The sequence below is a fragment of the Streptomyces longisporus genome (assembly GCF_039532765.1).
Lineage (GTDB): Bacteria > Actinomycetota > Actinomycetes > Streptomycetales > Streptomycetaceae > Streptomyces > Streptomyces longisporus.
The window spans coordinates 1-56,042 of record NZ_BAAASG010000033.1 but is presented as its reverse complement, the minus strand read 5'-3'; the positions used below and the strand labels follow the sequence as shown (position 1 = coordinate 56,042).

The 56,042-nt window shown below is 69.5% G+C and carries 57 protein-coding genes and 1 tRNA gene (1 of these 58 running past the window's edge); 45 read left to right on the top strand and 13 right to left on the bottom strand.

Annotated elements, in window-relative coordinates:
• The 6 genes from ABD355_RS43735 to ABD355_RS43710 all read left to right on the top strand — a co-directional run.
• Positions 1-239 carry the 3' portion of a RapZ C-terminal domain-containing protein gene (locus ABD355_RS43735; RefSeq protein WP_344406964.1) on the top strand. The gene continues 193 nt to the left of window position 1, outside the view, so only the last 239 of its 432 coding nucleotides appear in the window; its start codon lies beyond the left edge, outside the window; its stop codon occupies positions 237-239.
• A complete protein-coding gene (locus tag ABD355_RS43730; RefSeq protein ID WP_344406962.1) occupies positions 236-919 on the top strand; it encodes a hypothetical protein in 684 nt (227 codons plus the stop codon). The genes ABD355_RS43735 and ABD355_RS43730 overlap by 4 nt, the downstream gene beginning before the upstream one ends.
• The gene (locus ABD355_RS43725) at positions 919-1,449 is read left to right on the top strand and encodes a hypothetical protein (protein ID WP_344406961.1); all 531 of its coding nucleotides are present in this window, start codon (positions 919-921) and stop codon (positions 1,447-1,449) included. The genes ABD355_RS43730 and ABD355_RS43725 overlap by 1 nt, the downstream gene beginning before the upstream one ends.
• A gap of 673 nt (positions 1,450-2,122) precedes the next feature.
• Positions 2,123-4,333 (top strand): Mucin-19, encoded by a 2,211-nt coding sequence (locus ABD355_RS43720; RefSeq protein ID WP_344406959.1) that lies wholly within the window; start codon positions 2,123-2,125, stop codon positions 4,331-4,333.
• Positions 4,330-4,596: a hypothetical protein gene (locus ABD355_RS43715; protein WP_344406958.1), complete on the top strand. Its 267-nt coding sequence runs from the start codon at positions 4,330-4,332 to the stop codon at positions 4,594-4,596. The genes ABD355_RS43720 and ABD355_RS43715 overlap by 4 nt, the downstream gene beginning before the upstream one ends.
• Positions 4,593-5,372, top strand: coding sequence for a hypothetical protein (locus ABD355_RS43710; protein WP_344406957.1), 780 nt, complete (start codon positions 4,593-4,595; stop codon positions 5,370-5,372). Before ABD355_RS43715 ends, ABD355_RS43710 begins: the two co-directional genes overlap by 4 nt.
• Positions 5,373-5,430: 58 nt before the next feature.
• On the opposite strand, the gene ABD355_RS43705 is transcribed toward ABD355_RS43710, so the two are convergent.
• Positions 5,431-5,829, bottom strand: a complete 399-nt coding sequence (locus ABD355_RS43705) for a hypothetical protein (protein ID WP_344406956.1) — start codon at positions 5,827-5,829, stop codon at positions 5,431-5,433.
• A 159-nt stretch (positions 5,830-5,988) separates the two neighbouring features.
• Here ABD355_RS43705 and ABD355_RS43700 point away from each other — a divergent pair, with 159 nt between their 5' ends.
• The 6 genes from ABD355_RS43700 (at position 5,989) to ABD355_RS43675 (ending at position 10,368) form a co-directional block, all read left to right on the top strand.
• Positions 5,989-7,422 carry a helix-turn-helix domain-containing protein gene (locus ABD355_RS43700; protein WP_344406955.1) on the top strand — a complete coding sequence of 478 codons (1,434 nt, stop codon included), beginning with the start codon at positions 5,989-5,991 and terminating at the stop codon, positions 7,420-7,422.
• A gap of 53 nt (positions 7,423-7,475) precedes the next feature.
• Positions 7,476-7,700 carry a hypothetical protein gene (locus ABD355_RS43695; RefSeq protein WP_344406954.1) on the top strand — a complete coding sequence of 75 codons (225 nt, stop codon included), beginning with the start codon at positions 7,476-7,478 and terminating at the stop codon, positions 7,698-7,700.
• Entirely contained in the window at positions 7,697-8,434 is a 738-nt protein-coding gene (locus ABD355_RS43690; protein ID WP_344406952.1) for a PP2C family protein-serine/threonine phosphatase, read from the top strand. Before ABD355_RS43695 ends, ABD355_RS43690 begins: the two co-directional genes overlap by 4 nt.
• Positions 8,427-9,224 (top strand): hypothetical protein, encoded by a 798-nt coding sequence (locus ABD355_RS43685; protein WP_344406951.1) that lies wholly within the window; start codon positions 8,427-8,429, stop codon positions 9,222-9,224. The genes ABD355_RS43690 and ABD355_RS43685 overlap by 8 nt, the downstream gene beginning before the upstream one ends.
• Positions 9,224-9,622 (top strand): hypothetical protein, encoded by a 399-nt coding sequence (locus ABD355_RS43680; RefSeq protein WP_344406950.1) that lies wholly within the window; start codon positions 9,224-9,226, stop codon positions 9,620-9,622. Before ABD355_RS43685 ends, ABD355_RS43680 begins: the two co-directional genes overlap by 1 nt.
• Positions 9,623-10,164: 542 nt before the next feature.
• Positions 10,165-10,368, top strand: a complete 204-nt coding sequence (locus ABD355_RS43675) for a hypothetical protein (RefSeq protein WP_344406949.1) — start codon at positions 10,165-10,167, stop codon at positions 10,366-10,368.
• 134 nt (positions 10,369-10,502) lie between these two features.
• Here ABD355_RS43675 and ABD355_RS43670 read toward each other — a convergent pair whose 3' ends face one another.
• Complete coding sequence (locus tag ABD355_RS43670) at positions 10,503-11,066, bottom strand: hypothetical protein (protein ID WP_344406947.1); 564 nt, start codon at positions 11,064-11,066, stop codon at positions 10,503-10,505.
• Between the two features lie 290 nt (positions 11,067-11,356).
• On the opposite strand from ABD355_RS43670, the gene ABD355_RS43665 reads away from it, so the two are divergent.
• Positions 11,357-11,584 carry a hypothetical protein gene (locus ABD355_RS43665; RefSeq protein WP_344406945.1) on the top strand — a complete coding sequence of 76 codons (228 nt, stop codon included), beginning with the start codon at positions 11,357-11,359 and terminating at the stop codon, positions 11,582-11,584.
• A 281-nt stretch (positions 11,585-11,865) separates the two neighbouring features.
• Positions 11,866-12,417, top strand: coding sequence for a hypothetical protein (locus ABD355_RS43660; RefSeq protein WP_344406944.1), 552 nt, complete (start codon positions 11,866-11,868; stop codon positions 12,415-12,417).
• Positions 12,418-12,586: 169 nt separating this feature from the next.
• Here the strand turns inward: ABD355_RS43660 and ABD355_RS43655 are convergent, their stop codons facing one another.
• Positions 12,587-13,228: a hypothetical protein gene (locus tag ABD355_RS43655; protein WP_344406942.1), complete on the bottom strand. Its 642-nt coding sequence runs from the start codon at positions 13,226-13,228 to the stop codon at positions 12,587-12,589.
• A 221-nt stretch (positions 13,229-13,449) separates the two neighbouring features.
• Between ABD355_RS43655 and ABD355_RS43650 the strand changes: the two genes are divergently transcribed.
• From ABD355_RS43650 to ABD355_RS43635, 4 genes are all read left to right on the top strand, one after another.
• The gene (locus ABD355_RS43650; protein ID WP_344406941.1) at positions 13,450-14,064 is read left to right on the top strand and encodes a hypothetical protein; all 615 of its coding nucleotides are present in this window, start codon (positions 13,450-13,452) and stop codon (positions 14,062-14,064) included.
• A gap of 429 nt (positions 14,065-14,493) precedes the next feature.
• Positions 14,494-15,162: a hypothetical protein gene (locus tag ABD355_RS43645; RefSeq protein WP_344406979.1), complete on the top strand. Its 669-nt coding sequence runs from the start codon at positions 14,494-14,496 to the stop codon at positions 15,160-15,162.
• Between the two features lie 537 nt (positions 15,163-15,699).
• A complete protein-coding gene (locus ABD355_RS43640) occupies positions 15,700-16,458 on the top strand; it encodes a pentapeptide repeat-containing protein (RefSeq protein WP_344406940.1) in 759 nt (252 codons plus the stop codon).
• A gap of 485 nt (positions 16,459-16,943) precedes the next feature.
• Entirely contained in the window at positions 16,944-19,433 is a 2,490-nt protein-coding gene (locus tag ABD355_RS43635; RefSeq protein WP_344406939.1) for a DEAD/DEAH box helicase, read from the top strand.
• Positions 19,434-19,542: 109 nt separating this feature from the next.
• Here ABD355_RS43635 and ABD355_RS43630 read toward each other — a convergent pair whose 3' ends face one another.
• Both ABD355_RS43630 and ABD355_RS43625 read right to left on the bottom strand, forming a co-directional pair.
• The gene (locus ABD355_RS43630; RefSeq protein ID WP_344406938.1) at positions 19,543-20,220 is read right to left on the bottom strand and encodes a DUF6083 domain-containing protein; all 678 of its coding nucleotides are present in this window, start codon (positions 20,218-20,220) and stop codon (positions 19,543-19,545) included.
• Positions 20,221-20,307: 87 nt separating this feature from the next.
• A complete protein-coding gene (locus tag ABD355_RS43625) occupies positions 20,308-21,126 on the bottom strand; it encodes an endonuclease domain-containing protein (protein ID WP_344406937.1) in 819 nt (272 codons plus the stop codon).
• Positions 21,127-21,213: 87 nt separating this feature from the next.
• On the opposite strand from ABD355_RS43625, the gene ABD355_RS43620 reads away from it, so the two are divergent.
• Positions 21,214-22,017 (top strand): hypothetical protein, encoded by an 804-nt coding sequence (locus tag ABD355_RS43620; protein ID WP_344406936.1) that lies wholly within the window; start codon positions 21,214-21,216, stop codon positions 22,015-22,017.
• A gap of 61 nt (positions 22,018-22,078) precedes the next feature.
• Here the strand turns inward: ABD355_RS43620 and ABD355_RS43615 are convergent, their stop codons facing one another.
• A complete protein-coding gene (locus ABD355_RS43615) occupies positions 22,079-22,261 on the bottom strand; it encodes a hypothetical protein (RefSeq protein ID WP_344406933.1) in 183 nt (60 codons plus the stop codon).
• A gap of 110 nt (positions 22,262-22,371) precedes the next feature.
• Here ABD355_RS43615 and ABD355_RS43610 point away from each other — a divergent pair, with 110 nt between their 5' ends.
• On the top strand, positions 22,372-22,812 hold the full coding sequence (locus ABD355_RS43610) for a hypothetical protein (RefSeq protein WP_344406932.1): 441 nt from the start codon (positions 22,372-22,374) through the stop codon (positions 22,810-22,812).
• A gap of 47 nt (positions 22,813-22,859) precedes the next feature.
• A complete protein-coding gene (locus ABD355_RS43605; RefSeq protein WP_344406930.1) occupies positions 22,860-23,066 on the top strand; it encodes a hypothetical protein in 207 nt (68 codons plus the stop codon).
• 123 nt (positions 23,067-23,189) lie between these two features.
• Here the strand turns inward: ABD355_RS43605 and ABD355_RS43600 are convergent, their stop codons facing one another.
• On the bottom strand, positions 23,190-23,678 hold the full coding sequence (locus ABD355_RS43600) for a hypothetical protein (protein ID WP_344406928.1): 489 nt from the start codon (positions 23,676-23,678) through the stop codon (positions 23,190-23,192).
• A gap of 436 nt (positions 23,679-24,114) precedes the next feature.
• Here ABD355_RS43600 and ABD355_RS43595 point away from each other — a divergent pair, with 436 nt between their 5' ends.
• The 4 genes from ABD355_RS43595 to ABD355_RS43580 all read left to right on the top strand — a co-directional run bounded on the left by ABD355_RS43595 (position 24,115) and on the right by ABD355_RS43580 (position 27,742).
• Complete coding sequence (locus ABD355_RS43595; protein ID WP_344406927.1) at positions 24,115-25,152, top strand: hypothetical protein; 1,038 nt, start codon at positions 24,115-24,117, stop codon at positions 25,150-25,152.
• Between the two features lie 35 nt (positions 25,153-25,187).
• Positions 25,188-25,448, top strand: coding sequence for a hypothetical protein (locus tag ABD355_RS43590; protein WP_344406926.1), 261 nt, complete (start codon positions 25,188-25,190; stop codon positions 25,446-25,448).
• Positions 25,449-26,012: 564 nt separating this feature from the next.
• Positions 26,013-26,993, top strand: coding sequence for a ParA family protein (locus tag ABD355_RS43585; protein ID WP_344406925.1), 981 nt, complete (start codon positions 26,013-26,015; stop codon positions 26,991-26,993).
• A gap of 335 nt (positions 26,994-27,328) precedes the next feature.
• Positions 27,329-27,742 carry a hypothetical protein gene (locus ABD355_RS43580; RefSeq protein ID WP_344406923.1) on the top strand — a complete coding sequence of 138 codons (414 nt, stop codon included), beginning with the start codon at positions 27,329-27,331 and terminating at the stop codon, positions 27,740-27,742.
• 125 nt (positions 27,743-27,867) lie between these two features.
• Here ABD355_RS43580 and ABD355_RS43575 read toward each other — a convergent pair whose 3' ends face one another.
• Entirely contained in the window at positions 27,868-28,863 is a 996-nt protein-coding gene (locus ABD355_RS43575) for a hypothetical protein (protein WP_344406921.1), read from the bottom strand.
• Entirely contained in the window at positions 28,863-29,792 is a 930-nt protein-coding gene (locus ABD355_RS43570; protein ID WP_344406919.1) for a ParA family protein, read from the bottom strand. Before ABD355_RS43570 ends, ABD355_RS43575 begins: the two co-directional genes overlap by 1 nt.
• A 383-nt stretch (positions 29,793-30,175) precedes the next feature.
• Between ABD355_RS43570 and ABD355_RS43565 the strand changes: the two genes are divergently transcribed.
• From ABD355_RS43565 to ABD355_RS43505, 13 genes are all read left to right on the top strand, one after another.
• Entirely contained in the window at positions 30,176-31,855 is a 1,680-nt protein-coding gene (locus ABD355_RS43565; RefSeq protein WP_344406978.1) for a DUF2637 domain-containing protein, read from the top strand.
• 679 nt (positions 31,856-32,534) lie between these two features.
• Complete coding sequence (locus ABD355_RS43560) at positions 32,535-33,428, top strand: hypothetical protein (RefSeq protein WP_344406918.1); 894 nt, start codon at positions 32,535-32,537, stop codon at positions 33,426-33,428.
• A gap of 38 nt (positions 33,429-33,466) precedes the next feature.
• Positions 33,467-33,733, top strand: coding sequence for a hypothetical protein (locus ABD355_RS43555; protein ID WP_344406917.1), 267 nt, complete (start codon positions 33,467-33,469; stop codon positions 33,731-33,733).
• Complete coding sequence (locus tag ABD355_RS43550) at positions 33,730-34,833, top strand: conjugal transfer protein (RefSeq protein WP_344406916.1); 1,104 nt, start codon at positions 33,730-33,732, stop codon at positions 34,831-34,833. The genes ABD355_RS43555 and ABD355_RS43550 overlap by 4 nt, the downstream gene beginning before the upstream one ends.
• An 18-nt stretch (positions 34,834-34,851) precedes the next feature.
• Complete coding sequence (locus tag ABD355_RS43545; protein ID WP_344406915.1) at positions 34,852-35,139, top strand: hypothetical protein; 288 nt, start codon at positions 34,852-34,854, stop codon at positions 35,137-35,139.
• Positions 35,136-35,732, top strand: coding sequence for a hypothetical protein (locus ABD355_RS43540; protein ID WP_344406913.1), 597 nt, complete (start codon positions 35,136-35,138; stop codon positions 35,730-35,732). The genes ABD355_RS43545 and ABD355_RS43540 overlap by 4 nt, the downstream gene beginning before the upstream one ends.
• Complete coding sequence (locus ABD355_RS43535; RefSeq protein ID WP_344406912.1) at positions 35,733-38,279, top strand: ATP-binding protein; 2,547 nt, start codon at positions 35,733-35,735, stop codon at positions 38,277-38,279.
• Complete coding sequence (locus tag ABD355_RS43530) at positions 38,276-40,546, top strand: hypothetical protein (RefSeq protein ID WP_344406910.1); 2,271 nt, start codon at positions 38,276-38,278, stop codon at positions 40,544-40,546. Before ABD355_RS43535 ends, ABD355_RS43530 begins: the two co-directional genes overlap by 4 nt.
• Positions 40,539-41,693 carry a C40 family peptidase gene (locus ABD355_RS43525; RefSeq protein WP_344406909.1) on the top strand — a complete coding sequence of 385 codons (1,155 nt, stop codon included), beginning with the start codon at positions 40,539-40,541 and terminating at the stop codon, positions 41,691-41,693. Before ABD355_RS43530 ends, ABD355_RS43525 begins: the two co-directional genes overlap by 8 nt.
• Before the next feature lie 752 nt (positions 41,694-42,445).
• Positions 42,446-42,619, top strand: a complete 174-nt coding sequence (locus ABD355_RS43520; RefSeq protein ID WP_344406908.1) for a hypothetical protein — start codon at positions 42,446-42,448, stop codon at positions 42,617-42,619.
• 437 nt (positions 42,620-43,056) lie between these two features.
• A complete protein-coding gene (locus ABD355_RS43515) occupies positions 43,057-45,057 on the top strand; it encodes a hypothetical protein (RefSeq protein ID WP_344406907.1) in 2,001 nt (666 codons plus the stop codon).
• A gap of 62 nt (positions 45,058-45,119) precedes the next feature.
• Complete coding sequence (locus ABD355_RS43510; protein WP_344406906.1) at positions 45,120-45,458, top strand: hypothetical protein; 339 nt, start codon at positions 45,120-45,122, stop codon at positions 45,456-45,458.
• 90 nt (positions 45,459-45,548) lie between these two features.
• On the top strand, positions 45,549-46,829 hold the full coding sequence (locus ABD355_RS43505) for an endonuclease domain-containing protein (RefSeq protein WP_344406904.1): 1,281 nt from the start codon (positions 45,549-45,551) through the stop codon (positions 46,827-46,829).
• A 111-nt stretch (positions 46,830-46,940) separates the two neighbouring features.
• On the opposite strand, the gene ABD355_RS43500 is transcribed toward ABD355_RS43505, so the two are convergent.
• The 3 genes from ABD355_RS43500 to ABD355_RS43490 form a co-directional block, all read right to left on the bottom strand.
• Positions 46,941-47,014: transfer RNA gene (locus ABD355_RS43500), tRNA-Met, on the bottom strand.
• A gap of 55 nt (positions 47,015-47,069) precedes the next feature.
• Positions 47,070-47,276, bottom strand: coding sequence for a cold-shock protein (locus ABD355_RS43495; RefSeq protein ID WP_344406902.1), 207 nt, complete (start codon positions 47,274-47,276; stop codon positions 47,070-47,072).
• Positions 47,277-47,431: 155 nt separating this feature from the next.
• Entirely contained in the window at positions 47,432-47,713 is a 282-nt protein-coding gene (locus tag ABD355_RS43490) for an HU family DNA-binding protein (RefSeq protein WP_344406901.1), read from the bottom strand.
• Positions 47,714-48,176: 463 nt separating this feature from the next.
• Between ABD355_RS43490 and ABD355_RS43485 the strand changes: the two genes are divergently transcribed.
• The 6 genes from ABD355_RS43485 (at position 48,177) to ABD355_RS43460 (ending at position 54,676) form a co-directional block, all read left to right on the top strand.
• On the top strand, positions 48,177-48,653 hold the full coding sequence (locus tag ABD355_RS43485; protein ID WP_344406900.1) for a hypothetical protein: 477 nt from the start codon (positions 48,177-48,179) through the stop codon (positions 48,651-48,653).
• Positions 48,650-50,830 carry a type IV secretory system conjugative DNA transfer family protein gene (locus ABD355_RS43480; protein WP_344406899.1) on the top strand — a complete coding sequence of 727 codons (2,181 nt, stop codon included), beginning with the start codon at positions 48,650-48,652 and terminating at the stop codon, positions 50,828-50,830. Before ABD355_RS43485 ends, ABD355_RS43480 begins: the two co-directional genes overlap by 4 nt.
• 14 nt (positions 50,831-50,844) lie before the next feature.
• A complete protein-coding gene (locus ABD355_RS43475) occupies positions 50,845-51,801 on the top strand; it encodes a replication-relaxation family protein (protein ID WP_344406898.1) in 957 nt (318 codons plus the stop codon).
• A complete protein-coding gene (locus tag ABD355_RS43470) occupies positions 51,798-52,100 on the top strand; it encodes a hypothetical protein (RefSeq protein ID WP_344406896.1) in 303 nt (100 codons plus the stop codon). Before ABD355_RS43475 ends, ABD355_RS43470 begins: the two co-directional genes overlap by 4 nt.
• Before the next feature lie 26 nt (positions 52,101-52,126).
• Entirely contained in the window at positions 52,127-52,504 is a 378-nt protein-coding gene (locus ABD355_RS43465; RefSeq protein ID WP_344406894.1) for a hypothetical protein, read from the top strand.
• 951 nt (positions 52,505-53,455) lie between these two features.
• Positions 53,456-54,676: a helix-turn-helix domain-containing protein gene (locus ABD355_RS43460; RefSeq protein ID WP_344406893.1), complete on the top strand. Its 1,221-nt coding sequence runs from the start codon at positions 53,456-53,458 to the stop codon at positions 54,674-54,676.
• A gap of 187 nt (positions 54,677-54,863) precedes the next feature.
• Here the strand turns inward: ABD355_RS43460 and ABD355_RS43455 are convergent, their stop codons facing one another.
• Positions 54,864-55,154 (bottom strand): hypothetical protein, encoded by a 291-nt coding sequence (locus tag ABD355_RS43455; protein WP_344406892.1) that lies wholly within the window; start codon positions 55,152-55,154, stop codon positions 54,864-54,866.
• 241 nt (positions 55,155-55,395) lie between these two features.
• Here ABD355_RS43455 and ABD355_RS43450 point away from each other — a divergent pair, with 241 nt between their 5' ends.
• Positions 55,396-55,644: a phosphopantetheine-binding protein gene (locus tag ABD355_RS43450; RefSeq protein WP_344406891.1), complete on the top strand. Its 249-nt coding sequence runs from the start codon at positions 55,396-55,398 to the stop codon at positions 55,642-55,644.
• The last annotated feature ends 398 nt before the right edge of the window (positions 55,645-56,042 follow it).

Here is a 56,042-nt window from a genome sequence, read left to right as displayed (position 1 = left end):
CCCCCGGCGCCCCCGAGCTGCTCGACAACCTCACCGCCTACGCCCTGCTCCCCGCCGGCCCCCACCGCATCGCGATCGGATGCGCCGGCGGCAAGCACCGAGCATGCGCACTTGTCGAGCTGCTCGCTCCGCGCATCCTGGGGCACGGCGTCCCGGTCACCATCCGGCACCTTCACGCCCACCTGCCGCGCGTGCTGGAAACACCCGCCACCAATCCCGAACAGGAGCCCACACGATGAAGCGTCTCTTCCGCCGCTGCGGCCACGCGCCGGGCGCCCTCACCCCCGAGGACCGGGCCGCCGTCGACCAGTTCCGCGCGACGCTCGCCGCCCTACGCGACATGGAGACCTGGACGCCCGGCCTCTACAAGGACATCGCCGTACGCGTCGGCCCGTTCGTCGAACGAGCCCACCCCCGCCTGGGCGACGACCACGGTCCCAACCTGATCGCCGTCTCCCTGGTCCACCCCGACACCCCGCACGCCGCGGCCTACCTCCACGGCCACCAACTCGGCTACACCGGCAGGGGCTGGCTGCGCTGCGAGACGGACAAGATCCTCGGAGTGTGGAACCCGGCCCTCACACCTCTCACCCACGCCGCGGCGGACCTGGAACTTCCCGACGACGTCGGCATGGAACCCGCGCACTACGCCGTCCACGTCGAAGCCCGCCGGAAGGACAACTCCGGCCGCATCCTGCTCCGCATGGGCCCGTACACCCAGACCTGGCTCGCCTCCCGCGACGCGGACCGCCTCAACACCTTGCTGGAGGGCAAGGCGGCCACCGTCATGCCCGGCTACACGGTCACCGCGAAGGGCACGCCGTTCCACGTCAGCGACCACGCCTCCTACAGCGACCCGCACGAGGCCGACGCCTGCGAACTCCTGGCGGCCCTCCTCGAGGACGTGAAAGCCCCATAGTGACCGCGGCCCTGTACGAGATCGAGACCAGCGAAGCCGACGACGGCACCCACCAGCCCGCCGAAGCCCTTTGGACGCCGGCCGGTGAGGATGCCGTCGACCACGGGTTCGTCGTCCACAGCGGGGTGTACGTCGCCGGCATCAGCTCCCCGGCCGACGACAGCCTCTACCCCCAGGCATTCATCGCGCTCGGACATCACAAGTGGAGTGAACTCATCGAGGCCGCTGCCGCGTACATGGACCGCATCCACGGCTGGCGAACCCTGCATATCTACCCCGGCGACGACCCGACGGAGGGCATCCCCCGCATCCCGCGCGCAGTGCTCACGTACGGCGTGTTCTTACGGCACTCGCACCCGGATGACCCCTGTGGCTGCGAGTGGGAAGGCAGCTGGCGCATGGTCTGGGCACCCAGCACTGAGCCCGGCGCCGTCCCGATCACCGCCATGCGGCACCTTGCGGCCTCACCGGCCGCGACCGGCGTCCCCGACCCTGACCACGACGCGGCATCCGCGACCTGGGCGGCCTGACGCCCAGCACCAAGCACGGCAAAGGCCCGTACGCCCCGCGAACACGGCGGGCGTACGGGCCTTTTCGCGTTACAGGGCACCGTCTGTAGGTCGCTACATCAGGACATGCGGGCGAGCTACCTATGCGCTGCATCCCGTACGTTGCTCTTGATTCCCTTGAGGATCGCGTCACGTGTGAGACCGAGGACATCTGCCATGTCGGTCTGCGCCCCCCGATACGCATTCTTGAGCTCGGCCATCCGGCTCCAGAACTTCTCCTGAGCGGCGGTGATTTCCTGGTCACGCTCCTTCTCGGCCTCTCGTACGGCCGCTGCCAAGCGTTCGACTGCGCCTTCTGGGCGGCTGTGTCGCGGGCTCACTGATGAACTCCGTTCGAGTGATGGTCAGATCCGCTTCGCCCGAGTGGTCAAGGTCTTGCCGAGGCCACCCGTCGGGCGGGGAGAACCCGTGTGGCCACGCAGCACAATAATGCAGAGTCCCCGTATGCATTACAAGGCTATGCGCTTGCAGGTCGAGGCCAACGCCCACATCCGGCCGCCGCGGCGTCCGCGCGTCACGTCGAGTCAAGGGATAGAGATGCGAGAATAGCTTGACTATGCATAGTTAAATTATGCAATATAGAGTCCACGATCTCGCCCCGTACCGGCGATCCCATGAAGGAAGCCACTGACTGATGGACGCCAAGACCTACAACGACGGCCTCGCTGATCTGCGTGAACTGCGCGACCAGATGCGGCCGTTGGAGCGTGAGCTGAAGAAGCTGCAGGCCGCTCGGGACAAGAAGATCGCCGCGTTGGCTGCCTACGAGAAGGCGAAGGCCGATCGGCTGGCGACGTCGGCCGGTCTATCGGTGATCGACGTCGTCGCCCTGGCGCCCCGCCTGGCCCCCCAGGCGCCCGCGGGCGGGCCCGCGACCGCTGCGTCGACCGCGGGACCGGTCGATGATCGTAACGGGGCTGAGACAGCCGCACAGGAGATCAAGGAACCCGCCGATTCCGCCGTTCCCGACCTGAAGACGGCGCCCGCCGCGGCCGAGGCACAGCAGGTCGGGAGCCAGGACGAGGAGCCCGTGTCCGACACCGCCGCGGCCGCGGCGGTCGAGCAGGCCCCTCCCGTCTCCGCCACCCAGCCGGCCGAGGAAGCGCCCGCGCGGGAGCTGCCGTCGATTCCGGCCGGGGCTGAGGGGGACCGCTGGTTTCGGCAGGAGTCCAACTTGGTGTCGAAGCCGCCGAACTTCCGGCAGGCCGTGCGGCAGATGGCCTTCCTCGACACCGCGACCGGTGTCCTGGTGTGGAGTGGCGGGAGCACCCGGCTGGAGCTGGGGCGTGCGGGTGTGGCGGAGGTCCTGACCGCGGTGTACGCGACGGTCCCTGCCACGATCGAGCGGATCTACGTCACCGGCGGCGACCCCTGGCACCGGGACGCGGGCCGGTATGAGTTCCTTCGGGACGCGGTCGCGGCGTGGTTGAACGGTCCGCTGCCGGAGGGCTGGCAGGTGGAGTCCTCGCGCGGCAAGGATCATCAGGCCGGGCACCTGGTCCACCCGCGCAATCCGGTGGGCCGGTGGCAGCGCGGCAAAGACCAGCACACCGAAATCCGGTCCGTGGGCGAGTGGTTCGACCCCGAGGGAGCGTCGCCGGAGATCGTGCGGCAGGCCTTCGTGGAGCTGTGGAAGGCCCTGCACGAGAAGTGGAAGGACGTCGTGCTGATGGGCTCGCCGTCGCAGACCGGCCGTGACCTGTGGACCCGGACCATTCCGGAGCGTGGCCGGTGGGCGGAGGGGTATCCGGTGCTGTCGCAGGAGATCCGCGGTCTGCTGCATGCGACGGCCGGGCAGGGCCGTACCGAGCTGATCACTCCGCCGCGGGTGCCTCAGCGGGTGCCGGCCTGGTACGAGCTGGACCGTACGTTCGCCTACGCCAAGCACTGCTCAACCTCGCCGACGGGTGTGCCGCGCCGGATGACGAGGGCGGCGATCGCCTCCTTGAGCGACAAGGAGAAGAACGACCTGCTGTATTCGCCCGCGCACTGGCAGGTGAAGGTCACCATCCCGGAGGGGTGGGAGCACGTCGGGCTGCTGCCCGCTCCTGCGCCCGGTGAGAGGTCCTGGCACTACCCGTACGAGGCCGGTCGGACCTTCACGACGTGGACGGGGGGCGCTGAGCTCAACGTGGCGCTGCGCAACCCGATCATGCCGTGGAAGGTGGAGATCCTCGACGGCCTGGTGTGGGAGAAGGAACAGCGGCCGCTGCAGGAGTGGGCGACGAAGCTGCGGAGCGTCTGGAACCACCTGCTGCGCTGGTCCACCGCGCACGGGGATGAGTCGATGCGGTGGGCGTTCCGGTTGGCGGCGCGGGCGGTGCGGTCGATCCTGCTGTACGGGATCGGGACGTTCGCGCAACGTCCGAAGATCACCACCGGGTCCGTGGAACTCAACACGGACGGGTCCACGCCAGAGATCCCCGACGGTGCGCAGCTGACCGGGATCACGGACACGCACGTCACCTGGCAGCGCTACGGCGGGTTCGCCCGGGATCCGTACGCGCACCCGGAGTGGGCGGCCGCGGTGTGGTCGTCCGCGCGTGCGGCGCTGCTGTCGACGCACCAGAGCGAGATCATCGGACAGGACGAGAAGACCGGCGACGTCAAGGTCCGCAAGGGTGTGCCAGCCGGTGCCCTCCACTTGCCGGCCGGATCGATCCTCGCGTTCCGCACGGACGCCATCTACACCACCGTGCGGCCGGACTGGCCCTACAGCGGGCAGCCGGGCGACTACCGCCTCAAGGGCGCGATGCCCTGGGAGCAGCCCACCCCCACGAACGATGAGGAGTTCTTCTACCTGCAGGGTCTGGGCCGTCAGGCGCTGGAGGCGGAGGGGCTGTGACCGCGGATGTGACGTGGGAGGCCCGCTGGGAGCACTCCGAATGCGGAGCGTCCGGCGAGGCCTTGTTCCCCGACGAGCACGCTCCCGACTCCGGCCATGACGACTGCCCTGAGCCGGGCGAGATCGGCTGGTACGGGCAGTGGGCGTGCATCTGCGGCGCCGAGGGTGACGGCGACTGGGAGGACGGCGACACCGCCGACTCCAGCCACGAGTGCGACACCGAGGACGAGTTCGACGACGAGGATGAGGAGGCGGCCGCATGACACCCCGACAGCGTCGCGGCGGCGGCCGCCGCGAGCAGCGCAACGAGGCCGCCCGCCTCACCGACGAGCTGATCGGCGAAGGCTTCAACAAGAAGCAGGTCGCCGAGATCCTCGGCCGCAACGCCTCCCTGGTTTCGCAGTTCTTCACGAAGAACAAGGGCGCCTCCATGGTCGAAGCGCTGCGGGCAGTCGTCCAGGAGGTGCAGGCCGGCGGGCCGCGCGACATCGACAGCCTTAAGCGGCTGGCCCGCGGACACGTCCGGCCCCGCCTGACCAAGGGCGGCGAGGTCGCGCGGGTACGCCGCCGCAACGCGGTGCGCTCCACCCGCACCGTCACCGACGATCAGGGCCGGCGCCGCAAGGAGTGGACATCGTCGCTGGCCCGGGCCGGCAAGCAGCACATCGCCTCCGGTGCCTCCCGCCTGTACCCGATCATCGCGGAGGCCGCCGAGAACGACGGAAGGATCGGCTTCACGGTGCGGGCGCTGCGCAGCATGTTCACCCACGACTCCGGCCGCCTCGCCGACTCCCCCGGGGTGCGCCGCAACGTCGTCCAGCGCAGGGACGGGACCGAGGAGCGGGCCTACGGCGCGAACGTCGGCGGGCCCGGATCGGGTGAACAGGGCTTCGACGCGGTCGAGTTCAAGGCGATGGTGGACGCGGCCGGCGGCGACGTCACCGCCGCGGTGAAGGGCTGGCTGGTCGAGACGGGCCGCATGCATCCCGAGGCTGAGATCGTCTACCTGGAGATCCGTGCGTGGAGGGAGAACCGGTGAGCATCGTCCACGGGCGTCCCGACCCCGCGGGCGGGCGGGGACCGGTGTTCGGGAGGCGTCACTTCAGGAAGGGAAGGATCAGCGCGAGGACGGCGAACGCGCTGCTGAAGCAGGCGGCCGCAGCGGCCAGGCGCTTCGGCCGGCTCAGGCCTGGGCTGGCGACTCCACCCGCGGGCGCGACGGTCGGCCCGGTGACGTCGTATCCGACGTACGCGAGGGCGACGCCTATGGCACCGGTGAGGACACTGAGGATGACGCGGCTTCCGCTGGGGCCGAATTCCAGGGTTGCGCCCACAATGCAGGGGTCTGCGATGGCGGCAAGTGCTGCGGTGCCGGCGGCGGCCCAGGCGCGTGCCCGGGTGGTGCCGTCGGAGAGGGCGAGCCGGAAAGCGACGCGGGCGATGACGGCTGCGCCCAGGGCAGTGATTCCCAGGAACACGGCATTGGCGTTGGACATTTTGTCCCCCGAGGACGGAGTCCGAAGTGGGCATGGCGAAGGGGCTGGAATGGGTGTAACACCCTCCACGCATAATGTCCCATACTCGCGGCATGAACGGGTAGAACGACTGATGGGAGGAGGTGGGAGGCTGTGAGCGCGTCCCGGACCGGTCGGCGGATGAGTGCGCTGCCGCCGGAACTGCCCCCTGCCCGGCGGCGGTTCGTCGAAGAACTGCGACGGCCGCTGGAGGCCCAATCCAGGCCTCTCGCCGAGCTCGCGGAGGCCGTCGGCATCAGCCCCTCCAGCATGTCCCGCTTCTTCAGCGGAGCTCGTCTGCCCTCCCGCGAGCAGCTCACCAGCCTCTCCGACGCCCTGAACCTGCGAAGGGGACCCAGGCGGGATCTCGAGTTCCACTACCTTCAGGCCCTGGCCGAGGCCGAACGGGAGGGGACGGAGCCCTCGGCAGTGAAACTGTTCGCCTCCACCCTGACGAGCCACGTCCAGGCAGCCGGTTTCACGGCGAAAGACGTCGCTGCAGCCCTGCACTTCACCGAGCGGGTGGTCTACCAGATGCTGTCCGGGCAGCACCTTCCCTCCGAAGGAGGCCTCGACAGACTGCGTAACTTCCTGGGCGTGTACGGCGAGGACCGCGAACAGCTGATGTCGCTGTACCAGCAGGCACGTGCTGAGGAAGAGAGCAGGCACGAGCCGCCACGCCGGCCTGCGGCCGCTCACCTCGCGGAGAGGCTCAAACGACTCAACGAGTCCACAGGGGCAACGTCTCTCGACCTTGCCCAACGGGCCGGCGTCCCGCAGGGCACCGTGTACGAGTACCTCCAAGGGCACCGCATCCCTTCCTGGGAGGCGCTGCAGCTCATCCTGGAAGCGCTGGACGTCGACCGCGACACCGGGCAGGAGCTGCGTCGGCTCCGCGAGCTGGCCACGGAGGAGGAACACGCGCGGGAGCGCCGCTTGAGCCTTCAACGTGCGATGGCGGCCGGCGAGGTCCTCGACAAACTGCTGCGCGGTCTCAAGACGGAGTCCGGTCTCAGCCTGCGCGAGATCACCGAGCGCGTCGAAGAATCGGGTATTGCCGTCAGCAAGTCCACCGTGGACCGCATCCTGCAAGACCCGGCACACTCCCCGCAGATGAGCCTTCAGGTAGCCGAGGTCCTGATCGAAGAGCTGCCCCGACGACGCCGTGGTCCTGTCCGTGCTGCGCTCTTTCGCGCCCTGACGGTGCTCGAGGACACACCGCCAGAAGACGCTGTCGACTCACTCGTGCAGGAAGATCCCGCCGACCCCCTCGTGCGGCGCGCGTTGTCTCTCGACGTCCTCGACAGCGCTCAGCCCAGCACCGAGGTTGACCTCCTCGACCTCGTGACGCGAGGAATGTACGACGATGCACGGCTCCAGGAAGTGCTGGCCGGTCTCACCGAGGTCGAGCGTAAAGTCGTGGAAGCGTATGCCGCGAACGAGGGCGCGACCTGGCGTGAGGCTGCCGAGTCCATCGGCGTTCCCAACTCAGCGTCCTTCGCCGAACGCGTGCGCCGCAAGCTCAAGCGACTCGCCGTCGAGTACCAGCGCCGGAATGAGGGGGCAGCGCCTTGAATGGCAAGTTAGCTGTCAGCGTCGAGCGGCCGCCTTGCCCGGAGTGCCGCACCGTGAAGTTGGCGATGGAGTTGGACGGCTTCGACTTCTTCAACTGCCCGGCCTGCGGGCGCCGTTCCTTCTGCTCGGACGACTACGACGACTCCGAGCTCCCCTGCTACAGCCAGGAGGAGGACGGCCTGGTGGTCATCTACCACGGGCACGGTGAAATCGACGTCGAGGCGACGGCCGAGCTCGCCGCGCAGGCCCCCGACGACACCGAAGGCGAGCAGTGGTGAGCGCGGCCGCCGTTCTGCCGTACGCCACCGCGCAGCGCATCGGAAGTCGCTCCCACCAGTGCGATGCCACCGCCGTCGCCGAGTTCGAGGGCACCATCGCGCACGTGCTGCTGGACGGCATGGGCTGCAGCGCGGAGATCGCCCAGTGGACGCGGGCCACCGCCCGGCAGCTGGCCGCCACCGCCGCGCGCCTCGGTGACGCGGACGCCGCGCTGCGCCAGGTCCATGCCGCCGCGGCCGCGGAGCCCGGCCGCGACAAGCACTGGCAGACGATGCCGCGCGCCGTCGCGGTCGTCGCCGTCTTCCGGCCCGGCACCCTCGTGCAGATCGCCTGGTGCGGTGATGCGCGAGCGTACCGGCGAGGCCTGGACGGCGTCGTGCGCCGCATCACCGACGATCACAACGCCCGGCAGGACGCGCTTGAGCGAGGTCGGCCAGGCGGGGACCGCAGCAAGGTGTTGTCCTTCCTTGGCGACCCCCGGCCCTCCCCCAGGTTCGGCGCCCGGACCGAGCCGGCCGAGGGACTGTTCCTACTCATCTCCGACGGCGGGTACGAGCCGCTCGAGGCGCTGGGCTGCGATCTCTGGGTCCATCTACTTGGCCCGCTGGACGAAGTGGCCGACGACATGGCCGCGTTCGCCGCCGTCGGCCCGGACGCGGACAACGCCACCGTCGTCGTCATCGATCTCTCCCCCGACCACCAGCCCCCGCATCCCGGAGCCCACCGTGCCTGAACCCACCCCCCGGCGCATGCCGGCGATCACCGTGTACGGCGGCCGCGCCGTCACCGCACTTCAGCAGGTGACGTCTTTCCTCGACAGCGCCGGCGTCGGTCCCGAAGAAACCCAGGAGTTACTTGCCCTCATCCAGGCCGGCGCTGTCGAGGGCGCGCAGGGCGACGTCCTCGAGCTCGCCGAGCGTCCTCCCCGAGACGCCACCGCGCAGGCCGCACAGGGCTGGGTCGCGGCGGTTGAGGCCGCGGCCGCCGAGCTCGCGCACATCGCCGACCGCACCATGACTCTCGCCCAGCCGGCTGCCCGGCCCGCGGCGCCGGCGGCACCTCCCGCCCCGAGCTTGCCCACCTCGATCGACGAGGCTCCGCAGGAGCAGGTGGAGCAGGTCCTGGCCACGGCCGAGCGGCTCTTCACCGAGCTGACGGGCCGCACCGACTACAGCCGCGACGCGTCGCTGGAGACCCTGGCCGTCGTGCTCACCGCCGTCGCCGCCGAGGACCAGGCCGGCTACGTCGCGCAGCTCGAGGCCTTCGCGGCCCGCAACCGTGACCGGCTGACCGAGCTGTACCGCAAGTATGGGCCGGGCGGCGAACTCGCCAGGCTGGAGCGCAGCGGCCTGGTCGAACAGCCGGAAAGCATCGTGATCGCCGAGCGCCTCGACGCCGCCCCGATGTGGCTTCAGGGCGTGTGGGACGGAGAGATTGAGGAACTGACCCTCGAACGCTTCGCACAGCTATGGAAGTTCGGGTGCGATGCCCCGCGAGGCGCGCGACCGTCGAGGGCACGCTGATGGCCCAGGTGATGATCGCGGACCTGCTGCGGGTGATCGCCGCGGTGCCGGGATGGCGCGAGCGTGGATCCAACGGAGTACGCCTCGCCTACGACGGGAGCTGCCTCGTGATGTCCACGGTCGACCGGCCCGAGGAGGTGCTCGCGCGGGCGGACTCGCGCGGACACGCCACGGCGGCATGGGAGTTGACCATGTACGCCACCAGCTTGCCGGGCGTGCGGGTCTGGCTTTCCTCGCTCGACGGGGAGCAGCTGGTCGATGTGTCCCCGTTCTGGGCCGGCACCCCAGTCCTGGTGGTGTTCACCGCAACGGGCGGCCACATGGCGTTCCCCGTCATCGACTGCCCGTCCGCGGAGGTCCGGCCCGCACCAGGAGCGGCCACTGGGCTGCCGACGTAAGACGGTATGCTGCGGTCGGCGGCGCATCCGTGCGCGCCGGCTCGGCCCGTTGGGGGCCAACAAAAAAAAGTCTCTGAATGAATCTTGATACTCGTTGAGAGGCTTTGTCCCCCCAAATCGGACGGGCCCGGCGGACCGCGTTTTCGCACAGGGCCCTCGGAGGCAAAGGGCCCTCAGTGATCCGCCTGGAGATTCCCGCCGCGAACGGCCTGATCGTCGTCGTGAGTTGTGTTGTCGGACTCCTCATCTACCGTCGAAGCGTCACTGCCCACCAGGCATCGACCGGGCGAGGCGACCTCGTGGCGGCCCTCGGCGCTACGGCAACCTGCATCGTCGTGCTGGCCTTCCTGTTCGGACTGGGGGCGGAGCCCCCAGCCCTTCGCCGCAGCCGTCGCCCGCCGCCACCCCCACAGACCGCAGCTCCCCCGCTCCGTGATCCCGCGGCGGCCGCCTGGCGGTGGCGTGGCGCATGAGGCCGTCTTGCGGCCTCGGACCTCTGGTTGGAACCCTGATCATCCCGATGACCAGGGAGGGGCAACGCGGTGGAAGAGACAGAGCGGTTGAAGTCGCTGATCATCCATACGGCACAGGAGCTGTGGGAGGACAAGGACGCACTGGCGAAGTTCCTCGGGGTCGTACGGCGTAGTGACGCATTCGTCCCACTGGCCGATGCGTTGGAGACGTCCGCCGTCAGGCCCGCGAACGCGACCTTCCACGGCGTGAAGAGTACGGAGTTCCAGGGCTGAAGGAAGGAGGGCGGAGCCGACGTGAGGAAGGCCGGCGTCGCCGTGAGCGACTACGGCTCGTCAGCTCAACTCCGGGGCGGCGGGCCGCCATTGCGCCCTTGAGGACTGCGCAGCCGTGTCCCGCCTGCGGCCCCTCACCTGCTTGGGGCCGGTGCGGAGCCCAAAAGGCTTCCAAAGGGGCCGAAGACCCAGGCATCGATCATCTTCGGATAGGTGTCGATCAGGTCCTGCGGTGCGGGTTCGCGGGGCTCTTCAATGCCGTGGCACCAGGTCGACACGATGTTGTCCCCGTGCGCGAGGTCAGCGACCGCGGTCCGCAGGCGGGAAGCGTGCGTGAGGATGCGGTCGCGGCTCAGGTCGGACACATATCCCGCTGCCGCGCCCTCATGGGCGATGAAGTTGCGAGCCTCCTTGGCCGCGGTGAGCAGGCCGGCGGTCTCCGCCGTGGATGACATGCGGCCGTTGAGGTCATGCAGGGTCGGGCCGAGCAGCTTATCCGTGGGCAGGGTGGCGATCGCCTGCGCGAGGTCGGCGACGGGGTCAGCCTGCGCCGCCGCGACCAGATTGATGATCCGCAGAACGTAGCGGCACTTCGTCTCGAAGGCGTTGGCGACATAGAGCGAGCGCCCCAGCGAGAGGTGCAGTGCGTCCAGAAGCTCCGGCTCGCGCGGAGGTAGATAGCCCAGCGACCACGTCATGTCCTCCACGGTATTGCCCCTGTCCACCGGATTTTCGCGTTGTTCCTCACGGCGGACGACTCGCTTCGAACGAGATCGAGAGTGTTCCCGGAGCGGGCTGGCTGTCCCAGGCGGGCTAGCGTCAGCTCCATGGCACGCGCCGCCAACCCCGACCGCGACGTCGTCCGGCTGACGAACGAGATCCGTAACACCGCCGATCTGATGCGGCATTCGGGCTGCAGGAGGGCTATCTGCCCTACAGGCACCTCAGTTCCTAATCCCACACCACCCGGGAGACGGCGCAGCTGTATTTGCACCCCACGGGGACGGGCGGCTGGGAGCTGCGCAACAAGCCCAGGGTGAGCGGCCTGAACGACGTCATCTGGACGGCCGTCTGCCTGATCCAGGCCGGCCGGATCCTCGACTCCATCCTCGCCGAGCAGCCGCTGGCCGCCGAGCTCGACCAGGTCACTGCGCACTTCGGTGTCCCGGAAGACATCGTCCCCCGGCGTCGCCGCCGCCCGGGTGCCGGCAAGTAACCCCGACGACGCCCCGCGCGCACGGTCTCCTCCGGCAGAGGTGAGTCGATGATGTGCGAATGACATACATAGCTCCCCCAGAGTGGCCGCCGCCGGCTGGATGGCCACCGCCGTCCGACGACTGGACACCGCCGCGGGGTTGGACGCCGGATGCGCGCCGCCCGGTCCGCATTCCACCGGATGGACGTGGCGTTCTGCTGCCGGGGCTGCCCGGTGGCGCTGAGGAACCCTCCGCGCCCGAACCACCGGCCTCTTCCGCCGATGCACGCCCTGGAGTCGTGGTGCGGATGCTGGCACTGTGGGCGCGGACCGTCCAGCGCGACGCCCACAGCTACTACCAGGCCGCGAGCAAGGCCGCCTGGACGGACCGGGCACTCGACTACGGGGAGGAGTGGTCGCCCACCGAGGACGATCTCGCACGGGCCCTCGAGGACGTCTGGGTTCGTGGCTACCGACTCGTCATGTCGGCCTACCAGATGGAGCGCTGGTCGCGGGCTCACCAGCAGATCACCGGCGGTGCCGTGGAGTCGGACGAGCGCCTGGAGAAACTGCGCAACACCATCGAGCACCTCGACGAGGCATCCTTCACCGATCTCGTCGCGCAGAAGGGCCCGACCGATCCGAAACGCAAGAGGAAGAAATGGTCCATCGAGGAGCTGCCCGGCAAGGAGCTCTTCCTGGGATTCGACGCCGGCTATACCGAGGCTGCGTTCGGCCTGGTCAACCTGCGGGATGTGACAGAGCGGGCACGCCCGTACGCCCAGCTTGATGCACCCGACAAGCCGTCGTTCGACGACTACGAACCCGATTCGTACGACCCTGAGAGCGACTGAACCGCGCCTGCACAGCGGCGTGTTGTGCGGGACCGGATCCCGCCTGCCGAGCTATCACCGTGGTGTCTCAGATGCCGTGGAACCAACGTCATGAGACACCACACCTCGGCAGTTCATTGGTTCCTGACGCGAGGCGCCAGGACCGAGCCGGCGGAGGGTCCTTTCCCGTTCAGCACACGACAGATACCCCGCAGAGGCCTCGGCCCTGTACGGCGGCGTGCCGCCACATCCGGAGTGGCCCATCCAGCACGCTCTCCTCGTCCTCGGTGTAGTCCAGCCAGTCCTGCGTCTCAGCTGCGAGGCGCTCCTGTGGGGTGAGGTCCAGTGCTCGCTCGATGGCAGGCAGTGTCGCGCGTACTTCGGCAGAGGTGAGCAGGAAGTTGCCGCACCAGCCCGGCAGGACGGCGGCCCGGTCTGGGCCCACGGCATGGAAGAAGGACCGCAGCGCGAACTCCTTGCTCTGCACCGAGATGAAGAAGTCCTCGTCCTCGGCCAGCGTGTCCCATACGCCCGTGAGCATGGAGAAGTCGTCCTCGTGCGACAGGCCGTCGTATAGCTTCTGCACGTGCTCCCCTCCAGCAGTCAGCTCGTGGAAAGAATGCAGCGCGTCCGCCTCCCGGCCGCTTGACTTACCGAAAGGGTTCCACCAGGTCCTGAAGTCCGGCAGAGGCTCGCGCCGCCAGCGGTCCCAGCGCTCTCGCGCCGACGGCTCATTCCGTTCCGCGGCGATCAGCGGGAGCAGCCGCGGAGCCAGAGTCCCGATGAAGGCGTCGTCGTGGGCACTGATGGACCAGGCCGAGGTGAAACCCATGTGAGGACCGTACGGTGCACTACTTCTCGGAGGCCGGCGGTATGGCCGGGCGGTTAGGGCTCGCCTGGTCGTGATCGCGGGTGGCTGCGAGGCGAACTACGGTGGTGCCATTGGGTGACAACACTGGCCGGGAGGGCTGTGATGACAAAGCCCCTGAACCGCCCGGCCGGAGCGCGGCAAACACATTGAAGTAGCGACCGGCCGTCCGTAAGGCTGCCGACATGGGTTCCCCGAACTTCACCGCGCCGCCGTCCGATCCGGAGTCTCCCGCCGTCGACGCCTTCCTCTCTGCCGTCGACCACGCGATGAACAGCAACACCTTGCTGCTCACAGCGGATTGTGACGTATCCGTCGTAGCCGGGAACCGCCAGGATGTCCTGCACGCTTTCCTGCGCACTGCCCTCTTCGAGCGGCTGATGCGTGCTGCCGACGTGCGCCGCAACTGGTACAACCTGACGGACGAGTACGACAGCGAGCCGTTCGCGCAGCCGCTCCTTCGGGAGGACTTCCACGCCACGGTCACCCCCCTCGACCATGCAGGCTTCCTGGCACGGCTGCGCTGGATGCTCTGCGAGGCGTTCAGCCCCTACGGCCACCACTACCCCGCAGCGGACGCCGAGCGTCTGGTCCGCGGCTTCGCCCGTGAACTGCTCGGCGCAGAGAGCCCTTCATGGTCCTTCGCCACTGTCAGCCCCGATTTCCTGCGCTCCACCGGCTACTACAGCGGCGAGGAGCCGCAGCCGCCGGCGTACTTCGATGGCGGCGGCTCCGACACAGCAACGTTCATCTACCACGGAAGCACCGTCCACCTGCTGCTGACGAACGGCTCGCCCTGAGAAGCTCTGCCTGACGCAACGCCGGCAGTGGTCCAGGGAGCAGCGGCGTGCGGCCGACTCGCCGGTGCGGGCGGGATACCGTCGACCAGGCGCCGAACTCCTGCGGATCTCTCACCACTGCGCGCCGGTCTTGAACCGCCAGATCACGCCCTCGAACCGCTGGCGCAAGTGCTCGGGGTACAGGCCATACTTGCCGATCGGTAGGTACGCCGCCCGCTGAACTCCCGCTCGGCGTTGGTCAGTTGGAGTCGCGTCACGCAGAACGATCTACCGGGGCGGCCTCCACTGCGAGGGCTAATCCCGCAGGTCGATCACGACTCGATACTCGCCCTAAGGGCGTAGCGCTCCTGTGCGCCGGGCCCCTGGTGTGGTTCGGCGGCTTCGGTGGGGCAGTATCTGCTCGGTCTGTTCCGGTCGTTGGGGGTTGTCATGCGTTCGTTGCGTCGCGCGGTGCCGCTGGTGGTGCTGTCCTGTCTGGTGCTGGCAGGGTGTTCGTCCTCCGGGTCCCATTCCGGTGGGGGCGCCGGGAAGAACGGCGCCTCGGGTGCGGCGGGTTCGGCGGTACCTGCGGGTTCAGTGGGGATTCCGGTGGGTGCTGGTCCGCAGGCGACGTACAAGGTGGAGCAGCAGCCCCGGGCGGGCAGCTGCCACTACCGCTACACCAAGGATGGGGAGCCGCTGCCGGATCCGAGGTGCACGCCAGGTGCGATCTCGCCGGCGGTGACGCAGGCGAACCTGGCGCAGACGATCTGCCGGAAGGGCGGCTACACCAAAGGGATCCGCCCGCCGGTTTCGATCACGGGCCAGGAGAAGAAGCTGAATGCGGCGGCCTACGGCTACAAAGGCAGCCTCAGTGAAGCCGAATACGATCATAAACTTTCGCTTCAGCTGGGCGGCGACCCGAACGACGCCCGCAACCTCTGGGTGCAGCCGCCGGACCCGGGCCACAAGCCGGGCGGCGGGATCAACAACAAGAAGGACCCGGTGGAGACGAAGCTGCACACCGCAGTCTGCTCCGGCAAGGTCACGCTGGCCGCAGCACAGAATGCGATCGCTACGGACTGGACAACGGCGTTGCAGTCGCTGGGTCTTGGGTGACGGCTATCCGCGCCCGGACAGGCCTGAACCCGTCGTCGGTGGTAGAGGCCGGGTTCAGGATGTCGGCCTGAACAGGGCCATCCTCGATGTGGCGCCCGCCGGCTCGGGATCCGTCGCCACTGCCCTGTCCGCGGCGCGAAGGCCGGTCAGGACTGCACCGACCCCGGTGGGACGTGCTGCGCGGCGATCCAGCGGGAGGTTCCGCAGGCGCAGGTGGAGCAGGTCCTGGCCGCACTTTGGGCACGCACTGCTACAGCTTCGCAACAGCGGGTGCACCGGGTGCCAGCCACCCGTATCAACGTCTTCATGGCCGCCATACCGCCCCGCCGCTCCGGCCGCGCTGCCCGTCTGCAGCGCGTCGCCCGCCGCCGCACCCGTGCCGCGTCCCGCCGCGTTACCGCTCCGATCGGCTCCCGCCCTCCAGGCCGAAACCGTCGCACCCTCGCCCCCATAGCTCCCGCTGCCCGGCAGCCGGCCGTCATCACACGAGCGGACTGGTGGAAGCGCATCCAGGAGGCCGCAAGCACTCTGGCCGCCTTGGGCACCCTCGGCGTCCTCATCTTCGCCTGGCTGTCGATCCAGCAGGTTGACGACGAACACGCTCTCACCCGGGAGAAACAGGTCACGGACCGCTACAACGCCGCCGTCAACAACATCGGTGGGGACTCCTTGGAGGTGCGACTAGGCGGCATCTACGCTCTGCAGCGCATCATGGAGGACTCCCATCGCGACCAGCCCTCGATCGTCAACGTCCTGTCCACCTACATCCGGGATCACGCCAAGAAGCCGAAGCAAGTCACAGACCTCCCTGATAGGAAGCAGGTCGTTGATGTCCAGGCCGCCCTCACCGCACTCGGCTACAGGGACCCGGCCTACGACGGCACCGCTCGCGTGGACCTGTCCGGCTCGTATCTGTCCCGCGCATACCTGCGCGGCGCGAACCTGACCGGCGCGAACCTGACCGGCGCGGACTTGTCGGGCGCGACCCTACTCGAAGCGCATCTGCGCGGCGCGTATCTGTCCAGCGCGGACCTGCAAGAGGCGGACCTGAAAGGGGCGGACCTGCGCAGCGCGGACCTGCGCGTCGCGGACCTGCGCGACGGATTCCTGGACGGGGCGGACCTGTCCGGCGCGACTCTGCGCGGCGCGGACCTGTCCAGCCAGGTCCTGAGCGGCGTTGATCTGTCCGGCACGATCCTGTCCGGCGCGAACCTGTCTGGCGTGGACCTGCACGGCGCGAACCTGTCCGGCGCAGACCTGCGCGGCGCGGACCTGCGCGGCACCACGGGGCCGTGATTCGCGCCGGACAAGGCTTGGTTGGTGGGGAATCCGGCGAACGAACGAGCCGGGAAGCATTTCGACCGGCTTCCTGGCTCCTGCCTAACATGCCTAACAGGCGAACCACTGCTCTGACCTGTGCGATTCGTTCGTGCCCCTAGTGGTCATCAAATTCACCACCTGGCCGGCAGCCGCCAGCGATGTCAGCCTCCTGCGCTGGACGAGCACCATCACATCGCCGCGCCAAGTCCCATTCATGAGTGCTCCGTTGTGACCCCAACCCTTGCAACGCATACTTACACTCTGCATAATCTAGCTATGCCTTAAAGGGGTAGGCGGAAAGGAGGCCACTGATTCCCACCTCTTCTGCGGCGGCCACCGACTCAGTCGGCACCAGCGCGGCCGCCCCTACACCTTCGGGCCCCTCCCTCGTGGAGCGCCGGACACCGGTCCGCTCCGGATGGGACCATCGCATGCGACCTTCTGAGAAAGGCACGTTGGACATGCAGACACAGCCGCTCGTGGCTCTGCGCGAACACCAGACAGAGGCCGTCACGGCTGCGGTGCTGGCACTTGAAGTCGCCTCGGGTTCCGTCCTCCCGCCGGGCGGCCAGTGCACCCAGGTCATCCAGGCGACCGGCAGCGGCAAGACCTACGTCGCCGTGCACGTCGCCCACGAACTGCGGGCCGCTCGAGTCCTGGTCCTGATGCCGTCGCGGCCACTGCTGACCCAGACGGCAGCCGCCTGGCGCCTGGCCGGCCGCTCTGGCCCCGCTGTCGGTGTGTCCTCTCTACGGCAGAGCGACGTGGGCTTCCCCAACACCACCAACCCGGCCACCCTCATCCAGCTGCTCAAGGACGCCGGCGACGGGCCGGTCACCGTCTACGGCACCTACGCCTCGCTCGGAACCATTGAGGCCGCGCACCAGATGGGCCTGGCGCCCTGGGACCTGATCGTCGTCGACGAAGCGCACCGCACCAGCGGCCGGATGGGCAAGCCCTGGGCCCTTGTCCACGACAACACCCGCATCCCCGCCACCGCCCGCCTGTACATGACCGCCACCCCGCGCCTGTGGGCGTCCGGCGACGACAACGGCGAGACGGACACCGGCGAGAACGGCGCGGCCGGCGAGCTCGTTGCCTCCATGGACGACGACCCGAACGGCACGTTCGGCGCCGTCTCCTACAAGCTCACCCTCTCCGACGCGATCGACCGCGGCATCGTCGCCCCCTACCAGGTGCTGTGCATCGAGATCCAGGACCCGCACCTACAGACCCTGCAGCTCGCCGCCGACGGCGACGCCACCGAGGCCGTCCGCGCCGCTCGTCTGGCCGCCCTGCAGACCGCGGCGCTGAAGGCCGCGGCCGAGCACGGCTTCAAGCGCGTGCTGCCCTTCCACTCGCGGCTCGAGGAGGCCCAGGCGTTCTCCGAGGGCATGCACCGGATGGCCACGGCCCTGTACAAGGAGGACCCCGACCACTACCCGCACCCCGACACCATCTGGACCAGCTGGCTGTCCGGCGACCACAAGGCCGACCACCGCGCGCGCACCCTGCACGAGTTCGCCGCGGACCGGGAAGGGCCGGCCTTCCTGTCCTCCGTCAAGGTCCTCGGCGAAGGCGTCGACACCCGCGAGTGCGACGCCGTGTTCTTCGCCGACGTCCGCGGCTCCATGCCCGACCTCGTCCAAGCCGTCGGCCGGGCCCTGCGCATGCACCCCGGCGAGGGCAAGCTCGCCACCATCGCCGTGCCTATCCTCCTCGGCGCCGGCGAGACCCCCGACGAGCTGCTCACCTCCCCTGCCTACGCGCCGCTCGCCAAGCTGCTGACCGCGCTGCGGGCCCACGACTCCCGCATCGTCGAGGCCCTCGCCTCGCCCAGCGCCCCGTCCCGCCCCTCCCCCGCCGACGAGCCGGTCGCCGAGGACACCGAATCGTCCGACGGCGCCCAGGACGATGTTGAGGAGGCAGGCGACGCTGACGAGGAGACCAGCCGGGGGCTGCTCTCCTTCTCTACCGCCCACGATCCCCGCCAGATCGCCGCTTTCATCGGCATGCGCGTCCTCAACCCGGAGAAGGTGCACTGGCGTCGTGGCATCCAGGCCGCCACCCGCTACCTCGCCGAGCACGACGACCTGCGTGTCCCGTACGGCTACCGCACCCCCGCCGACTGGTCCCCCGCCGACTTCCCCCTCGGTGTGTGGATCGCCGATCTGCGCCGTTACTACCACGAGGGCACCCTCGACCCCGAGCGCATCGAGCAGGCCGAGAAGCTCGGCATGATCTGGTCCGAGTTCGACGCCGCCTTCGAAGAGGGACTCGCCGCGGCCGCCGCCTGGGCCGCCGACCACCACATCGGCCTGGCCGCACCCACCGACGCGATGCACGGCGACTATCCAGTGGGGAAGTTCCTGAGCAACCAGCGCGCCGCCGCCCGGCGCGCTGAAGTCCTCGCCCGCCACCAGGCGGAGGGCACCACCGCACCGGACAGCAGCACCACTCCTCTCACCGATCCGCGGCGCCAGGCCCTCGACGCCATCGACCCGGGCTGGTGCCCGCCCTGGCCCATCGACTGGCAGCGGCACTTCCGCCTCGCCTGGCACCACCGCCAGAGCGGCGGCGCCCTCCCCGTGGAGGCCGGCGAACTCGTCGTCGACGGCGCGGACATCGGCAAGTGGCTGGCCGCTCAGTCCCGCGCCTTCAGCAAGCTGACCGTCACCCAGCAGTGGATGCTCACCGGCATGCTCGGCTTCACGCCCGCCCCAGCCCCGCGCAAGCTCAGCCGCGCGGAGCAGCGCGAGCTGAACCTCGCGGCCGCCCGCCAGTTCCACGCCAGGGAAGGACACCTCGACGTCCCGCGCAACCACCGCGAGCCCGTCAACGGAACCGATGTCGGACTCGGCGCCTGGATCAACAACACGCGGGTTCGCCAGGCCAGCCAGCCCGCCGACCTGAAGGACACCCTCACCGCCCTCGGGATGCGTTGGGCGTGACGCCAGTAGCGTGCCGCGGGTAGAAGCCCTCGGGCCCATGAAATCGGGCCCGTACGCTCGACTCCCCAATTGGGGAGTCGAGCTCAAAGAGGTTCACGCGATGGCGCGGTCAGCATGAAGCGGTGAAGGCTGCGACGCGTTCGAAGTGGTGGGAGGTGCGTTCCTTGCCCCTGGCTCCGTTACAGGGAGCATTCGCGGGGGCGGAGCAGCGGGGGCAGGCCACGGTGCGGACCTGTTCGCGCGGCGGCTGCAGCCGCCGCTGCCCGCCGACCTGGGGACCAGGGATGCTCCGATAGCGGTCGGCGTGGAAGGCGGTGACACGCTGCTGGTGATTGACGTACCGGGCGGCACCGTTCGGGGCGCCGCACGGTTGTCCTGCTACGGCACCGCACTGGGGGCAGGCGACGGTGCGCACCTCTCGCCGGCTGGGGGTGCGGCGCAGGTCGGAGACGTCAGGCTGGAGCGCCTCCAGGGCGGCCTGAGTGGCCGCACGGGCTGCGCCCCTGCGCCAGTAGGCCAAGAGCTCGGCCACATCGGGCTGCGGCCTGGCGGTGCAGACATCTTCGTGCGCGACGCGCACGGTGTCCGTGGGGTCGGCCCAGCCGAGGTTGATGGCAGTGCCGTTTCCGGTGACACGCCAGCGCAGGCCTTCTGGCGCCAGGCGGGTGGGAGCGTCGCGGATGTCGAGGTCGATCTGGACACCGTCCGGGTCGGTGTGGCGTCGTACGGTGTCGCCGCAGCGCGGGCAGGTGGTCGGGGTCCCGAGGTCGGCGTACTTGGATGGCACGCGTTCAACGTAGCGGCGGTGTCACAGCGGTGGGGGCGACGCGCCGCGGGCCGGTTGAGATGCCGAAGGCGTGCTCGCGTCCTCGCCTTACCTCAGGTGGGCATAGGGATCCAGGCCTACAAACTCGATCTTTGCTCGCTCGGTGGCCCACACCTTGCGATAGCCGGGGTACGTCAATTCCAGGCGGGCTGCTGGAGGCGTCGCCAAGTAGGAGGCGTATGGGCACCCGTCGGGGTGGGGGCAACTGTCGACGCGCGTGTTGCAGTCGGCACACAGCAGGCCGCGGACCTGGCCCGTGACGTGGTCGTGGTCGACGTGAACGCCGGGCAGTGATCCGCAGGCATGACAGGCCTCACCCAGCTGCTCGACGAGCCGAGCCCGGACCCGGGCAACCGCAGATGTTCCCAATGGGGCTGGCCACTCACGCAGATACCCCGGACACCTCTCGGCCCGCTGCGTCAAAGACGGAGCACGAACGACGTCTGTGAGGATCACCTGCCACGTGACCTCGGCGCTCTCGAACCAGATCTCGCCGCGTTCGTGCTGCTGCCGACCCAGGGTCGTGCCCGCCCACAGTGGCGTCCCATCGGACACCCAGGTCACGCTCGCCTTGTGACGAACGCGAGTACCGCAGACCTCGCCGCCCGCAAGCGGCGTGGGCCGCTTGAAGACGCCGCCACCACACAGCACGCCCGCGGAGCCGACCAAGTGGAAGCGGCGGTCGTCACCGAGGACCGCGCGAACGGCCTGCGCGTCCCAGGTGTCTAACTTCCGGCGCAGGCACGGGTGAGGGGCGCGTTCGCGTACCCATTCCTCAACGTCCTCGTACGTCATCCACCAGGCGCGCTTCCAGAGCAGCGTCTCCCTGCGGGATTCAGGCAGGTCGTCCAGTGTCACCACATCCATGCCGGGACCGTAGAGGCTGGCACTGACAGTCGGCGGATTCCGCGATTCACAGAATGTGAATCGCTCCCAGCGGGCAGACTCGTCGTCATGGCACGCCCCACCCGGAAGTCGGCTGCTCCGACGAAACCTCTGCTCAGGAAGCCCGTCCGGATCGGCGCTCTCGATGCCGCAGCTGTCATTGGTGAGTTGCGCCAGCTGCACGAGGATGCCGAAGACAAGGAAGTCGGCCGGATGCCCGCCGACGAGGAGTTGTTCGGGGCCCTTCTGCACCTCGAAGCCAACGCGGGCGCGCTGAAGAGCGACAAGGCGCGGCGCCAGGCCGCGATCGCACGGGTGAGGCTCTGGGAGTACATCCGCGAACAGGCCGACCTGCACCAGGCGAAAGCAGTCGAGCACGCCCGGGCTGCGGGCGTGGAATGGGCGGACCTGGTGCCGGCGCTTGCCGTGAACACCGCCAGCGCGGCCTACAACAAGGCCAAACGCCTTCAGGCCGCCATCCTCAACGCCGCTTCCCATGGCGACCGGCCCGTGCGGCGGACACCTGAAGCAGTCGTCACGGCCGAGCGGCAGGCAGCTGCCCAGGCCGCGGCCCGGCGGCGTGCGGAGGAAGCGGCTGCTCGGCGTCACGCGCTACTCGTGCCCGTGGCGCAGAGCCTGCTCGAGCACCGGACCGGCCTGGACGACAACGGGAACGTCCCATTCTGGCTGGACCAGATCGCCGCTGTGCTGACCAGCTGCACGACTCCCACGCAGATGGTCAGCCTCGGGACCTATGTGGAGGCTGTGGTCCGTGAACTGCGGAAGATCGAGCGCACGACGGCACGGCCTGCGGCGACTACCGACGGCGCCCGGCTCGCCTACGCGGCCGCAGCAGAGGTCGTCACCGGATGACGGCCCCCACGCCCACAGCGGTCCCGTACCGGTCATACGAGCCAGCGGCCGTCCACAGCCTCTAGCCAAGCTGCTGTGCTACCGGCTGCAACTGCGGGCCAGCAAGGCCGAGCACGCCGATAGAGCGGAAGTCATCACCGCCCTCACGACCGAGCTGCGCAGCCAAAGCGTCCTCACCGCGCGCCGGATACCTGCAGGCCGGATCTGCGAACGCGGATTGCCACCAACTCATGTAGTAGATCATGGAGTTGGAGCCTGGCGCCGGAACCGCGGTCTCGTACCACTGTCCGCCGCCTCCCCAACGGCAGGCCTAGACCGGCCGATGAGCACTCAACTCCCGCGAAGGGAACCTGCATGCCCGACGACGAGCAGAAGCGCCCCGCCCCCTGGATGTACTCCGGTGGTAGCTGGACCCGCCTCAACCATGACCCCATCCCCGAGAACCACGGCAGCTACGAGGACAGCCGGAAGGCGGCCGGATACGAACTCTGGTTCGGCTCCGGCAAGGTCTACCACACTCCCCTTGCCTTCGAGGTGTACGCACGCTTCCACCCTCACCCCGAACCACGCTTCGTTTTCGACCTCGACGGCCCCATGTACGGACAGACCTTCTATGCCGCAGATCTTCCCGACGCCCTCGCCCTGACGCAGCAACTCGCTCCCGTCCTCCAGGCCCTCACGGTCACCGACCAGATCGCCAACGCCGACCCCGAATCCCTGTCCGTTCTTGGTGACCTCCTCGACAAGATGCACGGCCGCAGTCGGGGCAACAACGGCAAGACCGTCCCCCGATGACCAACACGGTGGTCACACCCCACTCCATCTAGGAAGGAAGGACACCTATGTCCCTCGAACCCGACGACTTCGCAACCGACCAGGACGCGATGCAACACGTCCTCGGCGAACTCGCCCGCGGAATGCTCGGCATCATCACCTATCTCGAAGGCCAGGCCGCGAAGAACGGCACCGACGCCCCCGGCGACTGGATCCGCGAGCACATCACGGAAGCGGAGCGCATCATCCACGGTCGCCGCTGGTGGCTGCCCTGAGCAAGCGGCCTGTACCGGCGCCGGCGGCCCCCATCCCCACGCGAGGGTGCGGGCCGCCGTTGTCCCGACCTGCCCGACTCGGCACCCGCAATGACCGAGAGGAAGCTGTTGCGACGCGAGGTGTCAACGCCGTGACGTGAGGGCGCGCATCAGGTCGAGCCCGTCGACAACCCGGCCGTCCATGTTGGTCAGGGGGGCTGTCTGGGGGCCGCTCTCCCACTCCGCCCGGATTTCCTCGAGTTGCTGAGCGGAGATCGCCGCACCGGCCGTCGGGGTGGTGACGACCTTGTACGGGATGCGGGTGCGGCGCCCGGGGGCGGCCTGCACCACGACCACGGCGATCTTCTGGTTCGGGGCGAGGGGCTCGGAGCCGAACGCGCGGTGGTCGTGCTCGCCGGGCAGAGCTTCACGTACGCGGAACGAAGCACCGGCGTTCCGCTCGAACCACCGCCGATCGGCTTCGGCTGCCTGATGTCCCGCTGCTGCATTGGTGCGTGACGGCCCTCCAGCGGCAGCGGCTTCCTTGCCCAGGCCGTAGACGGTGTGGCCCTCCCATACCGGGGTGGTCCGGTTCTGGTTCTTCTTCTTTTTCCGCGTACGGCTGACCGCCACGTCACCACTCCCTGTCCCAGGCCCGCGCCGGGCCCGTCGGGCTGCTCAACGAGACAGCCGGGACGTGCGCGGTGGGCCAAGCGGGGGAAAGCCGCGGTGTCCGTGCGCGTGTCGGGCCTGTTGAACGCGGTATGCCGTGCTCACCGGGCAGCTGACTGAACGCGTGCTCCTGCTCGCCTCTCCCCTCCGGGCTTGACCAACGGGACCCGTCCGAGTGAACCGGTGACGGTGTCGGCCGTCCCTGGCCGTGGTTGTGCTGGATGCTGGTCGGAACTGGCCCGAGGCAGGCCACGTTCCGACGCCGCCCGATCCGGCGTACCGGGACGCAAGGAGCGTGGCATTGCACCGGCCTGCACCACCGTGATCACCCCCAGCAGCTCGTCAGTGTTCGCCGACGTGCCGGGATCGGGCCGAGGCGCGTCAGGAAGGCACTGTCGTGAGCGACCGCTCCTCGTGGGAGTCCCGCAAGCTGCGCTACTGGGCCGAGTGCAGTGGGCAGTCCCGACGCACCGGCCTTCGAACCAGCCACCCGGCGCCCGCGGCCTCGCCGGCGCAGGCGCGGCTGGAGAGCCGCGTCCTTGAGCAGCTGGGCACCTCCCCGAGTCTGTGCGCGCACCCCTTCGGTATCGCCTCCCTGACCAGCGCCACCACGTCCCTCACCCTGGACCTCGACCCCTACATGGGGCAGGAGCGGTACTCGTTCCCTGAGCACTGTCTGGGTCGTCTGCTGCCTGCGGCTCCTTCACCGGGCAGCGGGGATGATGTGCCCGGGATCCCTGGCCTGCGGGTGAGCGGCATCGAGGCCGGCGGCCGGCAGCTGCACCTGCACATGGCGAAAGACCCGGGGCAAGCGGCAGCGCTCGTGCTCGTTCTGCCTCGTGGGCTGGCGGAGGGCTGGGCCGACATCGAACGCCAGCACCGGCACTGGTGCGAGGACAACGGGATGCGACCGCTGTGGACGACGCCGCACCTCGATCCCGTGGAATCCGGTTACCTCAATGCCTATCCCAGTCTCGAACGCTCGCGAGCCAGGCGGGCCGCGGTGGGCAGCGCTCTGCTCCGACGTATCGCGCTCTTCCACACAGTCACCGCGTTCTACCGTGTCCAGTGCTGGGACGACGGCGACAGCTGGAAGATCGACGCCCGCACCGCCCACCCTCGGGCTCCGTGGCACGACCAGCTCCTGCAGCGGCTGTGCCACCCGCGATGGGGCCTGCCCGTGCACGTGGCCCACCGGTTCTGCCATTGCGCCGAGCCGGACGCCCCCTACCAGTGGGGCCACACCTGCGCCTTCTACTTCGACAGCCACGATGAAAACGACCGCATCTATCTCCGCGTCCACGCCAGCCCCGAAGGACGCGACTACGACCGGCAGATCGAGACGCTGCGCCAGGTGGGAGCATCGCAGCGCTGGACGGCCCGAGCTTTTCCACCGGGCGCTGTCCAGCACCATCAAGCGGAAAAGCTGCGATAGCGGCACGTTCGCTCACCGACCGGGGAAGAAGGCTCATGCCTGGACCGGACCTGCCGCCGGCGGCGGCTCCCATGACCGCACAAGCGTTGCTCAGCCGGTGGCCCACCGCCGCGCAGAAGGTGGAACTCCTTCACGGCGTGCTCGTCTTCGTCGGCGACTTCGACGAGCGTGACCTCGAGACGGCGCGGCGTACCTATCCGGGCCGTCGTCCGGTGCTGAATGCCGACGGCGGCCTGGAGGTGCATCCGGCCGGAGCGGGTGATCCGACGCCCCTGCTCACGCAGGAAGGCGGGTGACCCATCAATCCTCTTGTGCTGCCGCCCGGGAGCGGAACGCTGGTCAGGGCCGTTGTTCAGTGGCCCCCCGTAGCCTCGCCTTGGGGCTATGACGGTTCTGAGCCGGAGGCATGAGACGGCCGCTCCCCTTGTGCCACAAGGCCTGGCGGGTCGACTCCCCAATTGGGGAGTCCATGGCGCAACTGCCCCCGCCCCGGCTGCACGTCCCTAGGCCGAAGATCGTTGAACGCGATGTCCCTTGAAAACACTGGGCTGTGGGCGCGACTCCCCAATTGGGGAGTCGCATGGCGCGCCCCGGCTCTGGGGTCAGCTCCACGCCGAGGGTGCTGCGTGTTATGCGATGGGCACGCAGCGGTCTCCGCAGTGCCGCTATGAGCCGTCCTATATGGCGCGCTAGACGGGTTGCCCGCGGTCCCGAGACGCATCGCGGCTGTCGCCGAGCCCGATTGGGGGAACGTGCTCGCGGAGTTCGAGACCAGCGTGCGTGTCGTGCCGGACAGGCGAGTGCCTCTCCATAACGTCGATCATCACATTTCAGCCGTTATGTGATGAGAGGTGAATGATGTGAGCCTGCCCTTCAATCCGCTCGGCCTCGTCGATCTCCGCAGAGTCAAAGCCGCTCTGCAGCGCAGAATGCAGCTGATGGCGGAGGACCTCCTCGCGTCGAAGATCTTCGTCATCATCAACGGCAAGGGCGGCGTGGGAAAGTCGAGCCTGGCCGCTGCCCTGGCCGTCGCCCTGGCCAAACTCGGGCTCCGCGTCCTGCTCATGGAGATGGACGAGCAGGGCAACAACGGCGAGGACACCGGCTACAACGGCACGGACCTCGACGACGGAGGACAGGCCCAAGCGGCAGCCATCCTCGACGGCAAACCCCTCACCCCGACCGGCGAAGCACGCCCCGGCCTCTTCGTGGTCCCAGGCGGCCCCGCCCTCGAAGACATCATCGAGGAGCTGTACTGCCAGCGCCGCGCCGCGCGGCATGCCGACAACCCTGAAGATCAAGTCGCTTGGATGGGGATGTATGCGGCCGCCCTCGATGCCGTACGCGATCTCTACGACGTGATCATCCTGGACGTTGCGCCCGGGAGTGAACCGCTGCAGCTCCAGGCACTCGTCGCGGGGGACATGACCATCATCCCGTCCCGCAGTGATCCCTCGTCGCGGAAGGGGCTCCGGACGGTGGGCCGCCGCTTCGCCCAGGCGCTCTCCCTCAACCCCATGCTGCGGCTCCTCGGCGTCGTCGTCTTCGGGACCAACTCCAGCGCCACCAGGGTGCAGTCCAACATCCGCAACCAGCTGACCGCCGACCTCAAGGGCAACGCGCCGGTATTCGAGCAGACCATCAGGTGCGTCGAGTCCGCCGCCGTCACCTGCAGATCCCGCGGCAAGGTGCCGCAAGAGCTCGTCAGCGCCCAGGACCTGGAGCCTGCCGTCCTCCGCTCCATCAAGGCCTTGGCGGGTGACTACAAGTCGCTCGCGATGGAGGTCCTGCAGGCCAAAGCAGATCTCGACACCAGACGGCGCGAAGGGAATGCGGCATGAGTGAGACAGCGAGCGACACCATCAGGAGCGGTGGCCTGCCTGAAGACGATGGCAGTCTCGACGGCTTCGCGCTTCCGCCGACCGCAGCGGCAGCCTTCGCCCCGACTGCCCGAACCCGCCGTCCCGCGCCGGCGACCGAGCCGCACGCGCCGAGCGGAGGCAGGGCAGCCGACCCCGTGGCAACCCCGACCACTGTGAACAGCTCAGCTGGTCCCTCGTCTGTGCCGCACGCAGCACCCCACGCCTACGCCACCCTGCCGGCTCCTGCGCAGGCCCACTTCGCACCCACGGCGCCTTCCAGAGCTGACTCCCAGGACCCGCTCCCATGCCTGATCATGGTCGACCTGGAGGTCCGCCGACGGTTCGAGCACTACCAGACCGCCCAGAGGCTGGCGACCGGCCACGAGCCCACCAACGCCATCGTGGTGCGCAGGGCCTTTCTGCACGCCAAGCGTCACAGCCTCTTTCACCAACTCCGGGAAACCGTCCGGCACCAGCAGCACACCCTCACCGAGGAGGACGACGACCCAGACGGCCTGTTCGGGGATGTCCCCACCCGCCGGGTCGAGCGCGGTCGCACCAAGAGCCGCACCCAGCAGTCGTTCCGGCCCTCGGGCCGCGAACTCGCCGTGTACGACGCCTACAGCAGCCACCACGGCTTCCCCAACCGCAGCGACTTCCTCAACGAGCTCCTCGACGCCTTCCTGCCTCCGTTGCCCTCCGCCCCCAAACGCACGGCCGGCCGGTAGAGCGAGGAAGCGGATCCGGGCCGCCGCGGGAAGGAGTTGCTGCCGGCGCGCCTCTTCGTGCCCGGAAGAGATCGCGAAGAGGGCGGGGTCAGCGCGTGACCCCGCCCTCTTCGTACGTTCGGCATCTAGTCCGGCCGGCGCACCGCGACTGCCCGCCCGATCTTGTTGAGGAGGTTCTCTATCTCGGACAGTGCTGTGGCTGCGGCCGCTGGGCTCTCTTCGAGGGCTCGCCGCACGGCCGGCTTGCTGATGCCCCGCTCTGCCTCACGCAGAAGTGCCAGCGTCTCGTTCAGCCGGTCCAGATCAGCCGAGTTCCCGGCAGACCCCTTGGGATTACTGGCCTGTGGGCCGGACTCCCCAATTGGGGAGTCCGGCTGGCCGCCGATCGTCGTGATGTTGTGGACGGATCCCTCGGAGCCGTTCACGCCTTCGCCGGCCGCCTTCGCCTCGCCAGCGTCCTCGGACTCCGCGGCGCCTGCCAGGGGCTCCGGCGCGGGCGGGGGTGCCAGGACACCGCGCACCATCTGCCCGATCTCACCCGGGGTCGCCTCACTGGTGAGGGGAGGCAGCCGACGGGTGACCTCGGCCAGCAGATTCGCCGTCACGCGCTTGCCCGTGCGGGCCACGGCGTCATACACCGCGACGGCCGCCCTGTCGCCGGCGGCGTTCTTGATGTCCACCAGCTGCCGGACCTGGGACTCGCGCGGGTGCCAGCCCATCTGCGACAGCGCCTCGCCGATACGCCACTCGTCCATCAGGCGGTACACCTGGGACTCGGAGATCTCCCAGCTCACCCAGACGAAGTCGGCAAAGTTCGGATGACCGGAGTTGCGGTGCAGATTGCCGGTCGCCATGGTCTCGAGGCTCTTGCCCGCGATCCAGAACGCCTTGTGGAGGTTGTCCATGCCGGCGCGGCAGGCCTGGAACGTCTTCTCCTCGTCGGGCGTGAGCTCGCCCTCGCTGGCGGGCGGTCGCGGCGCCGGGATGGATTCGAGGGTCGTGCCGACGGGGGCCTTCACCACGACATTGGCTTCCTGCAGCACGCCGGGCAGCCCACTGCCCAGCAGGCCCTTCGGCCGTACAGCGGTGTCGGTGGGATCGTCGTCGAACGCGCCGGACATCAAGCAGCCTTCCTGCAGTGTGCGTCGATTTCCTGGTTGAGCCGATCCATCTCCTCCGCGAGGGGCTTGATGGATTCAGGCACGACGTCCGCGCGCTGGGCGCGGCCCGCCGCTACGTCGTAGCTCTTGGCACTTGAGGGAAGCAGGGCCGCGTACTCGGCGAACGTCAGGCCCTTCTTCCGTGCATTGACGGCCGGCATCTCTCGGTATCCGACAACGGTCGACAGCATCGGGGTGTTCGCGCCGAGGATCTTCATCACGTCCTGACGCACTTCCTCATGCAGCTGCGTGGCGCTTGGGTTCGACCCGTACAGGCAGGCCCCGGCGACCTGGAGCTGCGGGTTCACCTGGCTGCGTACCAGCTTGTAGTTGCGGGCGATGCGCCGCATCCCGCGTATCGACGTGTCGTCGGATCGGGTGGGCACGAACAGCCACCGGGCGGCGGCGAGGGCAAGCTGTTCCAGGGCGTCTTGCTCGGGCGCGCTGTCCAGGATGATCCGGTCGTACCACGGTGCGATCGGAGCGAGTGCGCGAGCCAAGGAGGCAACGACAAAGACGCCTTCCATCGGCATCCGCGCGGTCAGCAGGGTCAGCAGTTCACCGACGGCTTCGCCGCCCGGCACCACGTCGAGGTTGGGGCGCACCTCGCGGACCGGGAGCAGGGCCGTGCGGTCCTGGATCGCCCGCAACAGACCCTCGCCGTTGAGTACCGACGGGCCGTCGGGACGCAGTCCCCTGTCGAACCGCTCGATGCCCAGGTCGTCGTCGTCCTGACTGGTGACGCAGATGAGGAGGGTGCGCTCGCCCTGGGCCGCGTGCCAGGCGGCTTTTTGAGCAGCGATGGTGCTCTTGCCGACACCGCCTTTGCCCGTGCCGATCATGACGGCGTTCTCGTGCGGTTCGATGATGTCTACCGCATCACTTAGCACCGGAAGCGGCCTCCTCGTACGTACCTGCCGCGCGCTCGGCTGAGCTCCGGCAATCGGCATCCTGGCACACCGCACCCCTTGGAATCTCTGGGCCATCGGCTCGACTCCCCAATTGGGGAGTCCACTCGGTCGCGGCGCCGGTCAACGACGCGCCTGCTTTCAGAGGTTGACGCCCCCAACCCCGAGCAAGATCAATCCCGTGAAGTGGGCCACAGCTACCGGACACGAATCGGTCAGATGATCACTATTCGTTGACGATCGGACTCCGTGCTCCGCCGAACTGCTGCTTCGTCATGCAACGCGTGAGAGTGTGAAGCCCGTTCGGACGGGATGTTCTTGAGGGAGGGCAGCACGACGTGGCCGCGCCACTGCAGCTGACTCGGATGCACCGGGTTCTCATCGGCGTGGTCGTGACCGGCGCGGTCGTCATCGCCGGGATCGGCTTCGCAGGCTCGTACGCAGCCGTCCGCGAGTTGGCCATCAAAAAGGGCTTCGGGAACTTCGCCTATGTCTTCCCGATCGGCATCGACGCGGGCATCTGCGTCTTGCTCGCCCTGGACCTTCTCCTCACCTGGATCAGGATCCCCTTCCCGCTGCTGCGGCAGACGGCCTGGCTACTCACCGCGGCGACGATCGCCTTCAACGGCGCGGCGGCCTGGCCGGACCCGCTGGGCGTGGGCATGCACGCGGTGATCCCGGTCCTCTTCGTCGTCGCGGTCGAGGCGGCCCGGCACGCGATCGGCCGGATCGCCGACATCACGGCCGACAAACACATGGAAGGCGTCCGCCTCACCCGCTGGCTGCTCTCCCCGATCCCGACCTTCCTGCTGTGGCGCCGGATGAAGCTGTGGGAGCTGCGTTCCTACGAGCAGGTCATCAAGCTCGAGCAGGAGCGCCTGGTCTATCAGGCGCGGCTGCGCTCGCGGTTCGGGCGTGCGTGGCGCCGGAAGGCTCCGGTGGAGTCGCTGATGCCGCTGCGGCTTGCCCGCTACGGAGTGCCGCTTGCCCAGACCGCACCTGCCGGGCTGGCGGCCGCCGGCATCGATGAGCCCATGCCCCTCATCTCCGGCCCGTCGCCTGTCGCCGGCCCGGCGCCACTGGCTCCCGCCAGTGCCGAGCATCAGCGGGCCCTGGAGGTCGGTGAGTTCGCCGAGACGGTCTCAGGCCACCGGCACGAGAGCCAGGCCGCGGTGGCAACGCCGACCGCAGGGGAGGCCGCTTTGGCACCGGAGACGGTCGCCGAAGTGCCGGCCGAGGAGGCACCCGCGGGGCTGACCGCAGACTCGCACTCCAGCTTCCCCACGGCGTACGCGGAGTTCCTCAACCGCTACGGCGACTTCCCCAACGCCCACCAGTTCGCGCTCTTCCTCGCCGACAGCTACGGCATCACCGACTACGGACAGCCGATCCCCGAGAAGGATCTGGTGCCGGTGGTGAAGGAGCTGCGGCGCCGAGCCGAGAACCCGGGGGAGTGGGTTGCCGATCCGGCGGTGACCGAATTCCCGAGGGACGAGATGACCGATCCATCGGTCACGGATCCCGCACAGGCGCGCGTGACCGATCAGATCGGTCACGCCGTATCGGTCACCGGCGGCGCTTCCCTGGTCGGCTCACCGGTCGGGCCGGCCGCCCCGCGGGCTACCCAGCCTGAGCCGGTGCCCACGGCATCGGCTGCCGACGGCCTTGCTGTCGGCGGCCGGCTTCCGCGGCAGACCGCCCTCGATTTCACGACCGGTTCGGTCACGGGCCGGACGGACGGGGATGCGACCACGTGGGAGGCGACGGTGACGGACACCGGCGAGGCCACCGCGCGGGTTCCCGAACAGCAGGTGGACGAGACGCCAGTGGGGGAGCTGACCGAGGACCAGCGGATCGACCGCGTCGTCCAATGGCTGCTCGAGGCGGAGGCCGCGGGCAAGAGGTTCTCCGGGGCCGAAGCGGCCCGCCGCAACGAGGTGTCTCCCAAGACGGGGCAGCGCGACGTCCTCAAGGCCAAGCAGCGACTGGAGGAGCAGCAGCGCGAGCGAGGCCGCGCGCACCTGCGGTCCGTGCGCAACAGCTGACCCGCTCGACGGGGCAGCAGGAGCGCCCACAACGCACTCAGGCTTCGGGCCCGGCCAGGTTGTCCGGGCCCGAGACGTGTGCCCACCCGCTCGGCCAAGGCACGGCGCGACCCCGCTTCCTGTGGCCGTTCCGGTGTCCCGGCCGTGACCGATTCACTGGCCGCCAAGGCGTGACCGATGGGCGCTGAGGCGGATCGGTCATGACCGATCCGCCTGTCGTGACCGATGACCGATAGCGCGTCGACCGGTCATCGGTCATGACCGATCGGCGTGGATCGGTCATGCGCCGCCGTGACCGATCCTGCGGTCACCGGCACCTCTTTCCGACTCGGCCAGAGTGGCTTGTCCACCCGGATCGGTCACGGCCCACCCACCCGCGGATCGGTCACCGTCGTCCCCCTCGATGGCGCTCGACCGCGCCCAACCACCGTGAGTTCGACCGGCCCCAGGCGGCGCCGATCGCGCGGCTTGCCCGGGTTCGGGAGCGGCTTGCCCCGGGTTGCTCCGCCCGGTCACCCGGGCTTGCCCTCCCCGCAGGGCGGCTTGCCCATCCCGGGCATGCCCGGCAGTTGTGGAAATGGGCAAGCCTGTCACCTGCTCTTTCAAGGGTTTGGGCAAGCCTTTGGGCACGCCCGGCTGAGGAGAGTTCACGGCACGAGATCCGAGAGGAGCCAGTGCCGTGCTCGACCTGCCAACCCCCATCCCGACCGCCCGCGGGATCTTCGCCCGCCTGGACGCGGAGTGGGCGGAGCTGTGCGAGGACGCATCCGTTCGGGCCGCGGTGACCGACTGGCTGATGACCGATCGCCTCGCCGACGACGTCGCCGCCGTGACCGATTCCTGGGTGCGCACCCTGGGCCCCGAGCAACTCCTGGCCGCCCTGCGCCCCGGCCGCGGGGTGCTGTCCGACGCCCTGACCGATGCGGTGCTGCGCAGCCTCCTGGTCCGTGCAACCGGTCATGACCGATCGGCCACGCTCGCCGCGCGGATCATCGTCCAGGCCATGCTCCCGGCCGCGGTGCGTATGACGCGGGGACAGGTGCGAGGGACCGGCGGACGCACCTGGGACGACGTCGGTCACATCGTGATCGCCGCCCTGTTTGAGGTCGCATGCTCCGGCCGCATCCACATCCGGCCCGGCCGGCCCGCCGCGAACCTCGCCCTGGACACGCTCAGCCGGGTCTGCCGCGAACTCGCCGCCGACCGCGAGCCCGACCGCGAGGACCTCGCCGCCGCCGAACACCTCGCCGACCTCACCCCGGGACCGGACGCACGCGCCCACGCCGCCGCCGTCCATCAGGCCGCGCACGCGGCCGGCCTCACCACCGACGCGAGCGTCGGCGAGGCGGAGGCCAGCAGCGCCCGCCTGGAACTCCTCGAACTCGTGCTGGAGGCGATGGAGCACGGCTCGATCAGCCCCGCCGACGGACAGGCCATCGCCTGGCACTACACCACCAGCCCGATCCCCGACGCGCAGGCCGCGCACCACGCCGGCACCACCGCCGCCGCCTGGAGGCGCCGACGCAGCCGCGCCGTCGAGCGGCTCAAGTCCTGCCTGCGCCCCGCCGCCTGAAGACCGCCCACCTGATTCCGACTGAGACGGAGACCCGCATGCCCACCCGTACGAGGACCCGGCTGGACGAGGACGAAGAGCGCGTCACCCGCGCCCAGCGGCTGCTGATCGGCCTGGGCGCCGCCCTGGTCCACCGCCCGTTCGACACCGCCACCCACGACCAACTCCTCAGCTTCCTGACCGACGACGCCGAGAAGGTCCTCGCCTCGCTGGAGGTGCTGCGCCGGCGCCCCGAAGCCGAACTGCGCGCCCGGGTCGCCGAACTGGCCGGCCACAGCCTGCTGCCGACGGGAGGCGCAGCATGAAGCGCGCACTGACCCGCCGTCCCGCCAAAGGCGCGCCGTCCGAGCCTCCCGTCGTGGAAGAGGAGTGGGATGTCGACGAGCCGGCCACCGACGACGCTGGCAGCACCGACATCGGCGGCTGGTCGACCGGCGCCCGCGCCAACACCAGCGCCCTGCTGCGCTGGGCGGCCTGGGGCCTGCTCGTCATCGGCCCGGTCCTCGGTGCCGCCGCCTTCGCGCGGGCCTCGACGACGCCCGCTGCGCAGCCGACGGTGACGGCAACCGCCCCCACAGGCACCGGCTCCCAGGGCGCGGCCGGCTTCGCCAGCCTGTTCGTCGCGCAGTACCTGCGCGCAGGGGAGGGCGACCAGGACAAGCTGGCCGCGTACTACCCGCCCGCAGGCGACCTCCAGCTCGAGGGCGATCCCGGCCGGCGTCACGGCGAAGACCTCACCGTCGTCCGCCTGCGGCAGACCGACCCCGATGTGTGGTCGGTGACCATCGCGGCCCACATCGTGTCCGACACGAAGCCAGCCGCCACGGCGACGTCGTCCACCGACGACGCACAGCCGTCCGCCGCCCAAGCGGCTGCGGACAACCTCCACTACTTCCAGGTGCCCGTCGCCGTCGGCCCGGCCGGGGGAGGTGCCACCGGCTACACCGCCTTGTCGATGCCAGCCGAAGTCGCTGCGCCCGCCCGCATCAAGAGCCCGGATCTGATCTACGGACCGGCACAGCCGGCCTCGAGCTCCGACCCGCGCACCCAGGCGGTGACCCAGTTCCTCGGCGCCTACCTGACGGGCTCCGGAGCGCTGGACCGCTACCTCGCCCCCGGCACCAAGCTCACCGCGATCACGCCCGCCCCGTACACCGCCGTCGCCGTCGACCAGCTGCAGATCGAAGGCGACCAGGGCGCCGAGCCGGTCACCACCGTCCCTGCGGACGGCACCCGTACCCGACTGGTCGTCACGGTCCGCGCGACCGGCCACGACAAGGTCCGTGTCCCGCTCTCCTACGCCCTCACCCTCAAGGCCCGCGCCGGCCGCTGGGAGATCGCCGCACTCGACGGCGCCCCCTCGCCCGCGCAGGCGGCCGAATCCGCCCCCGCTTCGACCCCCTGACCGAAGGAGCACCTCACCATGCAGACCGTCACACTCGCCGCGGACTGGATCACCATCGGGACCGGTCTCGGCACCGACATCAAGACCTTGATCTTCAAGGTGTTCATTCCCGTGCTGTGCGGGATCTTCATCCTCGTCGTCGGCTTGAAGACAAGGGCCCCCGGCCCGACCCTGATGGCGGTGATCTTCGCCGGGGTGGTGCTGGGGCTGTCCCTGAGCATCAACACCATCGGCAAGTCCACCAGCGACACCATCAACGAGTACAACAACGGCGGGGGCGGCAAGGTCGTCCAGGGCGACCAGTGAGCGCGCCGGACGACCTCGACGAGGACTTCGTCGGCCGCTGCTACACCAAAGCCCGCCGCGCCCCGCTCGTGCACGGCGTGGTCCGCAGCGTCAACGGCGGCCCCAACTTCCGCCTGCCGTTCGGCCCGTACACCCTCACCCAGCTCGCCGCGATCGTTCTCTCGGTCGCCCTGCTGGTCCTGTCCCGCCCCCTGTGGGGCGGGCACGGGCTGGGGGACCTCCTCGTCCTGGTCCTCGTCCCGGCTGGCGCCGCCCTCGCGATGCGGCACCTGCACATCGACGGCCGCAACCCGGCCGCGGCCGCCGCGAGCGTCGCGGTGATGCTCGCCAGCCCGCGCTGGGGCCGCGTCCACGGCCGTCCCCTCCGCCCCGCCCGCACTGAGCGGGATGCGCCCCGCGTCACCCTCGCCGCTCCCGCTGCCGGCGACCCCCTGTCGCCGGCGCGGCCGCCGGCCCCGGTGCCCCAGCGCACCCGCCCGGCGGCCCCCGCCGCGTCGGCGTTGCGACCGGCTGCGCCCGCGCCGATGGCGTCGGGGGTGCAGGCACTGCTCGCCCGCCGCACCCCGCCGGCCCCCACCGACTTGGAGAAGTAAATGCGTCTGCCCATCCGTCACATCGCCCGCAACCTGATCTTCACCGCGTCCGGCACCGTCTGGGCGGTGTGGCGGGTGGCGGCCGCCAACTACTCCCACGCCCCGCAGGCCGCGAAGAAGCGCCGGCTGAAGGCGCTTGAGTCGCTGTTCAAGTCGTTGACCGGCGAGCCGATGTTGCTGAGCCTGTGCCCGCAGGTCGACCCGATCGCCGTGGTGCGGGCCATGGTCGCCGATGTCGACCTCGCGCGCAGCCCGCGCTACGAGCAGCTCGGTCACGCCGTCCTCGACCAGCTCGAGGCGATGGAACTGACCGGGCGTACCGACTGGCTGGCCGTGCCGCTGCCGGCCCTCTCCCAAAGGGACATGCTCGCCTCGGCGTTCCGTGCCGCGAGGGCCGAAGTGTCCACCTCCCTCGGGCTGATGCCCGCCCCGGTCAGCGCCGGCGAAATCACCGAGCGGGCCGCGCAGGCCGAGCGGATGCAGGCCCGCTGGCCCGCCGGGGTCGCGATGCGGCCCGCGACCGAGGCGGAAATCCTGTGGATCTACGGGCACAGTGCCCGTCGGGGGCTGTCCGAGCCGTTCCTCCCGGACGGCACCGAGCCGGCCGTACGGGGGCGCGGCCGCACGGTCGCCGCCCTGGGGGAGATGCTCCTGGCCGAGGGCGGCACCGACTTCGACACCCGCCGCCCCGTGCCCGGCAACCCCTTCCAGCGCCGGTATCTGCAGGTGTCCAGCGAATGGGGCGACTCGTACCAGGCGCTGCTCGCCCTCTCCGAGATGCCGGAGGCCTTCGCGCTGCCGGGCGCCGCCTATCTGCAGCAGCTCGACGACCTGGCCTATCCCGTGGACTGGACGGCCCGCCTGGTCATTACCCCCGGCCGCAAGGCCGAGGCCAAGAGCCGAAAGCGCGCCCGGCATCTGCGCACCCAGGCTGCCGAGTACGAGGGCGACCCGGCCGGCCCGCCGGCGTCGATCGCCAAGAACCAGGCCGACAACGACGAGTTCCGTGAACGGGTCTCCTCCTCCGAACGGGAGGTGGAGATCCAGGCCATGGTCACGCTCGCCGTGTGGGGAGCGAGTCCCGACGAGGTGCAGGACCGGGCGGCCGCACTCGCCCATGACTTCGGCGCCACCGACTACACCTTCGCCCGGCCGGTGGGGGAGCAGGCCAACCTGTGGCGGGCCATGCTGCCCGGCTGCCGCACCCCCCGCGTGCTGACCGGCTACGCCCAGACCCTCCTCAGCCGCGACTTCGCGCTGTCGATGCCGTGGTGCGGCAGCGCGCTCGGTGACGACCGCGGCGGTCTGTTCGGGCTGCAGCTCGCCTCCGGCGGCGCCCGCCCGGTGCTCATCGACCCGGCCCGCGGCCCCCGCGAGAACGCCTCCGCGTCCATGGCCTTCATCGGCGAGCTCGGCGCCGGCAAGTCCGTCGGGCTGAAGACGGCCGTCTATAACGTCCTCGCCCGCGGCCACCAGCCGGGCAAGCCCAACTCCCGCGGCCGCGCGGTCATCGTGGACCGCACCAAGGAAGAGGAGTGGGTGCGGTTCGCGAAGGCCTGCCCCGGCACCACCCAGGTCATCCGCATCGACCAGCACGCCGAAGTCAGCCTGGACCCGCTGCGGCTGTTCACCGGCGACAGCCCGAAGATCGCCGCCCGGTTCTGCGAGAGCTTCTTGACCCTGCTGCTCGGCGTCAAGCCGATGGAACTGGAGGGCGTCGCCCTGTCCGAGGCGGTCGAGGCGGTGCTCGCCCAGCCCCGCCCGTCCATGCGCGCTCTGGTCGACGAACTCGCCGAACGCGGTCGGACCGACGACGCCGCGGCCCGCACCCTGGCCCGCAAGCTCAAAGCGGTGGCCCGCAAGGACCTGGCGGCCGTGGTCTTCGACGACGCCCTGCCCGTCGTCGACACCCGCCGGGCCGACTGCGTTGTCTTCGCCGTCAACTCCCTCCAGCTGCCCAAGAAGGCCGAGCTCGCCAGCGAGCACCGCATCGAACGCCTCGAGTTCGAAAAGGTCCTGGGCCGCGCCGTCATGTATCTGATCGCCGCCGTGGCCCGCGAGACCGCCATGGCCTCCAAGGAGGAGTTCGCGGTCGCCGTCTTCGACGAGTGCTGGTACCTCACCTCGAGCGACGAGGGCCTGGAGCTGCTGCTGGAGCTGATGCGGGACGGCCGCAAGCACAACGCCGCCGCCTACGTCGGCTCCCACGACCCCGACGACATCGGCCCGTCCGCTTCCGAAAAGGGCGCGATCATCCGCGGCCTGATCCCGCACCGGTTGATGTTTAGGCAGACCACCCGCGCCCTGGCCGTCCGCGGCCTCGATTTCCTCGGGGTCGACTCCGCCGACCCCGACCTGCTCGACCTGGTCACCTCCGGGTTGTCCCCGATCGACCTGCCCGAGGAGGAGCGCATCGCCCGCGCCGGCGAATGCCTCTACCGCGATCTCGCCGGCCGCATCGGCCTGATGAAGGTCCTCATCCCCTTCGACACCGTGGTGGCCCGCGCCATCCACACCACGCCCAGCGACTACCGGACCGCAGCATGAGGGCAATCAGACTTCTCCGGATCCGGCTGCGCACCCTGGGCGGCGCCCGCCTGCGCATAGCGGTGCTGTTCGCCGCCATCGCCGCGACCACCCTGACCCTGCTCACCTCCCTGCCCGCGCACGCCGCTCCCTCTCCGACGCCGTCCCCGAGCGCTACCTCCAGCACGCCGGCCACCGGCAATGCGCCGAGTGCGCAGGAGATCGAGGACGCACAGAAGTTCATGGAGCAGGCCCAGGAGCAGCTGTCGAAGTCCGCTCAGGCCGCGATGCTCGACGCCCAGGCGGACGATCTGCGCAAGCAGCTCCCCAACGAGGGCGGCATCCTCGGCGTCTTCTCCGTCACCGACGCCAACAATCTGCCGATCAGTGTCTACACGGTGGAGTCGGACACGGGCTCGTTCGCGCGCTGGGACCTCGGCTTGATGAACCTGCTCACTGGGGGCTGCTACATGCTCACCAAGTGGGTGATCGCGTTCTGCTGCTGGCTGATCGCCTGGTCGCTGTCCTTCGGGCTGGCCAAGCTGCTGCTGTCGCCGGCGCTGGCCATCGCCAACTCCCTGCACAGCCGCGTGGTCATGGAGATGGGTCTGCCGAGCGTGTTCCTCGCGTTGTGCGCCCTGATCTGCACCGCACGGATCTTCTTCGGTGACCGGGCCAAGGGGTGGGGCGATGCCGCCCTGTCCATCGTCCTGGCGGCCCTGACCACCACGCTGCTGTCCTCCCCACCGCAGACCCTGCTGGGCGACAACCACGGAGCGATCGCGGTCACCCGGGGCTTCGCCCTCGACGTCGCCGACGTCGTCCTCGACGCCGACCCCACCAACTCCTGGGCCCACAACGACGTCACCACCCCGGCCACCTCGTTCACCCTGTCGCGCCCCCTCACCGACGCCCTGACCGACGCGTTCATCGTGCAGCCGGCGATGCTGCTGCAGTACGGCCAGACCTTCGACGGCGCCTGCGCCCGCGACTACGCCCAGACTCGCATCAAGCAGCTCGCCTACCAACGGCAGACGGACAAGGTCATCGACCAGGCCGTCAAGATCGGCAAGCTGACGGCCGTCCTCCGCGGCGACTTCTGGGACACCCAGTTCGGCTGGGAGGAGCGGCTCGGCGCCACCTGGGCCATGAACCACTTCGGCAGTCCCCCCATGGACGCCTTCGAGAAGAAGTGCGTCAAGGGCGACATCAACACGGCGAAGAAGGCCAGCCTCGACAAACTCGGCGGATCCCTCTTCCTGCTCATCGCCGCCCTCATCGTCGGCGTCCTCATCACCGGCCTGGCCGGCAGCTTCCTCACCGCCCAGTGCCGCATCGCCTGGGACGCCATCCGCGGCGAACCCGCCCTGCTCGCCGGCACCATCCCCGGCCTGGGGCGCGCCTTCCTGTGGGACTGGTGCGCTTCCGTATGGCGCTCCCTGGCGCAGATGCTCGTCGCCGTCACCTCCCTGGCCGTGTTCATCATCGTCATCAAAGCCGTCCTCGACCCCGTCCAGACGGACTGGGGACGCGAGTTGAGCCTGCGATTCCTTGCCGTGGACGTCGTGTGCATCGCCGCGGTCAAAAAGCGCAAGGCACTCCAGGCCCGCACCCAGCAGATCGCGAACAACCTCAAGTCCAAAATGTCCGGCGGCCGCGTCGGCGGCACCCACGGCTCGATCTTCACCCCCGCCGCCACGCCGATCTCCAAGTCTCCGCAGCTGGGCCGGAAAACAGCCCGCGTGCTGGTGCGCGGCGCCCTGGCCACCACCGCGCTGGCCACCGGCAACCCGCTGGCCGCAATCGGCTACGCGATGCCGCAGTCCGTCGGAGCGACCGCACTGATGTCCCGTCTCAGCCGCGGCCACCGCGGACCAACCCGCCCGCGGCCCGCAGGACGCTCTCGACGCCCCATGCCCCCGACCCCGGCGTCCGGCGCCCCCGCGACCCCGCCGCGGCCGACCACCGCGCCGCCCCGGCCGGCGTCCCCGCCCAGGCCCATGCGGCCGCCGAACCCCGGACCGCCGGCGCGTCCCACCGGTACGCGTCCTGGAGCCGGCCCGAACCGGCAGCGGCCGCGCCACCAGCCGCCGCTGCAGCCGGCCAACTCGCCTCGCCAGCAGCAGCTGCGGCGCCGCCTGGACCGCGGGGTCCGCCGCACGCCGCCCACCCCGCGGCGCAGCCTGCAGCCCAACCGGGCCTCCCAGGACGACTACGAGAGCTACCTGAGCGAGCTGGAAGAAGCGGAGCTGCGGCGCCGCGCGGCGGGTGATCCCAGCAATGAGTAGTCGTACGAAGAAGGTGCTGGGTGGCACCATCGCGCTCGTCCTGCTGGTCGTGATCCTCATGGGCGCCGTCGCCGGCCACGTCATCGGCCTGGGCGAAGCCCAGGCACAGGACGCCGCGGCCCAACTGCAGTGCCAAGGGACGGGCGGTGCCGGCCTGGACGCCGACACCGCCCAACTCGCCCAGCAGGTCAGCTCCCTGGTCTCCGGCAGCAGCGACGTGACGGTGTCCGGGCTGCCCGACCCGAAGGAGCAGCTCCCCAACGCGAAGACCATCGTGGCGACCGGGATCCAGCTGAAGATCCCGGCCCGCGGCCAGATCATCGCGCTCGCCACCGCCCTGCAGGAGTCCGCCCTGCGCAACCTCGACCACGGGGACCGGGACTCCCTGGGCCTGTTCCAGCAGCGGCCCTCCCAGGGCTGGGGCACCCGAGAGCAGATACTCGACCCCGTCTACGCGAGCAAGAAGTTCTACACCGCCCTGAAGTCGGTGAAGGGCTGGGAGTCGATGCCCGTCACGGTCGCCGCGCAGAAGGTACAGAAAAGCGGCTTCCCCGACGCGTACGCGAAGCACGAGCCGCTGGCGACCGCGCTGCAACAGGCCATCGCCCCCACGCTCGGCGCGTCCGTGGGCAGCCCCACCGGCGCGGTCGCCAACCCGTACGCCCTGAGCTGCGGCCCCCAGACGGACGGTTCGCAGTACGGGACGATCCAGGCCGGCACGCTGCCCGACGGCTACCAGATCCCCGCCACCGCCAAGCCCGCCGCCCGGGCCGCGATCCAGTGGGCCCTGCAGCAACTCGGCACCCCGTACCAGTGGGGCGGCAACTGCAGCAACCCGCACGGCAGCGCCCCCGCCGGCCACTGCGACTGCTCCTCGCTGATGCAGCGCGCGTACGGCGTCGCCGGCATCCAGATCAGCCGCACCACCTACACCCAGATCCACGACGGGCGGGCCGTACCCGCGAACGCCAGCGCCCTGCAGCCCGGCGACCTCGTCTTCACCGAGGGCTCCGCCTCCCGCCCGGAACATGTGGCGATGGCGATTGGGGACGGTCTTCTCGTGCACGCTCCGCGCCCGGGCCGGGTGGTCGAGGTGGCGAGGGTCGCCACGCACGGCACGATCCTCGTCGTACGGAGGATCGTCTAGCCGTACGGGACGGCGCCGCCGTCATTGAGGGCTGTTTCTAGAAGCGGTGCAGGTCAAAGGTGCATGGCAGCATAGGGGGTTGGTGATCGGCGTCGGGGGCTGGGATGGGAAAACGCAAGGGCAAGCGCCGGTGGCGGCCGTTGAGCGCGCATGAACAAGAGATGCTGATGCGTCGCGAGCAGCAAGGGGCGGAGTGGCATCGTCGCTACCTGGACCGGGCGCGGCGTCTGCGGCGGCAGCAGGCGAAGCGGTTTTTCATGTGGAAGCTCGTGGGGGGCGCCGTAGGGGGCGTGCTTGCTGGCGTCATGCACGCTCTCGGACGCATATGAGGCCCACTGCGGCTCCAGGTGCGGGCGTTCGACGAGCTGGAGGCGTACGACGGCGACGTAACCGAGCCGGTTATCGACGGGTTCTTCTCGGCGGGCCCGCCCCTGTCGTCCGAGTTCGATCACGCACGCGCTGACGGGTGCGGTTAACACCGTCCGAGGTGGTGTGGGCGCCAGCAGCTCACCCCCTGAACCCCGCGAAATGCGGGCGAGAGCCGCGCGGAGCCATCTGTGGAGCCGTTGTTCAAGACTGTAACCGCGGGCCAGGACAGTTGAGATAGCCGGATCCGGCGCCTGTCCGAGGGGACTTGCGCCCCTAACTCTGCACGAACGCATGCTGCTGCCCGTTCGTCAGCCCGTCGTGCCAAGGGCGACACCATCCGCATGTGAGTCACGCATGCCTGAACCCAAGGGGATAACTCCGCCGTGTCCACGATCACCCTGCTCGTCCTGCTGCTGCTCGTCATGGTCGGCTTCCTTGCTGTCGGCGCACTCGTCTACCTAGCGCACCGTCACCCGGCAGCGCGGGAGCCGCTGCTCGTGGGCCTGGCCGGTGTGGCCGCGATGGCCGCGGTCGTCACACCGATCGTGACGCGCTGAGCCGTCGAACAGGCGCCGCCGTGCAGCTCGACGGCGGCTTCTCGATGGGCCTGTCGTGCAACCGTGTACGGCGGCCCATCGCAAGAACGACGCTCGAAGACAACGACGATCACCGCGCACCGTTTCCCGACCCACTTCGTACGGCGCTTCGTGTAAGGAGCGGAGTACCCTGGCTAGTTGACGCCGTTGATGCAGCGGCTGGAGGCCTGCGCATAGGACTGCGGTCCGCGTGCGCACGACCCGTGTCTCCCCACCCGCAATTCCCGGGATGGGCAACCGGATTGCCGACGGCTTACACACCGACGCCGAGTACGTCCCGGACGGACCGAGGTCCCCCGAGGCGACGAGGGTGCGTAGCGCTCCGATGGTGCTGCCTCGCGTAATACCGCAGGCCGCGCCATTTCTTGTGCGCGGCCGTACCCAGAGGAGCGGTCGCGATGAGCGACACCTACCTGCCGGAACCCGAGCCGATCCATGAGATCTCGGTCATCCCGGTCACCGACTTCCGGAACAGCAACGACGACTTCGAGCACCGGCTCCCGCCGCTGAGCGCGACGGAGAAGGCCGAGGCCTACCTCTCGCAGCACGCCGACGTCCACCTCCCCGCCGCGAGCATCCGGCGCCTCGTCCAGGGCGCAGTCGAGCCGCAGGCACTCGTCGGCATCCGCGTCGAGCAGCATCGCGTGGAGACCGGCTGGCTGATGGTCCTCACCTACCGTGCCTACTCGCCCATGATCTCGCTCGCGATCGAAAACGACCGGTTGCTGGCTGAGGCCTCCTACGCGGCCGACCCCCGCGCTGTCGGCGGACGCAAGGCCCTGGCCATGCCCCAGCCTCACAACGAGTACGCCGCCCTGGTACACCCCGACGAGTACCAGGACATCCTGGAGTCCGTCGACCGGTCCGCCGAGCGCGTCCGGACCGACAACCCTCAGGAAGTGGGAGAGCGGCTGGTCGAGCGTCCTCTGATGCTCGTTCCGGCGCTCTTCGCCTCTGAGGACGGCGAGCCCGACGACGACGTCACCGCCGTGGACGGCAACTGTCGCCTCTCCTTCTGCTACCACCGCATGACAATCCCTCGCGGATGGGTGGACGACTCCCTGATCGGGCAGGCGAGCGAGAAGAAGGTGAAGCTCCGTCCCTCGCACCTGATGCAGATGTCCCTCCCCGCGCGCCGCGAGCTCGTACGCAAGGTGATCAAGCAGGAGCACAAGCGGCTCAAGCAGTCGCCCACCGGATCCGCGGCCGACATCAAGAGCCGCAACGAGGCGGCGATGGCCCTGAACGCCATGACTGTCCCGGTCCAGGTCATCGTGGGCTACCACGACGACGACCCCGGCAAGGGGATGCAGCGCTTCCCTGCCGCGGTGCGCGCCCTGCTGATGCGCATGAACGTCGGCGGCAAGCCGTTCGACCTCGGCGCGCAAAACGCCGTTACCGCTGAGGAGATCATCAACGGCCTGTACGACGAAGGACTTCTGGTCTCTGAATCATCTAAGGAAGACCAGGAGGCCATGCGTGACGTCCTGATCGGCCGGGGGAACGTGGCCGGCGCCATGCGAGTCCTCGGCCTGAACCCTGGGCTTCCCGACCTGCGTTTCGCGCTTGTCATGCAGCAGCTCACGCACAAGAGCGCCCCGTTCAACGCATTGGTGAAGAGCAAGCTGCAGACGAACGGTTACCTCGTCCTCAGCCGCCGGAACGGGCCGATCGTCGAGCTGGGCCTCCGCTCCTACTCGGCAGACAGGGACCTGAAGTCCACGCGCACGGCGCTTGATACGGGGTGTCTGTGGCAGGACCTGGTCGACTACCCGTGGGTCGTCGAGAACGTGGACACAGACGAGAAGGTCGACAATCTGCTCGCCCGCGCGGAGGAGAAGGAGACCCAGGCGACGCTGCTCCTCGGCGCGCTCGGCATGGTCGCGCTGGTCATGAGTGGACACCTCCTCGCAGCGGCCGGCTCCGCAGAGGCCATCACCGGCACGACCATCGCCCGTACGAGCGTCGGCCAGATCATCAAGGGCCTCCTCGAGAAGAGCGAGGGGCGGGAGATCCTCGCCGACGCCATCAAGCGGGTGCGTGCCGACCAGGCGCCCCGCTGGTGGGACGCCGAGAGGAAGGAACTTGCTGGCCAGCCGAGCGGCTGGAAGGGCTCCACCTACAACGCGCACCTGCGGGGCGCCGTCCGCAACGGCTTCACGGAGAAGAGCAAGGGCAAGGGCAAGACCACCGCGGAGCAGGAGTCCGACGCGCTCACCTTGTTCCAGGAGAGGCTCAACGAGACGGTGTATGGCCTGCGGGACCTGATTGACATGCGGGACCGGCACGGGACTACGGACCTCCTGCCGTGGACCGAGGTTGAGGCCTCCTTCAGTCAGATTGAGGACCTCGCGGACGACCTGCGCCTCGTCTCCGAGCCGAAGCCGCGCAACCGGTGACGGCCCCGGTCTGGCCCGGCGTCGTCACCATGACGCCGGAGCGGTACACGACCTTCGCAAGCATGGCCGGCCCCTGGCTCGAGGAGTACAGGTGCTGTCCGTTCAGCCTCGGCGACGACAGCGGTCACGAAGAGCGGGCCGTGTACATCGTCGTCAATGCCGATGACATGGCCTGCTACGCCGGCCGGACCCGCCCGACCCGACTCCTGCGTCGCGGAGCAGCTGTCACCCGGCTTCGCGGGCACACGACCGGCGCCCACTCGAAGCGGGAGGAGTGGGCGAGGTACTGGGTGCTGCCGCTCCAGCCGGACACCCCGGACGAGTTCGTCGACTGGCTCGAGCGCACCGTCCAGGCACGGCTCGGTCTGCCGCGGCGAAACCGTCGCTGGCGCAGGGCGTAACACCAGCCGCCATGTCGTTTCCCCGGCTCCCGCCCGGAGCTGGGGAAACGACATTCCGGCGATGTCAGACCCTCCTGCGATCATCCAGGCATGCTCATCAGCCCCCAGCTGGCCCGCGACATCCTGGCGGATCTGACCAAGGACTGCGGCCTGCCCATCCATGCGGGCGAACTGATCCCCGGCAAAAGCGAGTTCCTCGTCCACGGCCATGTGTTCGTCGGCGACATCGCCGTACGCGGCTACAAGGACAAAGGCCGTTGGAAGTACGACGACCGAGACGTCCGTCGCGCCGGCCAAGCCCTCGCCGCCGTGACAGTCGACGCCGCCGACGTCGTGAACGCCTGGATTCCTGATCGCCGCTACTTTGAGGACCGCGGGTCCCTCAACGACTGGAATCAAACCGACTGGCGCCGGACGTTGAACAACTGGATCTATGCCGCCGCGCAGAGGGCCCGTTGGCGCGCGATCGGCGCGGACACCCCCGTCGCCGCCGATCCCACCGACGACTTCGACATCTTCGATCCGGAGATCACCGTCGCCCTGGACAACGACGTGTGGAGCAGCCGGTACGAAATCGGCCCCCACGGCCTTCCCGGGGAGCTCACGTTCGACGACCTCGTTTCGTTCTACGGCGAGCGCACGATCGCCGGCACCCGCCCCCTCAGGTTGCTCACCCGGTCAGGCAGCCACTGGGTGCTGCCGCGCGGGTACGCGGACATGCTGGATCGCTGGCAGGAGCGGGACCGCGCCCTCGCGGAGCAGGCCCAGATCTGTACCGGCTGCCGGCGTCAGGGAAGCCGCTGCGCGTGGCGCGCCACCGCCGCGAACGGCTATGTCACCTTGTGCCCGGCCTGCTCCGGTGAGGCCTTCCAGGCCTACAAGGGGCACCTGCGCGGCGTCGCCTACAACTCCGCGCGCCGCACGCACCGCGCCGATGACTACTTGTGCTGTCTGTGCCGCGAGAGCAGGGCGTCAATCTGGGACCACTGCCACGAGCACGGCCACATCCGGGGCCCGGTCTGCGCCAGCTGCAACACCTTCGAGGGCAAGGGCGTGACCTTCCTCCGCCGGGACGGCAGCGTCCAGCACCTGCTGGAGTGCCGAGGGTGCCGGGAAGCGCGCACCCTGCCCCGCCGGTTCCACCTCGACGTCGTCCTCGAGCATCTGGAAGACATCGAACGGCACGGTCGTTGCCGACGTCGGCCGCACGCCCACCGCAGCGAGTACGTCCACGGCGTGCACCACATCACCCTGCACTGCCATGGCCACGCCTCGACATCGAAGTGGACGAAGGAGGTGTCCGTGGCCGAGGCCGCCGACGTCGTCCGCGCCTTCGTGGACAGGACGCTGTCCAGCGCATCCGGCAGCTGAGCCGTCGCGGGGTCTTGCCTCGCTGTGCTGCGCAGGCACCACAAGCCGGGTGTCGCACGCCGTGTTCGGAAAAGGCGAAGGGCCCGGCTGCGCGCCGGGCCCTTCGGTCAGTAGCGGGGACAGGATTTGAACCTGCGACCTCTGGGTTATGAGCCCAGCGAGCTACCGAGCTGCTCCACCCCGCGTCGGCGAGGCCACCTTACACAGTGGTCCGTGCGGGGCGGTGCGCATTTTCAGGTGTCAGCCGCGGCGGACGATGTTCTCGGCCTGGGGGCCCTTCTGGCCCTGGGTCACGTCGAACTCGACCTTTTCACCTTCGAGGAGTTCGCGGAATCCGTTGCCGGAGATGTTGGAGTAGTGCGCGAAGACGTCCGGTCCGCCGCTGTCCTGGGAAATGAAGCCGAAGCCTTTCTCTGCGTTGAACCACTTCACGGTGCCGCTGGCCATGCTGCTTGTCCTTCGATGTCGCCGGGGGTTCCCGGTTGGTTGTGGGTGGGGCCGCCCGTCACCGGAGGCGTCCGGCGGCCGTTCTACCCCGTGGGTGGCACGTCTATCCGGCGTCGGTGTGGGCGCGGAGTGCGGTTGCCCGGGGGCAGCGGGACCTACTTGCCCTTGGCGGCTTCCTTGAGCTTGGAGCCCGCGGAGACCTTGACGCTGTAGCCGGCCGGGATCTCGAGCGGCTCGCCGGTCTGCGGATTGCGGGCGGTGCGAGCGGCACGGTGGGTGCGCTCGAAGGTGAGGAAGCCAGGGATGGTGACCTTCTCGTCGCCCTTGGCGACGACGTCGCCGACGGCGTCGGCGAGGGCGGCCAGCACGGCGTCGGCGTCCTTGCGGGACACCTCGGCGCGCTCTGCGATGGCTGCGACCAGCTCACTGCGGTTCATGGGTGGTACTCCGTGACGTTCGGGTTGCCGCGGCCGCTGGGCGGACGCGGCGCTTCTGGCGTCATCCTGTCACCGGGATCTCACAACGCTGCCGCCCGAGAGGGGCGGCGGGTCGCTGCGGTCCGGGTCGTGTTGTCAGCCGGGGACATCTGCAGCGCGGGGGCGCTCAGGCGATGGCGGGATCGACGAGGATCGCGGCGGCCACCTCCTGCACGGTCGGATCGGCGGCCTGGCCAGGATCGGGACGCGGGGGCGCCGTCGGTGAAGTAGTCGTCGCGCAGTCCGTTGGCGGTCGCTGTCACGGGCCACCGCACCACCCCCGAAGGTAAAGCAGTAGCAAAGTGTTCGGGGTGGTGTCACAACGGGCCCGCCGGGCGGACTTGGTCGGGGTGAAGGAAGTTCCCCACGACCACCCGGAGGTCACTGTGAAGGCCACCCACCGCTCCGCTGGCCGGACGCCCGCATGAACCGCGCCTCCCTCCCCGACGGCGCGCGGCTGCTGCTCGATGCCGCCCACTGGATCGCTGTCGCCGCGCCCTACATGGCCGTCGTGATCGCCGCCGGGTTCATCGCCGCGTGCGGGATCTCATGGCGTCGTGCACTGCTCGTGCGGGACGCGCTGTCCGGACGCGTCCGCGTCGAGGCGGTGCCGACCAGCACCTTCGACCCCGGTGAGGGCGAAGTGCGGCGCTGGTCCCAGCACTTGGGCCGTGTCAGCTACGCCGCCGGCGGCACCCCGCGGCGCGGGCGGGCCGCCCGGCTGCACTACAGCGCCCGCAACGGCCGGATGCACTGCTACCTGGAGGGCCACGCCCACGCGCAGGCGGTCCTGACGATGCCCGGCTTCGCCGAGGTCGAGATCCGCGCCGACGGCGGCTCCCGCAGTGACATCCAGCCGGTCCGCTTCTCCGTGCCCACCCCGCGCCGGAGCCTCTCGTGACGACATTCGTCGACCTGGCCAAGCCGCGCGACACGGCGGCCCGCAAACGGCCGGCGGCCTCGTACGTCGAGCGCGCCGAGCTGGTTCTCGCGCTGCCCGACCAGCGGCCGCTGGCCTCGCTCGGCCTGCACCCCGACCCGCTGCAGCAGCTCGCGACCGCCCTGTCCGGTGTGCGCACCGAGGACGGCGAGCGTGCCGACGTCGTCCTGGACCTGCTGCCCATCCCCGAGCGTCAGCTGGCTCGCCGGCGTCGCCGGCTGCTGGCGGCCGCCCGCCGGCGCGGGCCGTCCGCGTACGGCGAGCGGCTGACCGGCTCGTTCGGTGGCGCGGGGGGCTTCATGGGTTCGCTGAGTGCGGCCTGGAGCGGCGGGAAGACCTCCGGCGGGTCGCGGGGCGAGCGGCTGCCGCGCATGACTGATGTGCGCGACGGCATCGGCAAGTTCGAGCCCTCCGCCGGCCCGGTCTTCGCGGTGCAGCTGCTGCTGCGTACCCAGGCCGGGCACCCCCAGGCCGCGCGGGCTCGCATGAACCAGCTGCTGGCGGTGTTCGCTGCCACGTCCGGCGAGAACTACCTCAGGCCCCGCCGCCCCCGTTCACGGCGCGCCGTCTCCTCCTTCGACCGACGGTTCACCACGGGTGAGTTCCGCCCGCGCCGCCGGCAGTGGATGACCGTCCCGGAGCTGTGCGGCTTCCTCAAGCCGCCCACGCGCAGCTGCACCGCCTCCAGCATCGTCCGCTCCGGCGGCGTCGTCCCGCCCGCGCCGGCCAACCTGCCCGTCTACACCGGCCAGCGCGACCTTGTGCCGCTCGGCGCGGTCACCTACCCCGACGGCCGCGAACGCATCGGCGCAGCCCGCGTCCAGGACCTCCTGTTCGCGCTGGTGCTGGGCAAGAGCGGGCACGGCAAGACCGAGGAAGCCCTCGTGCAGGCCATCGCACTCGCCCACAACGGATACGGCGTCTGGTTCCTCGACCCGCACGGCGAGGCCTGGGCCCGGGCAAAGCCCTACCTGGCCCACCCTCACATCACCGACCGGCTGTGGGAGATCAACCTCGCCGACGCCGACGAGGACCAGTTGGTCGTCTCCTGGAACCCGCTGTCGATGGAGCGCCGCAAGTCCGCGGACGTCCAGAAGGTCGTCCGCGCGGTCACCGAGGGCATCGCCGCCGCCCAGGACTGGGGCGACCACGCCCCGCGCGCCCGCACCATCCTGGCCCGCGCCGCCCAGGCCCTGGCCCTGCTCAACCTCAAGGCCGTACGAGAAGGCCACCCCGAAGCGCAGGCCACGCTCTTCCAGATCCGCACCTGGCTCGTCGACGAGGAATGGCGCGAGGCCCTCCTGCCGCACCTGCCCACCAGCGCACGCGACTACTGGGAAAAGACGTTCCCGAGAGTCGCCGCCGACGCCGTGCCGACCGTCACCTACGCGATCGACCGACTCGACACCTCGCCAGCGCTGCAGGCCTTCTTCGGCAACCCGACCTCCGGCTACGACGTACGCACTGCCATGGACACCAGCCAGGTGGTGTTCGTGTGCCCCTCCGGATCGGAGGCCGACGGCCTGGTCGCCTGCCTCCTCGTCCACGATCTGCACCGTGCCGGCCTGTCTCGACAGGACACCCCGCGCGAGGAGCGGGCCACGTTCTGGGCGTGGATCGACGAGCTCACCGCCCTGGACGCCTCGAGCAAGGGCTTCGTGGCCGCGATCTGCGAGCAGCTGCGCAAGTACGAGATCCGGTTGACCGGGATGACCCAGATGGTGCTGCGGCTGTCCACGATTACCCGGCAGGCGTTGCTGCAGAACCGGTCGCTGCTGGCGACCTGCGCCGCCGACCACGACGAGGCCGACTTCGTCGTCAAGCGGTGGAACGGCCAGGTCTCCCCGGAGACCGTCACCGCGCTGCCGAAGTACCACTACATCATGTCGCTCAACCTCGACGGCCAGCCCACCAACCCGTTTCGAGTGCGCGGACTGCCCGTCGAGGAGGTCTTCGCCCGCTACGACAACCCCGACGGCGTCAAGGACCTCGATCAGGCGATCGACACCAACCTGCAGCGGCGCCGGCTCGGCGACATCCTCGAGGCCCTCGAGCAGCTCAACGACGTCGTCCTCGCCCACCACAGCCGCCGCCCCACCCCGGGCTCCGCCAGCGATCCCACCAGCGTCGTCGACTAGAAGCGAGAATCCCCATGCCCTACCCCACGCCAACTCCGATGGGCGCCAACGACGTTGGCCAGCAAGCCCTGAATGTGCTGTACCAGCACCGGCTGATCTCCACCCAGCAGCTGCACCAGATGCTCACCCCGCACCACACGCGCGCCGAATACCTACGCCGCCAGCTGCACATGCTGCGCGACCGCGGCCTGGTCGAGCGCGTCGGCCGGCGCGCCCACGGACAGACCGATCTGCTGTGGTGGCTCACCGAAGCCGGCGCCACCGCGGTCGAGGCCACCGGCCTGCTGCCCCAACGCCCGTACCGGATGAGCCCGGAGGCGGCCGCCGGCCCCCTGCAGGAGCACACCCTCGCCACCGTGGAGACCGGCCTGGCGTTCGTCGCGCACGCCCGTACTCTCGGGCACGAGTGCGGGCCGCTGGACTGGTCCCCGGAAGTCGCCCACTCCTACCGCGACGACCAGCGCCCCGGCGAGGACCTGCGGCTGATCCCGGACGCCGTCGTCAACTACGTCCACATCTCCGGCCAGCAGCGCACCTTGCTGACCTTCATGGTCGAGGTCGACCGGACGCAGATGACGATCGCGCGTCTCGCTCAGAAGCTCCATGCCTACGCCGCCTACCAGCGCTACGTGCCCCAGCCCCCGGCCGGCCGCGGTCCCAGGCCGGCACGGCGTACGGCCACCGCACCGGCCTGGCGCTCCCGCTACCCGTCCCAGTCGTTCCCGCGCATCCTGCTCGTCCTCACCGGCGCCTCCCCGGAACGGCTGGAGCGCCGCATCGCCGACCTGCGCAGCCTCTCGGCCGCCGACCCGGTCCTCGCCGCGGCCGCCCTGCGCGCCGGCGTCACCACCCTGGACCAGCTGCGCGAGAGCGGACCCTTCAGCAGAATCTTCGTCCCCGTACTCGGCGACGCCGAGCCCGTCGACGCCCTGATGCGCCCCCGGCCGACCGTCAAAGCGTCGGCCGCATGACCGCCCACCACGCCCACGGACCCGCCGCGGCCGCCGCCGTCGTGGTCCCGCTCATCCCGCACGCCGACTCGGCCAGCTCCACGGCGGCGGGGACGCAGCCGTTCATCACCGAACTGACCGCCGCCGTGGGGCACCTGGAGAAGGCGCTCGAGCTCAGCCGGACGCCGGCGCGGTTCCTGCTGCCCAACGGCGCCACCGTCACCGCAGCTCAACTGCGCCTGTGGGTGGCCCAGCACACCGCCCGAGCACAGACCCTCCTCGACCTGATCGCCGCGCCGCACACAGACCCGCAGACCTGATCAGCCTGGCTACGAAGGAGCCTTCGATGCGATACCTCCGCTTCCGCCGCACGCGCCGCCCTGCCGCTCCGGCCCCGGCCCCCGCGCCCGATTTCCCGGCCGCCTGCGCCGACATGCGGCCGCTCCCGGATCTGTTCTCGCCGCTGATCGCGGAGATGATGGCCGCCTACTGCCACACCAAGCACGTGGCGGGCCTGGCCCAGGACGAACGGTGCCCGGGCGAGTACCAGCTGGTGGCGCGCTCGATCGTGCAACACGTGCTGGAGGGGTGGCAGAACCAGACCGGCGGCCGCGGAACCATAGAGGATCTCCTGCTCGGGCCGTGGCAGTCCCGTCCGACGGTCGCGCCATCAACTCATTCGGCCGACTATCCCGTCGCACGGGAGCACCGCGTTGCGTCCTGACCACTCGTCACCGGCCGTGCGGCACGATCGTTGCACTCAGACCGGCGCGACAACGGAACGTCAAGAACAAGCGAACGACACGGGGGATGGGCACGTGAATCGTGTGCCGATTGGCGCAGCGAGGGGACTAGGGTGGACCCGCGCCCTTCTCTGCGCCCACCCGGACGCTGGTACGGCGCCTCGGACACGACGAAGGCCCCGCATGGCACCAGGTCGCCACAACCTGGTTCGCGCCACGGGGGCCGAGTCGGTGCGAGGAAGCTCTTCGGAAATGCGTCTCGCACATCGCGGGACCGAGGTCTTCGGAAACGAGGTCTCGCTGCAATGCAGCGTACCCGGAACTGTCCCTCGGGACACAACAAGCACCGCCAGACGGAGGCTGTGTCAGCTCCAGCCCCCTGGCGGATTTCCGCATGCCTTCCGGCATGCGGCTCTGCCGCGGTCCCCGTTGAGGGGGGCTGGATGACGTAACCCATCGAAGGGGCGGATCCCAGCGGCGCCTTCCCCAGGTCCACCGCTGCCGTCCCTGGCCACGAGGCCCGGTTGCCACCGGGCCATTCGACCGAACTGCCACCGCCATCTCCAGGGGGCCTAATCCCTGGTCAGGCGAAGTGCCCGACCTCCCCAGGTCGGACAGATTTTTCGGTTCTTCCGGAACCCGAAGCCCCCCGAAGAGGGCCTCTTTGTGCCTGCCCGAGGGCAGACCCAACGGAGGTAATGATGCACGACCTTTTGGCGTGCCGCCATATCAACCCGACGGCATGCCCGGATGTGTCCAAGACCGCACTGGTCGCGGACACGTCCCGTCACACTTTCGATCTTGTCTGTGACAGTGCCGCCCAGGAGATCGGTACGACCGCGTCCCGGCGTCTGCGCCGCGGCGCGGATTTCCTCGCTGCCGCGCGGTTCATGGTCGGGGCTGGGTTTCACCCGAAGGCCGGCCGTACGACGTTGCAGCTCGCCGAGGTCTTCGCCGAGCGGATGGCGCGCAGCAGCGACGGACACTTCCCCTTCAGTGCGGAGGCCACCGCCCGCGCGCTCGGTCTGAAGCCGCGCGCGGTGTACAACCACACCCGCTACCTGCGCGAACTCGGCCTCATCGCCTACGTGGAGCACGGGACGAAGCGCAACGTGCTGCGCACCCGTTACGGCGCCGCCTGGACGCGCGAGCACGGCTACCGCGGTACGGCCACCCTGTTCGCTGCGGTCGCGCCGCGGGTGTGGGACGAGGCCATGGGGCGCCGGATCGAGGGGGAGGGGTACACGGCCCGGCAGGTCGGTGTCACCGACGCCGGCCGTGAGCTGGCCATCGCGGAGGCTGTGGATAACCAGCGGAAACGGCAGGATGTTCAGCAGACGGAGCCTGTGGATAACTCCGGGTCGTGCACCCCTTCTGTGGTGGTACCTCAGCCACGTACTTCCGGTTCTGTAGATGGGGGTTTGAAAGACAGGACGCGCAAGCGCGCCTGCCGGGAGAAGTCCCCCAAGCACCGTGCGAAGGGCGCGACCGGCTGGTCGGCGACAAAAGCGGCGGCTGCAATGCAGGAGGCCCGGTTCGTTCAGCTGCACACGTGGTGGACGCAGGGCTCGTGCCTGCGTCAACTCGCCTACAGTCTGCGGCCGTTCTTCGAGGCGGGATGGACGTGGGAGGAGATCGCTCGGGAGCTGGCCCGCTGGACGGTGCCGCTGCGCCCCCGGCATGTGGCCTCGTACATCGCGTCTGAGATCCGCCGGCGGGTAAACACCGGCACGCTGTTCCTGCCCGACGGCCTGGTCACGCCCTACCGGCAGCCGGAGGCCTCGACCTGGGACGACGGTGAGACTTCGCACGGGCCCCGGTACGCCGCGATGCAGGCTTGGAAGGCCAGCACCTTCCGGCCGGCAGCCGCCCGCGCGGCCGCCGCCTTCGAGGAGATCCGCCGGGTCCTGGCCCGCCATGCCGAGCCTCGCAGGACCGCCACGGCATCTGAGTGCCGCATTCCCGGCGCGCGCCCGGAAAACGTGCAGCTGACCCGGGAGGAGATCGACGCGCTGCTGGAGAACTCGCATCCCGTGGTGGCCGGCGAAACTCTGTGGGCCCAGGCCGAAGAGGCCGCGGAGTACCGGATCGAAGCACAAAACCGCCGCGACAACTGGGAGTACCTGCCGCCGGCGCCCCCGGAACCGCACTAGATATGGACAGCGATGACGACCTGGAGCAAGAGGAGACCGCCCGGGTTGAACTCGCCGTCCTCAATGACTTCCTGGAGACGATCCGCCTGACCGGCGCCGATTCGTATGAAGGTGAGCAGAACGAGTTCCTGCGAAAGATCGTGGAAGCGGCGATCTACCGCCGCCCCAGACCGCCCGCATCCTGCACTCAGATGCCCGCCCTTCGAGCACGGGCGATCAGCGCGTCGCACAGGATGCTGTCCGGTGTGCGGGCCATGCGCAGCAGTTCACGGATCACTTCGGCCTTGTCCCAGCGGATGCCGGTCTGTGCCCTCAGCTCCAGCAGCCACCGGTCAACCTCATGGGACTCGCCGGGGTCGAAGCGGACCGTCGTCGGGATGGCGCCGTCTGCCTTCGGGGCGGGCCGGGGAGCCGTGTCGTAAGTCGTCGTCATGCCGGGCCCAACGAGCAGATGTACGGCAGGCTTCTCCGCGGTCACGACTGATCTTCCTGAGCCTGCTGGCGATCCGGTTCCGACGGAAGGGTGAGCGTCACCTCGCCTGCAGTGGTCTTGAGGGTAAGTGCCTGTTTCTGAACCTGGTCCGCCAAAGATCCCGTAGCGCGGTGTGCTCGTTTCAGGGGGGCTTCCGCGCGTGTACCCCTCCGCCAGGGACGCTGTCCGCGATGATCACTTAGTCCGATTCACATGATCGGTGTCCGGCTCCATCAAGGAGGGCTGCATGAATCCGAGCTACGTCGAGAAGCGCGTGAAGGAGATCCTCACCCAGGAAATGGGCGATGCCGCGCCGAAGGAGATCAACAACCGCATGTTGCTCAGTTACTTGGATTTTGACGAGCTGAGCGTGACGGAGCTGGTCATGCAATTCGAGGAGGAGTTCGCAATGGAGATGGAGGAGGAGGAGTTCAACAAGTGCGTCATCGTCCAGGACCTCATTGACCTCATCATGGGTGGGCCTCATCATAGGTGACTGAAGTCGACGACGGGGCGGGTGCCGGCCGCCGCAGAGCTTCATGCTGGTGTGGATGGTGTAATGCTGGCGCGACGCCGAAAGGTGGCCCAGCCGGTAGGCCAAGGCCATCGTCATCACCTTGAGACCGATCAAGGTCCCGGTCGCCTGGTGGACTCCTGGTGACGCTGATGACCGTCAGAGCCACGGCGTTCGTAGCGTTCCTTCGTTCGCGCCACACCAGCCCCGGGAATTGCCGTTCGGGGAACGGTCACCGTGACCGTTTCCCGAACGCTTACACAAAGCGACTATTTCGGGCCTGGGGCTCTTGACCTGCTGATATGGGGTTCAGAAACAGACATCTCACGGAGCTAGGCGTCAAGCTGCCTCCGCAAGAAGGGAGGGGAACGCGGTTTGCT

Excerpts from the sequence above, each read along its gene's own strand:
- ABD355_RS43705 (WP_344406956.1), bottom strand. The coding sequence starts at position 5,829 with ATGTCCAACGCCAATGCCGTGTTCCTGGGAATCACTGCCCTGGGCGCA.
- ABD355_RS43720 (WP_344406959.1), top strand. The coding sequence starts at position 2,123 with ATGGACGCCAAGACCTACAACGACGGCCTCGCTGATCTGCGTGAACTG.
- ABD355_RS43635 (WP_344406939.1), top strand. The coding sequence starts at position 16,944 with ATGCAGACACAGCCGCTCGTGGCTCTGCGCGAACACCAGACAGAGGCC.
- ABD355_RS43470 (WP_344406896.1), top strand. The coding sequence starts at position 51,798 with ATGACCGCCCACCACGCCCACGGACCCGCCGCGGCCGCCGCCGTCGTG.
- ABD355_RS43580 (WP_344406923.1), top strand. The coding sequence starts at position 27,329 with ATGGTCGACCTGGAGGTCCGCCGACGGTTCGAGCACTACCAGACCGCC.
- ABD355_RS43730 (WP_344406962.1), top strand. The coding sequence starts at position 236 with ATGAAGCGTCTCTTCCGCCGCTGCGGCCACGCGCCGGGCGCCCTCACC.
- ABD355_RS43670 (WP_344406947.1), bottom strand. The coding sequence starts at position 11,066 with ATGACGTGGTCGCTGGGCTATCTACCTCCGCGCGAGCCGGAGCTTCTG.
- ABD355_RS43700 (WP_344406955.1), top strand. The coding sequence starts at position 5,989 with ATGAGTGCGCTGCCGCCGGAACTGCCCCCTGCCCGGCGGCGGTTCGTC.
- ABD355_RS43490 (WP_344406901.1), bottom strand. The coding sequence starts at position 47,713 with ATGAACCGCAGTGAGCTGGTCGCAGCCATCGCAGAGCGCGCCGAGGTG.
- ABD355_RS43450 (WP_344406891.1), top strand. The coding sequence starts at position 55,396 with ATGAATCCGAGCTACGTCGAGAAGCGCGTGAAGGAGATCCTCACCCAG.
- ABD355_RS43485 (WP_344406900.1), top strand. The coding sequence starts at position 48,177 with ATGAACCGCGCCTCCCTCCCCGACGGCGCGCGGCTGCTGCTCGATGCC.
- ABD355_RS43525 (WP_344406909.1), top strand. The coding sequence starts at position 40,539 with ATGAGTAGTCGTACGAAGAAGGTGCTGGGTGGCACCATCGCGCTCGTC.
- ABD355_RS43550 (WP_344406916.1), top strand. The coding sequence starts at position 33,730 with ATGAAGCGCGCACTGACCCGCCGTCCCGCCAAAGGCGCGCCGTCCGAG.
- ABD355_RS43710 (WP_344406957.1), top strand. The coding sequence starts at position 4,593 with ATGACACCCCGACAGCGTCGCGGCGGCGGCCGCCGCGAGCAGCGCAAC.
- ABD355_RS43620 (WP_344406936.1), top strand. The coding sequence starts at position 21,214 with ATGGCACGCCCCACCCGGAAGTCGGCTGCTCCGACGAAACCTCTGCTC.
- ABD355_RS43605 (WP_344406930.1), top strand. The coding sequence starts at position 22,860 with ATGTCCCTCGAACCCGACGACTTCGCAACCGACCAGGACGCGATGCAA.
- ABD355_RS43495 (WP_344406902.1), bottom strand. The coding sequence starts at position 47,276 with ATGGCCAGCGGCACCGTGAAGTGGTTCAACGCAGAGAAAGGCTTCGGC.
- ABD355_RS43515 (WP_344406907.1), top strand. The coding sequence starts at position 43,057 with ATGAGCGACACCTACCTGCCGGAACCCGAGCCGATCCATGAGATCTCG.
- ABD355_RS43475 (WP_344406898.1), top strand. The coding sequence starts at position 50,845 with ATGCCCTACCCCACGCCAACTCCGATGGGCGCCAACGACGTTGGCCAG.
- ABD355_RS43655 (WP_344406942.1), bottom strand. The coding sequence starts at position 13,228 with ATGGGTTTCACCTCGGCCTGGTCCATCAGTGCCCACGACGACGCCTTC.
- ABD355_RS43615 (WP_344406933.1), bottom strand. The coding sequence starts at position 22,261 with ATGATCTACTACATGAGTTGGTGGCAATCCGCGTTCGCAGATCCGGCC.
- ABD355_RS43535 (WP_344406912.1), top strand. The coding sequence starts at position 35,733 with ATGCGTCTGCCCATCCGTCACATCGCCCGCAACCTGATCTTCACCGCG.
- ABD355_RS43680 (WP_344406950.1), top strand. The coding sequence starts at position 9,224 with ATGGCCCAGGTGATGATCGCGGACCTGCTGCGGGTGATCGCCGCGGTG.
- ABD355_RS43645 (WP_344406979.1), top strand. The coding sequence starts at position 14,494 with ATGCGTTCGTTGCGTCGCGCGGTGCCGCTGGTGGTGCTGTCCTGTCTG.
- ABD355_RS43545 (WP_344406915.1), top strand. The coding sequence starts at position 34,852 with ATGCAGACCGTCACACTCGCCGCGGACTGGATCACCATCGGGACCGGT.
- ABD355_RS43575 (WP_344406921.1), bottom strand. The coding sequence starts at position 28,863 with ATGTCCGGCGCGTTCGACGACGATCCCACCGACACCGCTGTACGGCCG.
- ABD355_RS43530 (WP_344406910.1), top strand. The coding sequence starts at position 38,276 with ATGAGGGCAATCAGACTTCTCCGGATCCGGCTGCGCACCCTGGGCGGC.
- ABD355_RS43505 (WP_344406904.1), top strand. The coding sequence starts at position 45,549 with ATGCTCATCAGCCCCCAGCTGGCCCGCGACATCCTGGCGGATCTGACC.
- ABD355_RS43565 (WP_344406978.1), top strand. The coding sequence starts at position 30,176 with ATGCACCGGGTTCTCATCGGCGTGGTCGTGACCGGCGCGGTCGTCATC.
- ABD355_RS43625 (WP_344406937.1), bottom strand. The coding sequence starts at position 21,126 with ATGGATGTGGTGACACTGGACGACCTGCCTGAATCCCGCAGGGAGACG.
- ABD355_RS43555 (WP_344406917.1), top strand. The coding sequence starts at position 33,467 with ATGCCCACCCGTACGAGGACCCGGCTGGACGAGGACGAAGAGCGCGTC.
- ABD355_RS43610 (WP_344406932.1), top strand. The coding sequence starts at position 22,372 with ATGCCCGACGACGAGCAGAAGCGCCCCGCCCCCTGGATGTACTCCGGT.
- ABD355_RS43650 (WP_344406941.1), top strand. The coding sequence starts at position 13,450 with ATGGGTTCCCCGAACTTCACCGCGCCGCCGTCCGATCCGGAGTCTCCC.
- ABD355_RS43590 (WP_344406926.1), top strand. The coding sequence starts at position 25,188 with ATGCCTGGACCGGACCTGCCGCCGGCGGCGGCTCCCATGACCGCACAA.
- ABD355_RS43465 (WP_344406894.1), top strand. The coding sequence starts at position 52,127 with ATGCGATACCTCCGCTTCCGCCGCACGCGCCGCCCTGCCGCTCCGGCC.
- ABD355_RS43510 (WP_344406906.1), top strand. The coding sequence starts at position 45,120 with ATGGCCGGCCCCTGGCTCGAGGAGTACAGGTGCTGTCCGTTCAGCCTC.